Raw genomic sequence first — 57,671 nt, 5'->3', positions numbered from 1 at the left:
CCACCCACATGAAATTGTCTCTGGAGTAGTCGCCTCTTAGAAAAGAGTCGAATTCAGCCGTGAACTCCATTAATTCTTCGCTTGGCCTCTCTCCCTCGTCTACGATGTCATCGACGATTCTGCAGAACGCATATACAGCCCACACTGCTTTTCTTTTTTTGGGAGGCAGAAGCGAAAAAGCTTTATAGAAAGTTTTAGAATGATGCCGGATGACTTCTTCACATTGCTGATAGGCCTGTTTTAAATCAACCACTCAGACTCACTCCTTCCCTCTCTTTGTTTTGATGATCGGATAAGATGGCAGAAACCATCAGCTTCGCCCCCTGCATCACGATCGGGACTCCGCCTCCGGGGTGAATCGAAGCTCCTGCTGCATAAACGTTTGTGAGCTTGGATGGTTTAACCTGCGGTCTGAACACGCCGGATTGAAACAAAGTCGGAGCGATGCCGAAGCTTCCCCCCTGAAAGAGTCCTTCCATTTCTTTGTCATCCGGTGTTCTGACTTTTTTCCACTGGATCGACTTTCTGAGTCCGGGGAATCCTCTTTCTTCAAGCTGATCAATAATCTTTTCAACGAACCCTTCCTGTTCCCCCCAGTTGATCGAACTGCCTGACGGCACCGGCACAAGCGCGTATAAAACGCCGTGTCCCTCGGGTGCAAGTGAGGAATCGATTACAGAAGGATGAAATGCGTAGATGGAAGGATCTGACGGAACTTCTTTCGTTTCAAAGATTTCTTTCATATGCTGCTGAAAATTCGAGCCCATGAAAAACTGATGCACAGGTGAATCCCTGTAGACTTTGTCCAGTCCGAAGTAAAGCAGAACACAGCTGGATGACGCCGTATAGTTTCTTGCAGGCATTGACTCCTTTGGAATCATCTTTGATGCGCCCGGAAAATCGCCGTTTAAAACAAAGGCATCCGCCTTGACTTCTTCTCCATTTACAATCAGAGCTGCTGCTTGCACGCCATCTGTTACCACTCTCTCAACAGTAGCATTTTTCATCACCTTTACGCCAGAATTTAGAAGGGCGTTTTCAAGAACCGTTACAAGGGAAGCATAACCGCCTTTCAGATAATAAATGCCATGCTTATGCTCGCTGAATGAAATAAGCGAATAAAGGGCCGGTGAATCAAGCGGATTGCCTCCGATATACAGCGTCTGCAGGGAATAGGCCTGCCGGATTCTCTCATCCTGAAAATAGGCTTTTAGAGAGTTGTTTACAGATTTATAAGCTTTCAGATGCATGAGTGTTTTCAGATTGTTGCGTGTCCAGAACGTTCGCTTATCATGAAAAGATTTCTCGAGAAACTGGTCCCGTCCAAGGTTAAAGCGGATCTCCATATCCTTCATGAACTGAACGAAGCCTTCTTCATTTCCCGGAAAGTTCTCCTTTATCTCCTGGATCTGCCGTTCAATGGAATTGTATTTCTTGTACGAAGACCCATCTTTAAAGTGCAGTTTATAAAGCGGATTAATATTGATTAATTCGTACTGATCACGGCTAATTCCTGCTTCATTCAAAATGGATGTGAGCATTTCCGGCAAAAGAACAATTGTCGGGCCTTCATCGATCCTGTACCCCTGCTCTTCTGTAAAGGCAAGCCTTCCCCCGAGTCTGTCTCTCTTTTCAAACAAACTGACCTCATATCCTTTTTTCCTGAGCATAAGAGCTGAAATAAGCCCGCCAATGCCGCCGCCCGCTATTGCAATTTTCATAGTGCATTCCCCAATTTCTTTTCAGATTTGATTGGTAGAGCATGACTGGTTTCGTCCATTATGGCATTAGTCGTGATCCTTGCTGATTCGAGGATGGTAGGAAGCCCGCTGCCCGGATGTGTTCCTCCTCCTACAAGCCAGCAGTTGTTCAGCTCTTCAAATTTGTTGTGCGGTCTGAGCACCATCATCTGTGTCAGCTGATGGCCTAAATTAAAGGTTGCTCCTTTATAGACAAGAATGTCTTCTTCCCAGTTCTTTGGCGTAATGATTTTTTCAGTTTCAATATGATTTCTCAAGTTTTTAAACTGTGTTTTCCGTTCAAGTGTCTCAAACACGAGTTCCCGGAACTCTTCCTGATGCTGTTCCCAGTCAATATTGCTGAAGTTGTTTGGTACCGGGGCAAGTATGTAAAGCGCTGACTTGCCTTCAGGCGCCAGAGTATCATCTGTTGCAGCCGCATTCTGAATGTAGATGGACGGATCCCCTGACAGCTTGAGGGTTTTCGTGATTTCCTCTACGTTTCTCTTATAATCCTCAGAAAAAACGATTGTATGGTGAGGCAGATCATATTTTTTATCGAGACCGAGGTAGATCATGAAGGTTGAACAGGAGTATTTTTTCTTCTCCAGTTTTTCTTTTGAGAATTTCTTTAAGATTCCCGGTTCAACGAGATTTGACATGACGTGGGCGAAATCGCCGTTGATGACGACTTCATCAGCAGCTGCTGTCGTTCCGTCTTCAAGAATGACGCCTTTCACATCCTTGCCTTGGAGCAGCAGTTTTTTCACTCCTTTTCCGAGGTGGATGGTGCCCCCATGCTCTTTCAGCACGGCTGCCATTGCTTTTGACAGCTGGTTTACCCCGCCTCTTGGGTGAAAAATGCCGTATTCATGTTCCATAAAAGAAAGGATCGAAAATGCGCCTGGACATTCCCAGGGGGACATGCCAATATATTTAGACTGAAACGTAAACGCATATTTGACTCTTTCGTCTTTAAAATAGCCTGATAAAACATCATACAGCGATTTCGTAACAGTCAGCTGCGGAAGAGCCTTAATGACCTTCCAGCTCAAGTAATGACTGAAGCGGTCCATCTTGCTTTGCAGTATTGGAGTCAATGCCGCCATTTTCCTGCGCGTATCGTTCATGAACCTGTTATAGCCATTGCCGTCCCCCGGCGAAAACTCTTCTAATCTCTCGACCATTTTTTCCGGATTTTTTGTCATTTTTAAGGACTGATCGTCAAAAATCAGTTCGTACATTTCTTCAAGTTCAATCATGTCCATATAATCATGAAGGTTTCTTCCGGCTGAAGCAAAAATTTCTTCTGCGATATGGATCATGCTCAAAAAGGTCGGCCCCATGTCAAATGTGAAGCCGTCCAGTTCAATGGAAGCGTTGCGCCCCCCGACATATGGCTGTTTTTCATATACGTCTACCTGGTACCCCTGACTCGCTAAATTCATGGCAGCTGCCAAGCCGCCAGGCCCTGCACCGATGACTATGATTTTTTTAGCCATGTTTACTCCTCCTAATTCCTGTACAACAGTTATACAAACATTATACAATTCAATTTATTAAAACACAATTAATTAGGTTCTCCCTTTTTTTACTATTCCCTAATACGAACGATTTGAATAGTTTTTCAGATCATTTTACAATTTTCCACAAAAAGAAGCCCGGCTATTTCGCCGGACTTGCTTCTATCATATTCACTGCTGCTTCAAATGTCAGGATTTCGTTCTTCCAAATGGCATTTCCCTTCATTACCTGATCTTTCAGTCCCAAAGGCACAACATAAACGCCGTTCACTGGTCTGAGCTCCTTCACTTCTTCTCCTTCGAGATAATAGATTTCAAATTCCGGTTCTTCTACTCTGTTAGCGGCACTCAGCGTGAAAGTGTTTGAATAATAGGTATCAAGCACATCACCCTTCAGGCTGTCTGTATAATATGGAGCCATATCCTTTGTACAGGCTTCAGATTCAACCTTGCAGTACTGGGGCTTTATAGACCCAAGCGCGCTATTCTTCCATACGACCGAAACAACCGGAGGCTTGGACAAATCAACAGTTTCCACTTCCCCTTCTGTTCCGCCGCTGTTTGCTAGAGACAGATAAATGGGAATTCCTATACCAATAAGAACAAGTGCACCGAGCGCACCGTCCCACTTTGTGACTCTTACCGGCACATGCTTTCGGTGATAAAGAAGCACTTCATCGAAGAGAAAAAATAAAAAGCCTGCGAAAACGGTCAGGAGGACACCATCAAGAGACCCAATGGACAAGATAAACCCGGCAGCAGCCGCAGAAAAAACATGGATGGAAAAGTTCAGAAACCTTCTGCTCTTACCCCTGTTCCGGACAATAAAATAAGAGACAACGCTCACAGGCAAGCCTACAGCAAAAATAAACATCGCAGAAAACACTAGATAAATCGGCATTATTATCAATGAGTGCCAAAAATCTGTATCAGTATTAACAGCAGCGGAAATTAAGCTCGTTACCACACTAAGGACAAAAGCGGTACCTGCTGCACTTAAGATTTTTTTTAATATCATTGCATCCACCCCCCAAAAACCAATTTTAACATAAAGAGGAAAATACAAGGATGTTTCATAACACAAAAAGCCGGAAAATCCGGCTTTTACGATTCATCAATATCAATTCTGTAGGTTTCAAACCAGACGTGGATCTGTGCAAGATGGGCAAGCAGCTGCGGTCCAGTCATCAGCTGTCCGTACCACGGCGCCTTGAATGCACTGCCTTCTGATTCGATGATGTCATGCAGCGCCTTTTTATCGAAAAATGTATGCAGTGCTGAATCCTTTTTCTGAGTAAGAGACTGCAGCCACGTTTTGACCGCTTTTGTGTAATGAGGATTGTGCGTTTTCGGATACGGGCTCTTTTTCCGGTAGAGCACTTCGTTTGGCAGAGCACCTTCGAGCGCTTTGCGGAGGATGCCTTTTTCCCGGTCTCCGTGCATCTTCATCTCCCACGGAATGTTCCAGACATATTCAACAAGACGGTGATCTGCAAACGGCACCCGGACTTCAAGGCTTGCGCCCATGCTCATGCGGTCTTTGCGGTCAAGCAGCGTCGTCATAAACCATAGGATATTCAAATAAAACAGCTGTCTGCGTTTTGACTCTGTCTCAGATTCCCCGTCGAGCAGCGGCGTTTCCTTCAGCGTTTCCTGATATCTCATTTTCACATACTCTTTCAAATTCAGCTTGCTTTGCCAGTCCTTGTGAAGCAGATTCATACGTGCATCTGTTGACCTCATCCACGGGAAGGCTTCTTCTGATAAATCCTGCGGCCTGTGGAACCACGGATAGCCTCCAAAAATTTCATCCGCACACTCTCCGGACAGACCCACAACAAAGTCTTTCTTTATCTCGCGGCAGAACCAGAGCAGAGATGAATCAATATCCGCCATTCCAGGAAGATCTCTGACTTCTACCGCTTCCGTCAAGTTGTCAACGAGCTGCTGCTGCGTGATAACAGACCGGTGATGAACGGTCTGGAACGCTTCTGTCATTTTATCAATCCACGGGGCATCCGAGTTCGGCTGAAATTCATTGGCTTTAAAAAACTTCTCGTTATCTTCATAATCAATTGAAAATGTGTGAAGCGGGCCTTTTCCTTCCTTTTTAAAAGCCTTGGCTGCAATAGCGGTAATGGCGCTTGAATCAAGACCGCCGGATAAAAAGGTGCAAACCGGCACATCGGATACAAGCTGCCTTGTCACAGCATCATTCACAAGGAACCCGACGCGGCTGACCGTTTCATCAAATGTATCTATATGCCTGGCACTTTTCACATTCCAGTATCTCCAGACCTTAATGCCATTCTTTGAAAATGTCATGGCATGGGCAGGACGCAGTTCTTTTATTCCTTTAAAAACGCCGATGCCGGGCGTTCTGGATGGTCCGAGGCCGAATATTTCGCTCATCCCTTCCCGGTCAATCACCGCCTTTTGATCAGGGTGTGCAAGGATCGCTTTCAGCTCGGAGCCGAAAATCAGAGATGCGTCCTTCTCTGCATAAAATAACGGCTTTACCCCCAGTCTGTCTCTTGCGATGAACACTGATTCCCGGGCAGCATCCCACACAGCAAAGGCAAATATGCCGTTTAAATGAGTGACGCACTCTTCTTTCCATTCCATATAGGCAGTCAGCAGCACCTCTGTATCAGAATGGCCTCTGAATGTGTAGCCTCTTTTAAGAAGTTCCGTGCGGATATCTTCTGTATTGTACAGCTCGCCATTGTAGCAGATTGTATAATTGTTATCTTCCCTGCTCCTTGTCATCGGCTGCCTGCCGCCTTCAGGGTCCACAACAACGAGACGCTTATGCCCAAACAGAACATGCTGCTCTCCCCACAGGTTCGTATCATCCGGTCCGCGCTTGGATAAGCACTCCGCCATGGCTTTCATGACAGCTTTTTGCTGTTTGAGATCTTTCTGGTAATCAACCCAGCCTGTTATTCCACACATCTGCCTCTCACTCCCCATTTTTACTGTCTGATAGGTCTCAGACGGTCAAAGATGTACCTATCCTATGCTTACTTTATGAAGTGTTGATTTGTCCTTATCACGTTTTCTTCTGGCAAGTGTGAAGGCATTCTGCATAATTCTTCCTCCTTTTGGAAAAAACGAATGATAAGAATATGGGCAAAGGAGGTCTGCGTTATGCTGTCAAAACAGAAGCACCGGCTGTTTGAGCGTCAAAAAAGAGCGCACATAACCGGATTTATTGAGATTGGCGAGGATCAGGAAATCTTATTTTATGATGATGAGCACGAGGAAGTGACCATTCTTCATTTTAAAAAAGATGAAAAAGTGGAGATTCTTTTAGAAGACAGCTGGTATCAGGGGATATATACCGGAAACGGACAGCTAGCAGTTCCGACGGGGATGCATAAGCTCCGTGAAAATGATACCCTCCGTATTCCCAAAAAGGTTCAATACGCGCTTGATTATATGCTGAAAGAAGCTACAGATGACTCATTTGTAGCGTTTACGTCAAAACTGAATGAACTTTCCTTTTCCATTCATGACTGTATATACAGCTACAATCAGATGGTTTTTCTAGAAGAAGCCGAAGACAAAAAAGGGGTATCCTTCTACCAGTTTGATAATGAGGAAGCTGTCTGCGGCGTGCAGCATCACTTCTCAAGAGGAAGCAAACATGAAGACAGATTCGAATTTACAGTATGTACTGGAACAAGAGCTCTTTTAACTCAGCTGAAACCATAAAAAAACCTCCGCAAAAATTGCGGAGGCTTTTTATTAAAACAGTATTATACCTTGCGGCAGTCGCAGGCCAAGCAGAATAACAACAATCAATGCAATGACAAACTGAATCCAGAAGATGCGTGTCGGCTTGCCCTTTTTTCCGCGGACAAGGATCATTTCCATCATGCCGATTACATAGATTCCAAGAATGACTTTTCCGATGTACTCGCCGGTGATCGCGCCAAGGCCGAGCAGCAGCTGAATTCCTGATGCAATGATCAGCAGATAGAACAGTCTGAGTGTCATGTGTACAATTTTAAACGGTTTTTCTTTTCCCGACTTGAAGAGGGAGTTCGCAACGAAAAATAGAATAAGTGCGACAACCCAGGTCGTGATATGCAAGTGTGTCATGCGGTAGTTCCTCCTCTTTTAAACATAGTAATCCATCCATATAATATCACGAATCTCATTAAAAAATGAAATGTAAGCGCATTTGCCTGCCTATTGTTTTCTTCAAAAAGGTAGGCTATTGTAGTACTTGAGGAATGCTAGATTCCTGTATTACAAGACTTAATCGCACCAGGAGGGGATATTGTGTCTAAATCAGTACAAATCATCAGCTTGACTGAAAAATACGGGGCAAATAATTATCATCCGCTGCCGATCGTTATATCCAGGGCAGAAGGGGTTTGGGTAGAGGATCCTGAAGGAAACAAATATATGGATATGCTCAGCGCTTATTCAGCCGTCAATCAGGGTCACCGCCACCCTAAGATCATTGAAGCACTTAAGGAACAGGCAGACAAAATCACCCTGACTTCCAGAGCTTTTCACAACGACCAGCTCGGACCATGGTATGAGAAAGTATCCGCATTAACTGGAAAAGAAATGGTTCTGCCAATGAATACAGGTGCTGAAGCCGTTGAAACCGCTGTAAAAACAGTGCGCCGGTGGGCATATGATGTGAAAGGGGTACCTGCTGATCAGGCTGAGATCATCGTGTGCGAGGAAAATTTCCACGGCCGTACAATGACAGCGGTATCAATGAGTTCAAGCGATGAATACAAGCGCGGTTTCGGGCCGATGCTTCCGGGAATAAAAGTCATTCCGTTCGGTGATCTTGATGCACTTAAAGCAGCAATCACACCGAATACGGCTGCTTTCATTTTCGAGCCGATTCAGGGCGAAGCAGGCATCCACATTCCTGAAGAAGGCTTCCTGAAAGCTGCTTTTGACATCTGCAATGAACAAAATGTCCTCTACGTTGCAGATGAAATTCAGGCAGGTCTTGGCCGCTCCGGCAAGCTTTTTGCATGCGACTGGGAAGACGTTAAGCCTGATATGTACATTCTTGGAAAAGCACTTGGAGGCGGGGTTTTCCCTATTTCCTGCGTAGCTGCAGACAAAGATGTCCTTGGTGTGTTTGAGCCGGGTTCACACGGTTCAACATTCGGAGGAAATCCACTTGCATGCGCTGTTTCCATCGCTGCACTTGACGTTCTCACAGAGGAAAAGCTTCCTGAGCGCTCACTTGAACTCGGCACATATATGCAGGAGAAGCTCCGTGAAATCAGCAATCCCATCATTAAAGAAGTCCGCGGAAGAGGTTTATTCATCGGCCTTGAGCTGACTGAAGCTGCTCGTCCTTACTGCGAGAAGCTGAAAGAAGAAGGACTTCTGTGCAAAGAAACACATGACACGGTCATCCGTTTTGCACCGCCGCTGGTCATTTCAAAAGAAGATCTCGACTGGGCGATTGAAAAAGTGAAAAAAGTTCTTTCATAAACAAAAGCGTAAGCGCCAAGGCCCGCTCCGATAGGCAGATAAGAATCCGTCAAAAAAGTCCGGGTCCCGCCTTTTTTGACGGATTTGTTCTGACAGAGGATCTAGGCGCTTCCGCTTGCCAAGGATATATTATGTTATCCACAGCCTTTTAACTTTATAATTTACTAAACAACAGCAAAGAAGCACACCGGTTTCGGTGTGCTTCTTTCTATTTATTCAGCAATCGTGTTGCTTAACGTTCCGATGCCTTCGATTGATATTTCAACAGTATCTCCAGGGCTTAAATATTTTGGCGGCTTAAACCCTTTCCCTACTCCAGCAGGTGTTCCTGTTGCAATGATATCACCGGGTTCAAGCGTCGTGCCCTGTGATATGGTCGAAATCACATTTTCAATGGAGAAGATCATGTCTTTCGTATGGCCGTCCTGTCTGACTTCCCCATTTACTTTTGTAACAAGAGTAAGTGCGTATGGATCAGGAACCGCAGATTTATGTACAATATACGGTCCCAATGGGCAGGATGTATCCAGGCTTTTTCCAAGAAGAAACTGCTTATGCCTTGCCTGAAGATCTCTTGCCGTAATGTCATTTAACACCGTATAACCGTATACGTAATCCATCGCCTCAGCTTCCGGGATCTGTTTTCCCTTTTTCCCGATAATGACCGCAAGCTCACCCTCGTAATCCAGCTCACTTGTCAGATGAAGGTGAGGATCTATCTTCTGTCCATGGCCCGTTACGGCTGTCGGGGCTTTTGAAAAAAGCATCACATGTTCCGGAATATCCGCTTCGCTTCCAAGCTCAATTGCATGTTCCCTGTAATTTTTGCCCACACAGAATATGTTCTTCCGCGGAGAAGCAATAGGAGGAAGCCATGTTACATCAGACAGAGAATATAAAAAGGATTCTGTCTCATCCGCCTTTTTCACATACATCTGCAGCTGTTTCAGGTGATTGAAAAACTTCTCCCCCATTTCAATGCATTCAATCATTGACTTCGGGGCTGATTCCACGTCAAACCACTTTTTCTCTGCCCTTTGAATATCAAGAATCCTGTTATCCTCCATAATCAGTCCGATGAAGGTCCTTCCGCCAATCTGAGCTGTTGCAAGTTTCATTGTTACCCCCCGTTATCTCTTTAATCTAAACTGCCTGATAATGTATCTTATTCGATAAAGAATGACACATTTCCTCTAAAAAACCGCCTGTCTGTACGGCAGCATTTTTCATGAGCATAAGACCAATGAAAAACAGATCGAAACCTATCCCGCTTTGTAGAAACCTGTAATGTTTTTTGTTATTTTAGCGAAATCAAACCATTTTGTACAACCCTGTGTATAATAAGTGTAACCCGCGTGAAAGAAGTCTTTCCAGGGAATCCATTTCATAGAAAACCATCCTATTAAACCATGAAAGTTGGAGAAAAATCATGGCAGTTAATGAAATTGAAGTGCACAGACAAAAGCTTTTTGAAGCAGCAAAAGAACATGGAATGAATTCTTCTGAAACGGTGCGCCGCAGCCAGGAGCTGGACCAGCTGATCTTAGAACAAATCAAGCGGCAGATGGAAGGTGAACTGCAGACGGCAGTAAACTAAGCTCTGCTGAACAAGTAAATCCACTTCCGCAAAAGCCATTCTGCCGGACCAAACCTAAATGTTCTAAACCAATAATAGCTGACAATAAGCTGCACGGAATAGAGGACCACTGCGATCATGACGCCTTCGCCTGCTGAAATGTTTCCGTACAACCCAAAACCATAGGAATAAAAAAGAAGTGTACAGACCAGTGACTGCATCAGGTAATTGCTTAAAGATGCCCGTCCCGCTGCCTTAACCGCGCCGAGCTTGAAAGAAAAGTTATTCAGCAGCAGCAGAATCACCGAAACATAAAACAGGGTCAGTGCCGGACCCCCCAATGACAGCTGCAGATGCTGAGTTAGCAAGTTTTCCTCCCAATAAAAGGGTGCACCTTTTAATAGAACTGCGGCAGTTCCTGTTATCAGTGCCGTCCGTTTCCATTCAGACGACAGATCCTTATGGAACCAGCCACGCTTATAGGCGGCAGCACCAAGCATGAAAAGCGGTAAAATGGATATCACTAGAAAAAATGCATTCTCAAAGTTATTTACATACAGCCAGTCTGTCACTCTCTGCTGAGTAATGTCAAAAAAGCTCCCTGTCTGGTACGTCTCAGCTGACTGCTGAACAGCTTCCTCGGACTTGTAGTGACTGAGCATCTCCGGATCCGCTGCATATGCCGCAATAAGAGCAAAAGCAATCAGCACATTCGGAAGCAGCAGGATGAAAAGCCCCCACTTAATGAGCCCCCGGGAATTCCACTTTATAAATAACAAAAATAAAAACCCAATCAAGGCGTAGTTTGTCAGAATGTCCCCATGCCAGATCAAAAAAGCATGCAGGAGGCCAATAATCAACAGCCCAATCAGCCTTCTTGAGAAATACACATTGAACGAATGCCCCTTTTTCAATGCCCTCTCATAAAAAATCACCGTTCCCGCTCCAAATAAAAATGAGAACAGCGGATAAAAGCTTGCCTGAGCAAAAAACGAAATCAGCTGCTCAACAATCCGGTCAGATCCGTTCCCGCTAACAAGGCTTGTCTCATAAAGAGCAGGCTCATAAAAAGACTTCATATTCACAAGCAAAATGCCAAGCAGAGAAAAGCCTCTCAGAATATCAAGCGTATGCAGCCTGTCCTTCTCTGGGACTGCTGTAAGTGGATCCATTTTGATTTACCTCCTTTTTTACATACGATCAATTTTCTGGTTTTTATGGTTTTGGGGTGCGAGTCCGCTTTTTAAGTGCCCTCAATCTCCGACTTTCAGTTTTTGAGGGTATTGTTCTCGCTCTTTCGTGCCCCTAATCTCCGATTTCCAGGATTTGAGGGCACCATTCTTCGTTTTTAGTACCCTCAATTTCCGACTTTCGATTTTTGAGGGTTCTATTCTGCGTTTTTAGTGCCCTCAATTTCCGACTTTCAGTTTTTGAGGGTTCTATTCTCCGTTTTTAGTGCCCTCAATCTCCGACTTTCAGTTTTTGAGGGTTCTATTCTCCGTTTTTAGTGCCCTCAATTTTTTTTGAGGGTTCTATTCTGCGTTTTTAGTGCCCTCAATTTCCGACTTTCGATTTTTGAGGGTACCATTCCCGCTCTTTAGTGCCCTCAATCTCAGATTTCCAGGTTTTCAGGGCACCATTCCCGCTCTCCAGTACACCCAAGCCCAGTCTCCAAGGGTACGGTTGTTCAGCTACTCACCGCCATTGATTACCGAAGAGCATGCGGTGCAAGCAGCTTAATCAAAGGAAAACTCAATCTTCCCATCCTTCAGAACAAGACTTGCATCAAACGGCTTTTTGCCTTTGAAGCCTTTCAGCTTGTTTGTTTTTCCTTTTTGGCACAGTGTTTTAATCTGTGAGGCGGATATGGATTTTCCAAGCAGTTTTTTCGGAAAGGTCTGCTTGCATCCGCTTTTGTATTCTGTGCAGCCGTAGAACGTTTTTCGGTCCATGATGCTGCCCTTTTGACAGGCCGGGCAGGCGCAGATTGCAGCCCGGGTTTCCTGCTGGGGCGGAATGTCGACCTCAAGTTTTTCCATACTTTCCCCTGCCTGACTGATCAGGGTGTAGCAGAATTTTTTGGCCGTTTCGATAAAGACTTCTTTGGACTTTTCGCCGCTTCCGATTCCTTTTAGGTAGACTTCCCATTTTGCTGTCATTTCAGGCTTGGAGAGCAGAGTGCCGTCAACCGCTTCACAAAGGACTTCCCCTTTCGGCGTGACAAAAACTTCATTTTTCTTCACTTCAATAAACTTCCTCATCAGCAGCGTATCAATAATTCCGGAACGCGTCGCTTCTGTCCCGAGACCTTCTGTGCTGTTCAGCGCTTCTCTCATCTCTTTGTCTTCCACATACTTGCCGGCTGTTTTCATGAGCGTGATCAGCTGTCCTTGGGTGTACGGTTTAGGAGGCTGTGTCATGCCGTCCTTCACACCGATTTCCGCTTTGGCAGGCTCGCCCGTCGCCACTTTTGGAAGCAATTGAAGATCTGCTTTTTCTTCCGGGCTGTCAGTCTCTCTTTGGTAAAGCGTCTTCCACCCTGGCTTTTTCATCGTTCTTCCCTTGCTGATAAAATCATTTTTTCCGATGGACGTCAGGATGGTTGTTTCATCATAGACGTAATCCTCCATAAACATGCCGAGAGCTGTTTTGATGACTTCTTCGTATACAGCCTTTTGTTCACCGCTGAAGGAATTGTAAGCAGCTTGCGTGACCCTTTTTTCAGTAGGCACGATGGCATAGTGATCGCTCACGCGTTTGGCATCCACGAACCGTTTTGAAGGCGACAGTCTTGCAGGGGTAAACGACAGGGACAGGGTTTCCTGATACTGGCCGATTCTTGCCTTAATGTAGCTGAATTCTTCCTCTGTAATAAACTGTGAGTCTGTTCTCGGATACGAAATATACCCTTTTTCATAAAGAGATTGTGCTGTTTTCAGAACCCCGCTTGGACTCATTTTTCTCTGTTTATTCAATTTTGCCTGAAGGGTTGATAAGCTGTGAAGCTTTGGCGGCGGTACTCTTTTTTCAGCTGTATCTGCACTTTTTACTGTCGCTTCATACAGCGTTTTTCCCTTTACAATGTCAGGACCAACAGCAGAAAACAATTCTTCCGGGCTTTTAAAGCGGCCCTTCAGCTTTCCAGTATAGTTTCCTGCGGCCACTTCAAAAGCGGCCTGAAGCTCGAAGAAAGGTTCAGGCTTAAAGTTTTCAATCTCCTTTTGCCTGTCATAAATCAGTTTCAGAACCGGAGTCTGTACTCTTCCCACACTAAAGACATCTCTTATCCCTTTCTTCTGAAGGTGAAGGGTATAAAGCCTGCTCGCATTTAAGCCTACAAGCCAGTCAGAGATCTGTCTCGCCTGCGCTTCGTGATAAAGATGAATGGTTTTGCTTCCGTCGTAAAGCTCTGTGAATCCTTTCATGATGGCGTTTTCTGTTAACGAACTTGTCCAAAGACGCTTCACGCTCTTTTTTTCTGCACCGGCCATCATGATCAGAAGTCTTGCAATATTTTCCCCTTCACGGGCAGGATCAGTGCCGATGATAATTTCATCCGCTTCCTTTAATAACTCTTTGACAATCTTAAACTGCTTCGCTTTTCCTTTGCTGACTTTATATAAAAAATGATCCGGAATAATCGGCAGTGTTTCAAACCGCCATTTTTTCCATTCGTCTTTGTATTCATCAGGGTTTTTAAGTTCGACCAGGTGGCCGATTGCCCACGTAACCTTTGCCCCGTCCGGAAAGACCGGGCAAGATTTTATCTCTAAATATCCCTCTTTTTTCACAGAAGGAAAAGGGGCTGCAAGCTTGCGGCCCTGATCTGGTTTTTCAGCTAGAATGACCACTTGGGACATGTTTGCATGGACCTCATTTCATTTAAGAGGCAATGAATCTGCTTCTCTTGTATTCTTATCCAGTATGGATCATTTTGCTCTAAAAAGAAATAGCTTCAGTTTCAGTGAGAGCTGGCAAAACGACTTTTTCTTGATGGAAAAAGGGTGAAAAATTACTTTTCGCGCTGCAGGAAAAATTCCGCTTTTATCACAAGTCTGCCTATCTTTCATACGATATGTTACAGGTGCCTTACTGCCTGAATGAAGCAAAGGATGTTGAATATGCCAGCCATTGTGGGAGCATTTAAAGTAAATGCCGTCGGAACAAGCAGCATTGTTCACGTCGGGGATGTTATTACCATCTCACCTTACAGCGAGGTCAAAACCTTTGCAGGGGCAGGATCGTTTAATACAGGTGACGGACTGAACATCTACAATCAAAACAGTGTAACGAACGCATACGATAACGACGTGGTTGACCAGCCGATTGTCGGCAATGCATAAACGGGGTGAAAAAATGAATTTTTACATTAACCAGACCATTCAAATTAATTTTTTGAAAGTGGATGCCGTCAGTAATTCTTCCGTCCTGCAGATCGGAAGCGCAGGCATCATCAAGCCTCTTGCAAATCTTTATAACACCGGAGCTTTCACGACGCCTGCTCCTCCTGCAATCAGTCCGGGCGGCTCTCAGTCAGAGGGCCCGTTTGTCCCGCTTGCACCGAGTTAATTTCAATAGGCATTCACCCAAATTGGCAGCGTGCATATAATAGCCCATAATCGTTTTGCACGTGATCTATAGAAACGGGGTGAGTGAATTGTACTATGACCAGTCGATGATGCAGTGCATTCAGCATTTGTATGGAATGGTTCAGGCTCAAGATCAGAAGATTCAAAAACTTGAAGCCGCTGTTTCCGCTATGATGGAAGAAATAGAAGAACTAAAAAAACGCCCCAGTACAACAATTGAAAAGATTGAATATAAATTTGACCAGTTAAAAGTGGAGACGCTTGAAGGGACGCTGAATATCGGGCTGAATCCAACCGTTCCTGACCAGATTGAACAGTTTGACGTGGAACAGAACGGCCTGCAGGTAAACAACCAGACCACAAATCCAAAGCGCGAGGAAGAAATCTTTGAGGCCGTTCAGTCAAATCTGCTTGTCTTCTTAACAGAAGACGTTGCAAAATACATCGAAACGCTTGCTGAACAGAATAACTACCAGCTTGATGACGCACATAAAGAATTCATTATTGAAGACATCCGCAAACAAATTGACAGCCGGATCAAATTCTATTTAAAACAGGGAGGATACAGCGAGTCTGTTCCTGCCGAAAAGCAGATAGAAGAAATTACGGCTAAAGTAAAACAGGAAGTGGAACGGTCAATCACTTACTTTATCCAGGCCCTGCCCCAAGAAGGAGCTGAAAGCGAAACATGAAATTCACGGTTGTAAACAAGGACATTTCAGTTGGTGCCATCAGAGTAACGGCTGTTGCGAGTTCAAGTGTCTTTCTCATAGGAGATGCAAACTGCATCACCATGTCATCGGTTTTTGATACGCCGCCTGAATCACTGATCATCGGTCCGTTTGTACCGCTTGCCCCGGCATGATCCAGAATCGTTTATCCATCGTCAATGCGGCGTACATTGATTCGGTGGGGATCAGTTCGGTTTTTCAAGTCGGCGACAGCGTTGATATCATCCCGCGCGTAAAAGTTTATGCCGTTCAGAGGGAAGAAGAAATTGAACTCGGAAATGAAGGGGACCTGAGGCAGTATAATATTTATTCTGAAAACCTCCCCCGTCCGCTCATATACGAAAATATTCAGACTGCATTTTTTCACGAATGTCCGGTCATCCGTGTCGGTGCTGTAAAAGTTACCTCTATATCCTCTGCCGGTGTTGTCCATTTCGGGTCAACCAATACGATTGACGGCGAATCAAGAGTGAAGCACATCAGACAATTGCGGAACAGGAATGAACGTTCCAATTCATAATGCATAGACTGAAAGTATGACAGAAAGACAAAGGGTGTTCGTTCATGCCAGCAATCATCGGTCCGATCTGCATTAACTCTGTCGGCGGCGGTGTCGTAAACTTTGGTGATTCCTTTTATCTGTCTCCAAAAAGCTCATCAAAGACAGCTTCCGGTTCCGGCGGCGGAAATACAGGCGACTTTATCATAGTCAACAACATCGTAAGTGCAACCAACTCGCTAGACCCAGATGTGAATGATCAGAATATCGTAGCTAACAATTAGAAAAGCGGAGCCGACTGCTCAGGCCTGGCAGTCAGATAAGATATCCCTGGAAAAGTCCGGGTCCCGCCTTTTTCGGGGATTTTGTTCTGACAGAAGGACTAGGAGGCGCAGCTGGACACTAGAAAAGCGGAATCAGCCGTTTAGCTCCGACAGACAGAAAAGAAATCACCGGAAAAGTCCGGGTTTGACTTTTTTGGGGATTTTGTTCTGGCGGAGGAGTTGGCTGATGGAGCTAGACACTGAGAAAAGCGGAAGCGCCTTGGTCAGCTCCGAAGGACAGAAAAGGATCCGACGGAAAAAGCCGGTTTTGCTTTTTGCGGCGGAGCCGTTCTGGCCGAGGAGTTAGGCGCTGGAGCTGGACACTAGAAAAGCGGAAGCGCTCGTTTAGCTCCGGGAGGCAGATAAGGAAACGGCGGTAAAGGCGCTTTTTGCCTTTTCCGACGGTTCCGTTCTGGCAGAGGAGTTGAGCGCTGGAGCTGGACACTGAGAAAAGCGGAATCACCAGACCACACAAAAAAGACGTGCCAAAACCAGGCACGTCTTTTTTCATTTCCGTTTCTTCCGTTCATTTGATTTTCTTGTTCTGACAAGCTTTGAGGACGGCTGCTTGCGAATCCATTTGATGAAGCTTGAAATTTTCAGATCGCTTCTTAAATCCTGAATGGTGTTCAGCCTTACAGCCAGTTCATCATTTGTATAGAGGGCATGGATCTGTTTATGGCACGGAATGCAGAGCATCGCTGTCGGCATGAAGGTTCCGCCCATTTCCTTCGGGGTTAAATGGTGTTCTGTTGTTTCAACCTCCTGCCTTTTGCACAGCTCGCATGTTCCAAGTTGTTTCTTTGCCATTTTCAACCCATCCTCTCTACATCACTTCAAGCTGGACCGATGTGCCGCTTCCTGTCGGCTCTGCAGGTGTTACGACCAGCTTTCTCGGAAGTCTTGCACGAAGCTCCTGCACATGGCTGATGACTCCGACTGAAAGGTTGTCGGACTGCAGTTTTTCAAGAGCAGTTATGACTGTATCAAGCAAATCTGCATCAAGCGTCCCGAACCCTTCATCAAGGAAAAAGAACTGAAGCGGGTATTCCCCCCGCAGCTGAATTTGAGATGAGAGGGAAAGCGCCAGTGCCAAAGAGGTCAGGAACGTTTCTCCGCCTGAAAGGCTTGAAACGGGACGCCTTACTCCTCCGTTTGCATCATCACGCATGACAAATCCGCCGGATGAATCCACTTCAATGGCATAGCGCTGTCTTGTAAGCTGTCCGAGCCGCTCAGAAGCATCCTCGCTCACAAGGTGAAGCTGTTCTTCTGCCAGGAATTCAACGAACGCGTTTCCTTTAAATACAGTCTGGAGCTTTTCAAGTCTTGCTGCAAGCTCTTCAAGCTCAAGACGTTTTTGTTCCAGTTCCATGTATCTCTCGTGCTTATCCTTCAGGATATGCAGAGCTTTCGCGGCAGCTCCGCGGGCTTCCGAGGCAGCATCTGCCAACTGTTTCGTTTCTGCTTTCAGCTCTTTTATGGACTCCCATTCATCCAAGCTTACTGAGCGGTTTTTCCGTTTCGCTTCCACACGTTTAAAGTCTGCCATGACTTGTTTCTTTTTATCCTGATAGACGTCAAACTCTTCCTTCAGACTTTGCTTGACGGTTTGCGGCATAAAAGCAGCGGCAGCCTCCGAAGCATCTTTGAAAGGTGTCTTCTGTTTGATCTGCTCCCATTTTTCAGCCGCATCGCGCAGTCTTGCTTCTGCCTGCTCAAACGTTTTTTCTGCTGCCGCGCTGCTGCTTTCTGCTTTTTGCAGAGCCTCCATCGCTTCCTGAAAGGACTTGTAGAGGCTTTGTTCCTTTGCAGAAAGTTCTTTTAGCATCGTCTCGTTTTCACGGAGCTGAAGGGAGAGGTCTTTCTCTCCTGTTTCTTTTTCAATCCGTTTTTGTTTTTCAGCCGCAGTTTGCCTCATGCTTGTCAGATAGGCTGTCAGCTCTGCACGGCTGATGCTCAGCTGCTGGCATTCTCTCTCAAGCTGCTTGATCTCTTTCTCTTTTTCTTGAATGAAATCAATACTTTTTGCAACTCTGGTTTTCAGCTCTTCAAATTGTTCATCTTTCTCCCGGATCAGCCGCTGCTCATCCGCTGCCTGATCAGCTGTAAGGTCACCAAACGCTTCTGTCCACTTTTCAAGTGCAGCATTGTGTTCCTTTTCTGCCTGTTGCCATTTTTCTGCTGCTTCCTGATGCTCAGCAACAAGGCTGCCATGCGTAAACTCAAGCTGACGGAGAGCTTCATTCTGCTTCCTTACGGTTGAATCAAGCTTTGTAAACTGTTCTTTCATTTGAAGAAAATCCTGAGTTAATGATTTTGATTCTGTTAACACATCCATTTCATCATTCCTGTCTTTAACATCCGTTAAGACAGAGGATAAAAAGGAATAGGATGAGACCATTTCTTTTGAGAGATCTTCCCACTTTTCTTTTGCATTCTCCAATTGCAGCGTCAGAAGCGCATCTTGGCCTGCCTGCTTTTCAAGCATTTCAAGATTTGAACCATCTGAAGATTCCAGCGCCTTGAAGTCAGCCGGCGCAGGGTGATGAACAGATCCGCATACCGGGCAAGGCTCATCACTGTTGAGGCTTTTTGCAAGCATTTCTGCCATGTTTCTCTGAACATTTTTCTTTTCCTGCTGGAGCAGCTGTTTTCTCGTCTCTGCAAATTTTTTGTGCTGGTTCAGCACTTCGCAGCTTGCATGATAGCCCCATTGCACATTGTCATAGAGAGCTTTTAAGCTGCCTTCAGCTTCTTGAATTTTTCCCTTTGCCTGCTTCAGTATTTCATCAGATTGACTGATCTTCTGCTTCTTTTGCTCTGCTTTATTCTTCCATTCAGCAAGGACCGACTCGGCATTTGCAAGGAGCATTCTTAGTTCTGACGCAGCCCGTATTCGTTCTCTTTCTTTGCTTGTTACCGTATTTTGCTCCATCTGCTCTTTTAAAAGGTTTTGCTTTTGAACAGCTTTTTTCAAAAGTTCATTTGCCCGTGCAGCAGTTTCCTCTTTTTCTGAGAGTTCTGTTGTCAGGCGATTGTGCTGCGCTGCCTTTTCTTCAAGCAGGCGGTTTTCATGTTGCAGTTCTTCTTCGAGAGCAAGCAGCTGCAGGAGCTGTTCTTTTCTTGAAGCAAGCGCCGGCTCATCTTCTGCCTTTTTCTTCCGTATCTGTTCATAGGCCGCTGCCGCCGCAGCATAGGATTGCTTTTGTCTTTGCCAATCTTGTTCAGACTCTTCCTTTATCCTGCTACTGAGTTCTTTTTCCCGCTCAGCCGTTTGCAGTGCTTCAGCATATGGTTTTGCCAGATCCGCTTTTTCTGCGCGGTCAAGTTTTGCTGCCAGCTGTTCGATGTCCGCTTTCCGCTTTTCAAGCTCTGAAAGTTCCTTTTCATAGCTTTCCTGTTCAAGCTGAAGAGCCCGGACTTCTTCAAGCTCTTGATGCTGCCTGACTGTTTCTTCATATTCCTTCTGCCTTTTTTCTAAAAGCAGGTTTACGCCTTTCAGCTCTTCTTCCGCCAGTTTAACGGCTTCCTCTGAAGCATCTCCAAGACCTGCCTGTTCGGCTGAAATCTCGTTCTGCTCTCCCCTGGCATCCATCAGCCGTTTTCTGACCTTTTTGACAAGCTCTTCCCCGTATTGCTCCAAGTGGAAAAGCCGCTGCAGCATCTGCCTTCTTTCAGCCCCCTTGAGAGATAAAAATTCTGCAAACTTGCCCTGCGGAAGCACGACTGCCCTTGTAAAATCATCAATGGTCAAGCCTAAAAGAGCATGTACTTTTTCATTCACTTCCGCTGCTTTATCCGCAAGGACCGCTGTTTCCTCGCCATGCTCAAGAATTCTGCACAGCGCGGTTTTCACCCGGTGCTCATCTGTCCGCTTAAACATCCTTTCAACCGAATACCGTTTCAGGCTTTCTGCATTTTCAAGTTCAAATGTAAACGAGACATGAACGGTATCCTCGGCATGATTGATGATTCCGTGAGTGTTGTTTGCCGCCCGCTCCACTTTTCCGTACAGAGCGAGTGTCATGGCGTCAAGAATCGAGGATTTCCCGCTTCCGGTCGGTCCGAATATGCCGAATACGCCGCCTTCGCAGAGAGAACTGAAATCTACGGTCTGTTTTTCTCTGAAGCTGTGAAGCCCCGAGATGGTAAGTGCGATTGGCTTCATCCTCTGTCCTCCTCCTCTTTCGTCTCATCATGAACCATATCAAGGAAAAGTTTCATCGTTTCCCCGTCCGGCTGAGCCCCGCCGGTCTGTTTTTCATAAAACCTCGTAAAAAGCTCGTCAATGGGCAGGTTCGCCCTGCTTTCACGGATTTCTTCGTTCATGTTCTTTTCAAAAACCGGACGAATATGGACAAAGCCGGGATGTGATTTTCTCAGCCTGTGGATTTCCTCAAGAGAAAGTGTATCCTTCAGGTGCACCTCAAGGTCAATCCAGGCAAGCCTGTCCTTCCCTTCATCCAGCCACTGATGAACCTGATGCAGACCTTCCTGGGCTCTCCATTTCACAAGAGGCTTTCCGCTTGAGAGGAGAATCTCGGATACCTGTGCCTGTCCTCCAGGATCTGCCTCCACCATCGTGACGGATTTCGCATAGCCTGATTCAGAAAAACTGTAGGCAAGCGGCGAGCCGGAATACCTGGCGACAGAGCTTGCCCGCTTCAGCGTTTGAGGACGATGGAGATGGCCTAGTGCCGTGTACTGAGCAAGTTCCGGAAGGCTTGAGGCAGCAACCGTGTATGCGCCGCCTACTTCAATCGGCCTTTCTGAGTCGGTCGAGCTTCCGCCTGCTACATAAATGTGGCTCATCGCAAGATTCACTGTGTCTTTTCTGAACTTTCCCGCCATCACGGCAAACAAATCTCTAATGCGTTCGTCATATGAATTGCGGAGCAGAATTTCATCATGAGTGTCTGACAGAACCTCTTTAAGCCTTGCCTCAGAAGGATAGGCAAGAGCAGCCATAGCCATCGTCTGGCCGGCAGACGGAACATCAATTGTCAGCACATCCGCTGTCGGGTAGCCAACCAAGTAGATCCCCTGGGTATCTGCAAGGGGCGAAGCAGCCTGAACACGTTCCGGATTGTCATGATTCCCTGCAATGACAACGACAGGCCGGTTTCCCTTGTCCGAAAGTCTCGAAATGCTCTCATAAAACAGCTGTTCAGCCGCTGCAGGCGGATTAACTGTGTCAAATACGTCTCCGGCCATGATAATGGCATCCGCTTTTTCATCCGCCGCGATCAGGGAGAGCTCATCTAAAAACTGGGCCTGCTCTTCAAGGCGGCTCCTTCCTTCAAGCGTCCTTCCAAGATGCCAGTCTGCTGTGTGCAGAATTCTCATAAGCTTCTCTCCTTTAAAAAAGCTCAAGCTGCGCCAAGAGGCGCACCCTGAGCTTGTTCTTTTTCTTTACATTTCCAGCACATGCCCTCCGTCAAAGAAATACAGCACCTTTGAAGATAGAGGTTTTTTCGTTATTTTTTCAATGGCTTTTCCGTAGAGGTCAAGCTGCACGCTGTAGCGGCGTGCAAGGACAGGCTTAGCCTGCTCGAACCCTCCCGGAAATTTGCCGTGAATCGCATCTGTCTTGTAATCAAGCAGCACGACTCCTTCTTCGTCTTCAAACAGACAGTCGATGACCCCTTGAATCAGCACTTGTTCACCGCTTGCTGCCTCGTAAAGCTCTTCAGCCGGCAGGGCATAGCTGAAGGGCACTTCCCGTTCAATGCGGTCTGCTTTTTGAAGGCGCATGCCGATATCTGTTTCAAAAAAATGGACTATGGCAGTAATATTGATGCTGTCCGCCTGCGCTCTTGTCAAAATTTCTTTTTCAACAAGCTCGTTTACTTTCAATGCTGTATTTTCTTCCGTCACAGGCTCTCTGACATTCAGCTGCTGCATGACGGCATGCATGGCTGTCCCTTTTTCTGCTGCTGTTAGAGTTTTCTTCTGCATGAATTTAGGGCGGTCAAACATATACGAATCCTTCTGATTTTCGAGAATCCGGATGTCGCTGAATTCATCCCGCGTTTCCTGCTGCCTCTTCACTTCTGAAACAGACTGCTTGGATCTGAACACAGAGGCGAACTGATGAGGATAGACCCATGAGAGCTGCTTTTCAATCTGATCGCGGTAAGCTGACTGCTCTGCGATCGGCTCCAGTTTTTTCAAGGCTGTGAGCATGTCTTCATCATATTTCTTTTCTTCTGCCCGGATATCATAGAGGTCCGTTTCTTTCACCATTGAGATTAACCATCTGGAAGGATGTGTCAGTAGATGTTGAGCCCCTTCAGCCTGTTCTCTCAACAGTTCTGCGTCTTTGTGACGGACAAGCGCCGGTCCGATCCAGTCCAGGTAGGACTTTGCCTGCGCCCGTTCAAAATCAGGCAGAAGCCATTCCTCCTGACCCAGCGCTTGCTGCCAGTCTGAAAGAGATTTTGCTGCATCTTTTACTGTTCCGATTAAAAAAAGCTTTTCCTTTGCACGGGTAAGCGCAACATACAACACTCTGAGCTCCTCTGAAAGCAGCTCAATCTTCATTTTTTTCTTCATGGCGGAAAGCGCCAGTGTCGGATAGCTGATTCTGAGTGACGGTTTAATCAGCTTCGTGGCAAAACCAAGCTCCTTATCAAGCAAATACTTTTTGTTCATATCCATCATATTGAACTGTCTTGCGAGCCCGGCAGTAAAGACCACCGGGAACTCAAGCCCCTTGCTGCTGTGGATGGTCATCAGCCTGACAACATCCTCCTGCTCGCCGAGTGCCCTTGCAGCACCGAGATCATCTCCGCGCTCCTGCATCCGTTCAATAAAGCGCAGGAACCGGAACAGTCCCCTGAACGAAGTCGCTTCATACTGTCTCGCCCTGTCATAAAGGGCACGCAGATTGGCCTGGCGCTGCTTTCCGCCCGGCATGCCGCCGACGTAGTTAAAGAACTTTGTATCTCTGTACAGCTGCCAGATCAGCTCTGAAACAGAGCCCATTCGGGCCCGCTCTCTCCACTCCTGGAGCTGATCATAAAATACTTGAAGCTGATTTCTTAATGCCACATCAGACCCTTGAGCTTCAGAAAGAAACACCTTCAGCGCTTCAAAATAGGTGCCCTTTTTTGAATACGTACGGATTATTGCAAGTTCGTTCGTGCCGAGGCCCGCAACAGGAGACCTTAAAACAGATGCCAGAGGTACATCCTGATACGGGTTATCGATGACCTTCAGCAGCGACATCATGACAGCTACCTCCGCCGCTTCAAAATAACCGCCTGAGAGATTCGCATAGACAGGAATTCCTTCCTGCTTAAACTCTTCCATGATCTGCGGCGCCCACGGCATGGAACGGAGAAGCACGACAATATCTTTGTATGTGATATTTCGCGTTCCTCCAAGCTTTCGGTCATAGATCTGATATTTTGTCTGAACCATTTCCCGGATTTTTTTGGCCATCACCCTTGCTTCAAGCTGAACGGTCTCCAGATCTTCTGCTGCAAACACATCTTCTTCAGAAGCATCATCTGATTCTTCTTTTCCGCGGTCCACAAGCAGAAGTTCCGCACTCATCGTTTCAGACTCCGGGTAGGACGCGCCAAGCTTCAGCTCAGCGGCTTCGTCATAGGCGACCTCTCCCACTTTTTCTCCCATCATCTGTTTAAAGAGAAAATTGGTGCCGTCTATCACTTCCGCACGGCTTCTGAAATTTTTTGACAGGTCAATTCTCAGACCGTCCTGTGCGTAATCGTCTTTGCCGAACGTCTTGTATTTACTTAAAAACAGAAACGGCTCTGCAAGGCGGAAGCGGTAAATGGACTGCTTGACATCGCCGACCATAAAGAGGTTTCCCGGCCCGCTTTTTGAAACAAGCTTCAGAATCGTTTCCTGAACAAGGTTTGTGTCTTGGTATTCATCAACAAGCACCTCTTCAAACTGCTGCCTGTAATCAAGGGCAGCTTCGCTCGGCTGCAGACGGCCGTGCTCATCTGGAACACCGAGAATCTGCAGGCAATAATGCTCAAGGTCCGAGAAATCAACGATGCCTTTTTGTTTTTTCAACTCGTCAAAACGAATTCCGAACTGGTGAACAAGCCCGATCAGTGTTTCTATGACAGGCTTCAGTTCCTTAAGGTCATTCATGTGGCTTTCATAAGAGCGCGCAAACAATTCTTCCTGCAGCTGTTCGATCTGCTTTTTTGCGGAATTGCGGAGCGAAGTCGCCTGTTCAAGCAGCTCTTTGCTGTATTCAGCCCCTCTGCATGCCTTGGCGCGGGAGAAAGAAATCAGCTTGATTTTCTCAGCAAGATCGTGCCACGACCCTTTCACCTCAAGCAGCCCCTGAACCTGTCTGATGTCATCTGTCAGATTTTCAGCTCTCGGTGCCGGACCTCCGGGCTTTTCAGTCAGAGCAAGTGCCCGTTTCAGCTTTTCGAGACTGCTCTCGAGCTGCATCGAGATGTCTTCAGCCAGATACGGGAAGAACGGCAGATTTTCAAGCGGTTCTTCTCCGCCGTACATATCCGACAACCCTTCAAGCCAGCTCGCAGGACTCGGATGGGAGCGGGAAAAATCATACAGCGTCCTGATCAGTGTCTGCAGGTCTGTATCGCTTCTGTCTGTTGTATACCTGTCAACAAGGTCAAAAAAACGTTCGTTATCCGGTATGGTGTACTGCTCTTCAAACAGATCATCAAGCACTTCATCAATCAGCAGCTGGCCTTCCGTCTGATCGGCAATCCGGAATCCGGGGTCAAGGTCGATCAAATAATAATACTTTCTTACAACGTTTAAGCAGAACGAATGCAAGGTGGAAATGGCAGCCCTGTTCAGCAGTGACAGCTGGCGTCGTAAATGCAGGGATGATGGATTTTCCTTCAGCGCCCTGTCAAGCGCTTCGCCGATCCGGTTTCTCATTTCAGCTGCAGAAGCATTCGTAAACGTAGCAACAAGCAGGCGGTCAACGTCCACTGGATTTTCTTTTGAAATGATTTTCCGGATGATCCGTTCGACAAGAACAGCTGTTTTTCCTGAGCCGGCAGCGGCAGCAACCAGGATGTCCTGGCCGCTTGAGACAATGGCTTTCCACTGGTCATCTGTCCACTGGCTGTCTGCTGGTTTTTGCAGCATCATGATTCCTCCCTCCCCGCTTCGTTCTGAAGCCGTTTTAAAATGACATCATTCTTGTCATCTTTCAGAACACGGTACTGATTTTCAGAAAGCGACTGGTCAAACTGGCAGACCGATTTAAATGAACAGAAGGTACACGGAACTTTATCCTTCAGCTTGTAAGGAGAAATATCCGTTTTCCCGTTCGTAATGTCCGTTCCGATCGATTGAAAAACGGATCTGACATGGCCTCTGAGCAAATCAAATTCGGCTTCGCTTGCAATGGCGGAATCTGACCTGAATCCGCCGTCTTTCTTAAGGCCCGCCGAGACGATTTTTGAGAGGCCGGATTCTAGTGTCTGATCCATAAGCCTTACAGCTTCCTCATCCCCAAGAAGCAAGCCCTTCATTTTAAACTTTTTGAAAATCTCTTCATCGATTTTATCCTGCGGCAGCATGGCTGAAGACTGGATCATCGGATCATGCACATGGAAATAGAGAACACCCGCAGGCGTCGCCTCGACACCAAGCCATGATTTTGAATGGGTAATGATGACGTCAAGGTACGTCAGCATCTGCAGAGCAAGTCCGTAGTACACTTCCGATAAATTCAGCGTTTTGTCGCTTGATTTAAAATCAACGATCCGAAGAAGAACGCCTTTTGAACTTTCTGCTTTATCAACCCTGTCAATCCGGCCGACAAGCTCCATTGTGCATCCATTTTCAAGCTTAAAGCGGATCGGCGGCAGCGGGCCGCCTTTTCCGAATCCAAGCTCAAGGCCTGCCGGGGCAAAACCGCTTGCCCTTGCATGCTCGCTCAAGATGGAGGATGCCCTCGTAATGATGGTGACGAGCTTTCTCTTTAAGTAATGATGCCGGTTTGAGCTCAACAGGATTTCCCGCTGAAGTCTCGGTGCCAGTGTTTCGACCGCATCTTGGGAAAGACGGGAGCACTGATCTTTTGACAGGTCCTTCCAGCTGATTTTCAGCTGCTGCATCCGGTCTGAAATCAGTTTAAGCGCCGAGTGGAACAATTGTCCGATATCAGGAGCCTCAAGACGGAACTGCTGCCTGTCCTTTAATTTCAGGCCGTGGGAAGCATAGTGGGAAAACGCACAGGCTTTAAACATTTCCATCCGGGACACACTTCCCTGAATGTGCTCTCCGTAAAGTTCTCTGCTGATCCCTTTTTCAAGTGTTTCTGCTTCATTCCGGTAAAATAGACTTCCTGTCACTTTTGACAGCGCAGCCCGGTCCTCTTTTTCTGCAAAATGTGTATAGGCATCCCACCAGATCGGGCTGATCGGATAGCTTCTTTTCCAGTTTTGAAGCTGAGATGTTAAGTAAGAAAGAGTGACCTCCTCATTTACGATAAAGGAAAGCTGTTCCTCTTCTGGAAGCTCTTCCGGCTCATTGATAAAAATCTCAGTTTTGATATCAGGAAATAAATCTCTTAATCGTTTCACGATGATGGAAGGCAGCATCGCCTTTCCTTCCTCATCTGCGAGAGGATACGAGATATACAGCTCGCGGGATGCACTTGAGAGGGCCATATACAAAACAAAGGTTTCATCAAGCAGCTGCTCCCGTGCAGTCGGGGCAAGTTCTATGCCCTGATGAAGAAGGGAGATGCGGTCTTCCTCCGTCAGCACGCCTTCTTCCATCGGTCTTGCAGGCAGTACACCGTCATTTGCTCCTGCAACAAACGCAACTCTCACATTCAGCAGCCTTGAACGTTCCAGGCTTGCAATCACTACCTGGTCCATCGCAGGCGGTACAAGAGCAAACTTCATGGCTTCAAGCCCGGTGTCAATCATATCCGCAAACAGACTGCGTGATACACGGTGTTCATTCATCATCTCGGCAAATTCATCAAGCATTCCGATGACCGCGCTCCACACCTGAGCATGCTCTCTCGCCTCAACGAGTCTCCCCGCTTCCTCTGCTTCCGCTCTCATCTGTTCGAGTTTATATGGAATATGGAGTTCTTCGAGGAATAGATAGAGAGCCTCTGCCATACCGGCAGCATCTTTCGCACGCTTCATCCGTTCGCCGAGCGTCTGAACCGGCGGTACAACAATGTCTTTCAGCTCATTAATCAGCTCTTCTGTTTCATTTTCTTCATCTGTTCTGACATATTCATCATCAAGAGAATAATACCGGCGGTAGACAAACCGTTCACCGCTCGTCCATTTGCTGCCCTGAATGCCGTATGAAAGGACATAGTTTTCAAACTGGTCCATCTTTTCTCTCATGCTGCGCTTATCCGTTTCAGCAGGGAACAGGAGCTCGGTTTTAACCGCCCTGAACACAGCCTCATAACGCCAGCCCCCATTCAGCACTTCAAGAGCCGAGCGAATCAATTCTATGACCGGATGATTCAGCATCGACCTCTTTTGATCAATAAAAAAAGGAATCTCGTAATCTTTGAATACCTGCTCAATCACATCCTGATAGTCTCCGATATTCCGGATCAACACAGCAAGATCCTTATAGCGGTAGCCATCATCCATGACAAATTCTCTTATTTTTCTGGCAATGCCCTCAATTTCCGCCCTTCGCGAGGAAGCTTGTGCAAGTACGGCATTTGTCTCTCCCTCATAAGGCTTCACCGGCCTTGACTCAAGGAAGCGCTCCAGATGAGCGAGAGAGGGCCGCTCTGCAAAACGGGGCATTTCGTTCAGCACCGTCACATCTTCTATTTCGGCACCGTTATCAGCGGCGAGAACAGAAAGCCTGTGATAAGTCATGCCTGTCATCCTGAAAAGATGAAGTTCATGCGGCAGGTGTTCATGAAACGGCTTGTCTGCTGTAAGCGCAATTGTTACACTCTTTGCATGTTTCATTAACGCACCGATCACCATGTATTCCTGAGGCGTAAAGCTGTGAAAACCATCGAGGTAAATATCCGCCTTCTGAATATAGGATGAATCCTGAATTTTTTCCGCCAGAAGACGCAGATAATCCTCTGAATCGACGTATGTGCCGCTCAGTTCCTTTTCCATCTGCTTATACAGCAGAACAACGTCATGAAGTTTGTCAGCGAGCGCCTGCTCCTGTCTCGTGGCGTTGACCGACATCCCGTTTATCTTTTCTTCCATCTCCTGCGGCGTGAGGCAATAGCGTTTAAGCTCCGTAATCATCGCTTCCATATGATCAATAAAACCGCTTTTGCCGCTTGCTTTTGCAAAGAGCCTGAAGTCCTGCTTGTGCTGCTCAATCAGCTTTCTAAGCATCATCTGAATGCCTGTCCCGGTTATATGATAGCGGCTGATCCCGCCTGTTTCCTGAAGAATTCTCCACGCAAGACGGCTGAAGCTGAACGTCTGCGCTCTCATCATGCCGCCAAGCCCGGGCGTTTTAGCAAGCTCATATTCTATGCCGAATGTCATCTGATCGGGCACAAGATAGACAACCGGATCCCCTTCAGGCTTCCTGAAAAGCTCTGAACGGATTTCATTCAGCATGCGGTGTGTTTTTCCGCTTCCCGACCTTCCCAAAATAAACCTGACACCCACCGTCAGAACCCCTTTCTATGTAAAAAAAGGCATATTCACTCATACGCCTTTCTGTTCCGTTTCACTCATTAAATCTTTCTTCCTATTTTACTTGAAAACTGGCAGGATTGCCATTCTCCCGGGCCTTCCAAGTTTTGCAGAAGCCCCGTGACCGCCATGGCGGCATATGCATAGGCTGTTTTTAAAGGAGGCAGTCTGATGAAAAAAATCCATCTGCTCTCGGTCTTTTTTCTCGTGACGGCCGTTATGGTCGCAAGCAGCATCTATGTGCTTATTCCCCTGTATGCATCTATATCGGAGGATACGGGCCTTTCCTTCAATGAAGCCGTTCTCGGCAGCACCTTTTTTACATTTTTTTATGCGGCCGGCCTTTTTACATTCGGTCCGCTCACAGAAAAAGCCGGAAAGAAAAACGTCCTGATCGGAGGCTTTGCCCTCGCAATTGCAGCAACCGCCATGCTTGCGTTTTCCTCATCCGCCACATTTCTTCCGCTCAGATCCCTGCAGGGTTTTTGCCTCGGCTGCTTTGCGCCCGTTGCCTATGCCTATTGCTTTGAATCGTTCAGGGAAAAAGAGGCAACCATGCTCATTTCCCTGATTAATATGGGATTTTTAATGTCCGGCATGATCGGACAGCTGATCAGCTCAGCCATCGCCCTTTCGTATGACTGGAGAATGGTCTTTCTCTTTTTCGCCGTCGCCTATGCCCTGCTTACAGGATGTTTGGCATGGCTGATAGACGGCGAAAAAAAAAACAGTGAGCCAAAGAGCCTGCTCTCGTCGTTCCGCTCCATTTTCCGCACTCCGAGGCTTATCCTGTGCTATATCCTGACGTTTGCCATGCTGATGTCATTTGTGTCCTATTATGAGGGGTTTCACCGTGCCTATTCGGGGATTGTTTCTGAAGAGGTCCTATTCTGGTGCAAAGCAGCAGGACTTGCCGGAGCGCTCTTTTCCTTATTCAGCGTAAAGTGGATCGGAAGGTACGGGAAAACAGCTGCTGTCCGGTACGCCATGCTATTGATCATTCTGGCTTTTCTACTGAACTATGCAAGCGGGAGCCTCTACATGTCCGCCGCTTTATCTGTCCTCTTCACAGCCTCTCTTTCTATTTGCATACCGGCCGTTATTTCCATGATTGGAGAGGCCGCAGGAAGTGACCGGGCAACAGCCGTCTCCCTGTATTCCTTTATTTTGCTCGCAGGTGCAAGCATAGGCCCGCTTATTGCCGGAGTCCTGCCTTTTCAAAGCATGCTGCTTGGGTTTTCGATTTTTTACGGAATTGCTGTTGGGGTTACGTTTATTGGGCCAGGGAATGAGTGAGCCATTATAGCCCAAAACACGGTTTAACAGTCTTTATAGCAGTCATTTTCAATAAAGTCCATGAAATTTTTTACCGCGGGGGAAAAGTGATTCCCCTTTTTTTTACATAACTTGATTCTTCTAGTAAGATTCAGATCATTTACCTGCACAACACTTACGAGCCCTCTGTGCATATATGCGGAAATGGCCATTCGCGGTGCGAGAGTGATGCCGTATCCAGATGCAACAACCCCGATTGCTTCCTCCAGCCTTTCTACTTGAACAGGTGTCTTCTGCAAGTGAACTTGTTTTATCTGACACAATGATTCTACTAAAGACCTTGTAGAGCTTCCTTCTCCCCTTAAAATAAAGTCCTCTTCAATAAGATCTTCGAATTCAGCCCTTTTTGAAGCTAAAGGGTGATGACAGGGGACAATAAACAAAAGTTCATCATCAAGCAAATGAACGATATCTGCTTCATCTGGCAGTGGAGAATGGCTTGCAATAACCGCAAAATCAATTTCATTTTTCATCAGCTTATCAATGGCGCTTTTTGTGTTTCCTGAGAATAATTGAATTCCAGCTTCCGGATACAGCCGTTTATAACGGGCAATCCATCCTGGCATCAAGTAGCTTGCCGCAAAATTCGTAGCAAAAATCCGGATATTCCCTGTTATTCCTCTTCTATACTGTTCAATTTTTCTTTCTGCTTCTTCTTCGGCCATAAAAAGTTTGACGGCCTGCTGAAAGATAAATTCCCCCGCCTCTGTCAGCTCAATCCCCCTTCCCCTTGCTTTAAAGAGTGTGTGGCCAAGTTCTTTTTCCAGATTCCTGATCTGCATGGATATAGCCGGCTGGCTTATATGCAGCTCCTTCGCTGCACCTGTGACACTTCCAGCCTGTACAACTGTGACAAATTGCCTCATAGCATTAAGATTCATAAAACCTCTCCCATAACTAAAACTTATTAATTTATAAAATTTATATATTTTTCTTATCATTTTACATCTTTTAAAGTAATGATGAAAGAGAGGTAAATCATGACAAAAAATTCTGACCGTTCAACCATTATTTTAACAGCTCTAATTACAGGCATTTGCTTGCTCGCTGACTCTATGTTTTATATAGCTTTGCCCCTTTATTTTAAAGAAGCGGGATTGTCTTCACTCATAGAGGCTGGAATTCTGCTGTCGATTAACCGCTTCATACGCATTCCCCTCAATCCGTTTGCTGCTTTTTTGATAAAATCCCTAAAGCTGCAGCATACTCTGCTGCTCGCGATATTTTTAACCATTTTGACAAATATCGGTTTTTTCTCACTGAACGGCTTTCTTTGCTGGTTTGTTCTCCGGTGTATATGGGGATTTGCCTGGGCGTTGCTCCGTCTTTCCGGACAATTGCTTGTGGTTCAATTATCCTCCAGGTCAAACAAAGGAAAAATAATGGGAATCTTTAATGGCACATATCGGCTGGGGAGCCTGGCCGGAATGATTTTTGGAGGTTTGCTGTGCTATCAGATCGGGATGAAACAAACTTGTCTTGTGTTTGCAGCAGCTTGCCTCCTCTCTGTTCCATTGGTCTTTCTGCTAACGATTCCTTCAGTTTCACAGCTGACTAAAGGAAAAGCAGATAATGGCGAAGTGACCGTTTTTAAGAAAAATAGCGTCAGGCTATCTCTCATCAGGGGCTTTATCGCGGCGTTTCTTCTCCAGGGCGTATTTGCTTCAATTGTAAGCTATTACCTGTCCAGGCACTATGGAATGCATGTAACCTTAGCAGATGGAGCAGTGGTGGCTTCAGGAGCAGCATCCGGCCTGCTCCTTGGCCTGAGATGGATATGGGAACCATTTCTCGCCCCGCTGATTGGACATGTTTCTGATGGCAAATTGGGCAGGCATCCACTCCTGTTCCTTGCATTACTCCTGACAGGCTTTTTATTTCCGCTTATCAATTACCAGGTTTCATTTTTCATTTGGGCATTGATCATCGTTCTTCTTCTCATTTGCTCAACCATTATTACAACGTTAACCGATGCATTGTTTTCTGATGCTGCTTCCGGTATAAAGCAAAAGACTGCTATCATAACAAAATATTCTATAGCTACAGACCTTGGAGCAGCATTAGGTCCGCTGTCAGCTTATCTTTTAATAGAAACAGGAACGGCATTCCTCACCTTCTGCTCAGGCTTGAGTTTGTTTCTTGCATGGATCTCAATAAAAGAGTACAGGAAATCTGCAGAAGACGCGGAATACAGGCTGAAAGAAAAACATACAGCCTGAAAGTCATCGGGTAATCCCCCAAAAATTTATGCCTGAAACAGAAAAAAAGTGCATGATCATAATCGTGCACTTTTACTGGGGTCTTCCCTATTCTTTTGAAGCCTTGCCAATCACATGATCTGTACTGATCAGTCCAAACTGTCTGCTGTCCCTGCTTGCAAGACGGTTGTCACCCATAACGAAAAGACAGCCTTCAGGAATCGTTTTTTTGCCCGTAATCTCCTCAAGCGTAAAATTGCCGGTCAGCTTTCCCATGCTTAACTCTTTTTTGACCGGATTTAAATAGGGTTCTTTCACCGCTTTCCCGTTGATATACAGCTTGTCGTTCTTATACTCCAGCTCATCTCCGGGAAGGCCGATAATCCTCTTGATGTAGGCCTCTTTTTCCCCTTGCGGCTGAAACACAACAATATCAAAGCGTTTCAGGTCAAAAAGCCGGTGGTTTACTTTATTAATAGACAGAAGGTGCCCCGCGGTCAGAGTAGGCTGCATCGAAACCCCTTCAACCCTGTAGTCGACGAACAGCAGATTTTTTATAGTAAGTATGAGTAAAAAGGTGATGACGGCAGACAAAAACCAGTATCTTTTTCTCATCTTTACTCCTCCGTAAAAATATTAATGGCCTCGTTTCCTCTCAAGCATTCTGACATTCAGGCGCTTTTCCACCTGCTTGCCGATCAGCCAGAGCAGAAAAATCACAACCGCAGCGATGAGCGTTCTTTCAGGCTGCGTGATGATTGCACGCAGGTCATACCCAATAAAGCTGACCAGGAAAATCATCACGAACTTCCCGGACATCACAGCAAGACTGAACTGCCAGATGCTGACCTTCGACAGGCCGGCCACCACATTGACGGCAGCAGACGGTGTAAACGGAAAGCACAGCAGGATAAACAAAGGTCCGAAACCATGTCTCTCAATCCAGCCCATCATTTTCTGCACCGATTGATGACGGCTTATAAATCTGAAAAACCGCTCCTGCCCGTACTTTCTTACAAGAAAAAACAGGATGAGCGCCCCTAGACAGCTTCCAATCCAGGAATACAAGAAGCCGAACCATAACCCGTACGAATTGGCATTCGCCACAATAAACACGACCAGAGGCAAAAAGGGAAGAAATGCCTCGAGCAAAGGAAGCCCAATGCCAAGCAGCGGCCCAAACGATCTGTAATCCTTAAAGAATTCCATCATTCTTTCAATTGTAAAATAATCCAGTATTGCCTGAAGTTCCATCCTGCAAGCTCCTTCTATCTTTCTCTATGCTCATATTCTACACGTTTGTGCAAAGACTTTAAACATTGAGCATTTTTTCAGGAACTGCCTGCATAAAAGCAGCTTGCATTTCGTATACTGATAAAGTAAAATAAAACCGAACATACGTTCCTTTTATCATGTTAAAGCGAGGTTTTTGCGATGACAAGAATTCCCTCAGACCTGCGAGATGCCATTGAGATGTCCATCTACCTCCCCATGACCATCTCCATCTTCAGCAGGGATCTGTTAATCATTGAAAAAAGTCCATTCAAGCTGCAGCAGCCCTATTTGAACCTCGTGGAGGAATCACTGAAGCTTGCACAGAAAGACCTTGCTGCAGTGCGCCGCGAGCTGAAAAAAAACAGCATCAAAGTAAGTGAAGTGAAAAGGGATGAAGCATTTACGATGTATTCCTTTATCTTCAGAGGCTACGAAGAGCAGCACAACTATTTTAATCCGAGAATACGCAATAAGGTATGCGAGCTGATGGAAGAATATTTGTTTAAAGCGGTAAAAGCCTGATTAATGTTTGTTGAGTTCACGGATAATCTGTTCGTAAATGAAATTTGTCTGCTTTTCCTTCGGAAACATCAGCATATTCATTTTGCGGTGCTCCTCTTCAATTCTTGCCGTAATAATGGTCCGCAGCTGAGCTGTTCTGTAAAGCTGATTTTCAAATGACGAAGAGGAAACCGGTATGGTTTCAATCAGTCCGTTCGTAAACACCACTTCTGTATTGTCAAAATCCGAAGCCGTATAATGCTGGATATGAGCGTGCGATATCCAGGCGCACTGACTCCTGGTTGAGGCCAGTGTAGGAAAAAAGAACATATAGTTGCCGGGGTCAATGACAATCGGCGGCTTATGTGTAATTCCCATAAGGTCCCGTGTCCCCGCCTTTCTTCCTTCATAGCTGCTGCCGAAGTACATGCAGCTCTTGCTTACAATCTCCTGGGGGCTGAGCTTAACTGCAATCTCTTTCTCCGTCTCAATCACCCTGGAATAAAGCTTTCCCATATGCGGATCAGGAAGAATGGCCATCGTGAACCGGTTTGCTATGTAGTCCTTCATAAACTTATTTTCCATCGCTATCACCTCTATTTTAATAGGAGTAAAGAACTACTTTTAATCTAGCACAATCCCCCTCTGTTTTTCTACATTTTTACAATATTTTTACATAATTGCAATTCAGCTTCTACTAACAGAAATTCCCCTTGCAAATAAGATGCTTACTTTCAAAAAGGAAAAACGTGCAAAATTTGGCGAAATAAGTTTTCTAAAAATTTTAAATATTTAGTTGATTTCTAGGCCCTTTATCCATATAATTAAAAAAAGGCATCAGGGGTGATCTTTCTTGAAAAACAGGAAAACGTATACCGAGATCATGAAGTCCCGTAACACGCTCAAGATGGAAAAGAAACAGGAGACCGTACTTGATATTTACATTCAAATGGTGTTGGATGAAGCTGTGTTGACCCGGAAACTGTCCCTCCTTCAGGAAAAGATCGATGAGTCCTTAGACCGAAATGACAAACCGCTGTTTTTTAAACTGGCAAAAGAATATGCAGAATTGAGACTGCTCATTTAAAAGAGGCTAAGATCATAACTAGCTCCGAATAATGAAAAAGGTGAATTTGAGCTTGCTCAAATTCACCTTTTTCTGTTTTATGAAGAATGTTATCTGCTTCCTTAAGTGAACGGATGTGAACTTTCTTTCCTTCATCTCAAGATCCGGACAAGTTTAGACTTCCTGCTGCATTATACGCAACTGAATGAAAACAGCAAATGCTCTATTTTCTTTTAAAAAACATTTAAAAGATTGAACTAAAAAAGATCCGGGTATCAGACATCTAAAGGATGACATGAGCTGTCTTTTCTCAGTCCTTATGTGTCATTCACATTTTGTTTGGAGGGATTAATTTGGCGATGCTAAAAGTTGGCAATGAAAACGATGCTCCAATTGAAATTTACTATGAAGATCATGGAGAAGGAAAACCGGTTGTACTCATTCACGGATGGCCGCTGAGCGGACGGTCATGGGAAAGCCAGGTGCCCGCTCTCATTGACGCCGGCTACAGGGTGATTACATATGACCGCAGGGGGTTTGGAAAATCCTCTCAGCCCTACAGCGGCTATGATTATGATACATTCGCAGCCGACCTGCACAGATTGCTTGAGCATTTAGATCTCCGTGAAGCCACACTTGTCGGATTTTCAATGGGCGGCGGAGAAGTAGCGCGCTATATCAGCACATATGGAACAGAACGCGTGAGCAAAGCGGTGTTCGCTGCTGCCGTTCCTCCTTATTTGTACAAGGCTTCGGATAACCCGGATGGAGGTCTGGATGATGGTGCAATTGAAGAATTCCAAAACGGTGTAAAGGGCGACCGGATTGCGTTTCTTGATACGTTCACGCACAATTTCTTTGCAGCCGGGGACAAGACAGACCTTGTCAGCGAGCCATTCCGTCTTTATAACCGGGACATTGCAGCAATGGCCTCTCCTAAAGGAACCCTTGACTGCATCGCAGCGTTCGCTAAAACCGACTTCCGGGGCGATCTTGAGAAAATAAAAATCCCAACGCTGATTCTTCATGGAGACTCAGACGGAACGGTCCCGTTCGAAGTGAGCGGCAAGCGTACCCACGAAATGATTCCAGGAAGTCAGCTTGTTGTAATTGAAGGCGCTCCTCATGGATTCAACGCTACCCATGCCGAGGAATTTAACCGCGGATTGATCAGCTTCCTCAATTCTTAAAGATGGAAGAGCTATAATGAGAAAAAAACCAGTTTGATTTCCAGACTGGTTTTTTGCTTTGCTGTTTGCGGACCTTACTTCATCCGTTTGTAAAGGATTTTAAATTCAATGCAATTTCCCTACCAATCTCGTTCAAGGCCGTCTTTGTCCCGTATTTCCCATGACTCTGGCCGTTTATATCCTGTCTCCCGCCGAGCCCCAGAAATTGTTCGGACGGTTTAAAATGAAGGCCGACAATCGGAATGCCAAGCCTCTGATGAAAGCCAAGCTGATAGTGTGCGCTTGGATACAATTCAATCGTTTTCGGCGGATCAAATGTAATCCCTGGTTCGACCCTTTCAAACTGAGCGCAGTGTTCTCTTCCTAGAAGAATGACCATGCCGGGTCTCAAAAACTCGAGCTTTTTCTGCATAAACTCCCGCGAAAAGTCAGAACCGAGCAAACTGAGTTTTTCTTTAATCCTCCCCATATGCGTACGTGTTGCAAAAGGGAAAAAGTCCGAGTGAACAACGCTTTGGAGACGTGGAGATCCGTAAAAAGAGCCTCCCATTCCATTTATAAAACCTTCCAGCTTCGCTCCCCCGGGTTTGCCAAACCATGTCCGGTAAGCTTTCCCATTCTTAAAATACGATTGATAGAACTCAATTGCCGATTCTAACTGAGCCTCCACCTTTGCAAACTCCGCTAATGATTGTCCATTTTCCCGGATATGAAATCTTGCCTGTTCTGCCAGCAGCAGCTGATTGTTCCGATTGAGAAATTCCTTGGGAGACGGGTTCGTGGCCATCGTGACCCAACTGCCCGGAACCGCCTCTCCCAGCCAGACAACCGGTGTCGCTCTTTCGATGAACTCGCGGGAAATCGGTGTCTGGAGCAGCTGTTCCTGATGCAGGGAAGCATTGGCTATTAATGATTTAGCTTTGCTCAATCGTTCTTCACCAAGAGAAATTGAGCTCATAGTGGTTCGCCTCCTTTTCACGACAGGCAGTATAAAAACCATCTCCTAAAGGATGGCTTGGTAAACCTTACGATCTTCTAAAAGCAATATTAAATCGAAGGATTTTTAACACACTAATAAGCACGTATTGCAGACAGAGGATGGTCATGTAAGGACCCCCAGCAAATCCCGGATATCCTCTTCGGTCAGGGTAAACGGCCTTTTTCCATCGTTATCCACAATATCATGAATAAGCTGCCGTTTCTTATCCTGCAGCTCGTTCATTTTTTCCTCAATCGTTCCGCGTGTGATGAGCTTGATTACGTTCACTTTATTAGTCTGGCCCATTCGGTGCGCACGGTCTGCTGCCTGCTCCTCTACAGCCGGATTCCACCAAGTATCGAAGTGAACGACGGTATCTGCTCCCGTTAAGTTTAAGCCCGTCCCCCCCGCCTTCAGCGAAATGAGAAACAAATCCCGTTCTCCTGCATTAAAGCGACTGCAGAGCTCAACCCTTTCCGGCATTGCAGTTTGACCATCGAGATAAAAGTAGGGCATACCCTGTACCGCAAGTTTTCTTCCAATCAGGTCGAGCATAGAGGTAAACTGGGAAAAAATCAGCACTCTTCTTCCTGAATGCCCGGCCTCCTCCAGAATGTTCAGGAGCTGGTCAAACTTTGCCGACCCTCCGCTGTATCCATCGACGAACAGAGAAGGATGGCAGCAGATTTGCCGCAGTCTTGTCATTCCGGCCAAGATTTTCATTCGGTTTTTTTGAAGTGTGTCTTTATCCAAATGCTTCAGGGTATCCTCGCGAAGCTTTGCCAGATAGGCTGCATACAGCTTCTTCTGCTCCGGGAGAAGCTCGACGATTTCCATTGACTCGACCTTTTCCGGAAGCTCAGGCAGTACATCCTCCTTCAATCTGCGGAGCAGAAAAGGGCGGATTCTCCTTGCGACCTTTTTCCTTGTGAGCGTGCTGTATTCCTTTAATCCCATGAACAGCTCCGGAAAGACAACATGAAAGATCGACCACAGTTCTTCCCTCGAATTCTCAACAGGTGTGCCGGTCAGCGCGAACCGCTGCGAGGCCTGGATTCTTTTCACCGCTCTTGCCGTCTGGGTAAGCGGATTTTTAAAGGCCTGGGCCTCATCATAAAAAACCGTATAAAATGACCGTTTTTCATACTCACGGATGTCCCGTCTGACCAGCGGATAGGATGTAATGAGGACATCTGCCTCATCCAGAAAGCGCCCCGCTCTCTCTGTCCGGGTGCCATCCATAATAATGGCCTTGATTTCCGGTGCAAAGGTTTCAATTTCGTTTTTCCAGTTATACAGAAGAGAGGATGGACAAACAATCAGGACCGGCCTTTTTAGCCGGCGGATTTCAGAAAGAACCGACACAATATACGTGATGCTCTGCAAGGTTTTCCCAAGACCCATATCATCTGCCAGAATTCCTCCGAACCCGTGCTTTTCAAGAGATTTCATCCACCGGTATCCGGTCTTTTGATAATCCCTCAGCACCGGTTCCAGCTCCCCTGGAACCGCAAATTCCTGCTCGTCCGGGTGGAGAAGTCCATTCAGCAGCTGCTGAACTGAATCGCCGAGCGTCATTGTGCCGGAAACAGGAATCGAATCCAGAAGCTGAAGTCCTTTGATTAAAGGGACTTCAAGTTCTTGTTCCCAGTCCTCCGCCTGTACCTGTGCCGCATTTAAAAACCGGTAAATCTCCTCATATTCCCGTTTTTCAAGAGAAAGCAGCGCCCCGCTCCTCAACCGGTAATACTTCCGCTTTTCCTCGAGGGCCGCCAGCACATCGCGGATTTCCTTTTCAGGAATTCCGCCCATTTCAAACTTAAACTCCAGCCAGTTCGTTCGCTCTCTTTTTGCCTCCACCTTGATTCTCGGCGGGGCTGCTGCTTTAAATATCCGGCTCCGGACAGCAGTTGTTGCATGCACCTTTGCAACCATTTCAACCTTCGGCAGGATATGATACAGGAACTCGTACTCCAGTTGTTCATTTTGAATATAATAGCCGCTGTCCGTCCGGGCAAATGAGCTTTCCTCCATCAATTTAAGAATCATATCCTCCTTTTCCATATCCCGGATTACCATGGACAGAGCGCGTACCTCCTGTTCGTCCAGCGGATTGAAAACGATGTTTCCGTAATGAAATTCAAGTCCCGCAAGCAGCCGGTTTTTTACCCGGTCTAAATAGAGCCTCGCAGTAAGCGAAGCTTCCGCCAATCGCCTGGAAATCGTTTCCGATACGGCCACATCCCCGAGTTTCCGAAGGCCCGGCACCACTTTCTCCAGATACAGGCTGACCTGCTGCGGGGGGATTGGGACCGTATTTTTCCCGGATGCAAGGATGACCCGATTCAATTCGGCTAAGCGCTCAAAATTTTCCGATTCTAAGTGATACCATATTCCTGCGGCAAACACCAATTCATAAGGCTTTAACAGGAGCAGTTCCTGCAGGCCGTTCACTCTCAGCACATATCCTGATCCTTCTTCATACAAATCAAATTGAAGCGGCAGGATCCCTTCTGACAAATGAAGCCCCGAATGAATTTCCCCGTTGACCTCAAGCTCTGTATCGGGCGCTTTTATAAGGGCCGGCAGAAGCAGATTCCATGAAAAAGGAGAGAGGAGAAGCTGAGGGCCTTCTTCAGCCCTCTCATTCCGTACAATCTTGACAAGCTGCTGAAGGACAGCATCCGTCTCTTTTGTGAAGCAATGAGACTCGGGATCAAACACGAAGCCGGGCGCAAGCTGAAAGGGCTGGCCGTTATTAAGCTGTTCAAGGAAAGCCCTCAGTTTCCGGACTTTTACAGATCCAACCGTGAGCTCCAGTGCAAGCAAAATCCCTCCGTCTTCCTTTGAAACCGGCTTGCACGTAAACACGGCATGCTGTACGGTTCGAGTTTCAAAATAGTTTTGCGCCCCTGTTTTACGGTCTTTTCGCTCCTTAAAGGCCGTCAGTAATTCCTCCGTCAGCGCATAGTCAGGGTTAATGGCTGCCTCTCCTTCGCTCTGAACCTGAGGAACCGTACCTTGTTTTTGATGTTCTTCTATCTCAAGCAATACCGCGGCAATATGCTGGCATTCCTGCTTAAAGGAGATGAGCTTCGGACAGCTGCAGGCTGCCTGAAAAACGCCGCCGGAGTCCACCGTGACCAAAACATCAAAATCCTCCGTACTTTTTACGACCGCATGACAGCGATCTTCACGGTACTCCCGGAACTTCACTTTATTTGAGCGGCGCAGCGAATCCCCGCTCTTTAAGGAGACGCGGCCGCACAGGTTTTCAATCATTTTCTTGTTCAACTTAATATTCAAGGCAAAGGCTCCTCAAAGATAAATTTCTGTCGTGCGTACTATACTTTATCTATTATTTTAACAGAAGGGGAACAAAAATGAGGACGGGAACCATTGGGATTACCGATAATCATGAATCGTCGATTGGGAAAGTTGATCGTGAAGAAACCAGGCTTATCACAGGAAGGACAGCCGTTTTGTCCCAGCCTCTTTTATTTTTCTAAGCAAGTATCGTGCAACTCCGCATTCACGGCATAAAAAAACTGCTGCACCCCAATGGATGCAGCAGTTTTTTGTTATGACTGTGCCGTAAACTGCTCTTCTTCTGTCGAACCTTTAAGGGCAGTTGTGGAGGATGTGCCTCCTGTGATAACCTGTGACACTTCATCAAAGTAGCCTGTTCCGACTTCACGCTGATGTCTTGTCGCTGTGTAGCCGTATTGTTCGCTTGCAAACTCTGCCTGCTGAAGCTCCGAATAGGCTGCCATTCCGTTATCGCGGTATTTTCTGGCGAGCTCGAACATGCCGTAGTTGAGGGCATGGAATCCGGCAAGAGTAACGAACTGGAATTTATAGCCCATTTTCGCGATTTCTCTTTGGAATTTCGCAATTGTTTCTTCGTCCAATTTCTTTTTCCAGTTAAAGGATGGGGAGCAGTTGTAGGCAAGAAGCTTCCCAGGAAACTTCGCATGAATGGCATCGGCAAACTTCTGAGCCTGCTCAAGGTTCGGCTCTGACGTTTCGCACCAAATAAGGTCGGCATAAGGCGCATAAGCAAGTCCGCGGGCAATCGCCTGATCGATCCCGGCTGTTGTCCGGAAAAATCCTTCCGCTGTGCGCTCGCCTGTAATAAATGCCTGATCTTCAGGATCAACATCACTTGTAATTAAATCTGCTGCGTCAGCATCCGTGCGGGCAATAATGATGGTCGGTACACCCGATACATCAGCTGCAAGGCGGGCAGAAATCAAATTCTTCACAGCTGTTTGTGTAGGAAGAAGCACTTTGCCGCCAAGGTGACCGCATTTTTTCTCAGAGGAAAGCTGGTCTTCAAAATGAACAGCTGCTGCTCCGGCTTCAATCATGCCCTTCATCAGTTCAAATACATTAAGCTGTCCGCCAAAACCTGCTTCAGCATCTGCAATGATTGGAGCAAACCAGTCAATATCTCCTTCTCCTTCCATATGCTGAATCTGATCTGCACGCTGAAGGGCCTGGTTGATTCGTTTCACGACGGCCGGAACGCTGTTTGCCGGATAAAGGCTTTGGTCAGGGTACATATGGCCTGAAAGGTTTGCATCAGCCGCAACCTGCCAGCCGCTTAAATAAATCGCTTTCAATCCTGCCTTTACCTGTTGAACGGCCTGATTGCCGGTTAATGCTCCCAGTGCATGAATGTAGTCTTCCGTCTGAAGCAAATTCCAGAACTTTTCTGCACCTCTGCGTGCAAGAGTATGTTCAATATCAATCGATCCGCGCAGACGAATGACTTCTTCCGCCGAATACGGTCTTTCTACTCCATTCCATCTTGCATCCATTGCCCAGCTTTCTTCCAGTTTTCGAGCTCTTTCGTTTGTCATTTCCAGTCCCTCCAATAGTCTGTACGTTTTGTTATAATACAGTTTGTATTTTATAGTATTAATATATAACAGATTAATTGAAAATGGAATCTTTTTCTTTTAATTTTTTTGAATTTTTTAGATTGATTGACTGAAAGCTTGATATTACTGGGTTTTATAAGATTCATAAAGAAGAGGAGCCAGTCTTCCGCTGTATGATAACAGCAGGAAAGCAGGAGAAAGTTTCACTCAAAACGAAAAACATCCGAACTAATAGCCAGTTCGGATGTTTTAAAAGTAATAATCAGTTTCTTATTATTCTTCCCTCCCGCTGCCCCATTCTTCAAGATAGTTGATTCTTTCCAAAATGGTCGGGTGGCTGTATCTGAAGATTTTCACGAGCCCCGGCGGATTGACCTGGCTTAAACCGGCACGCGTCAGTTCCTGGAATGTGTTTACCGCAGCCTCCGGATTCTCTGTCATTTCTATGGCATACAGATCTGCGTCCTTTTCCTGGTGGCGCGATATGATATTTGAAAAAGGATCAGAGGCAAAGCTCAGCATGCCGAGCAGCATGAGAAAAAGCGGGAGTGAAGCAAGCTGTTTTTTCCCGTCAAGCTTCAGAACGTGCCCGTAACGCCTGATGGAGAAGTTCATGAGCCTGTTGATCATATAAAGACCAAGCAAGGTGAGCACGAGATAGCCGCCTATCCCGATATAAATATGCTTCATCACATAGTGCCCCATCTCATGGGCCATGATAAACAGAATTTCTTCTTCGCTCAGTTTATTTAACGTTGTATCCCAAAGAACGATCCTTGAGTTGTCTCCAATTCCTGTGACGTATGCGTTCAGAGCATTTGTCTTCTCAGACATGTTCACTTCAAACACATGGTCTGCCGGAATGTTGGCCTCTTCCGCAATCGCGAGGATCTTCGTTTCAAGCTCTTTGTTTTTAAGAGGCGTAAACTCATTGTACAGCGGGTCGATCAGGACCGGCTGGATGAACATCAGGAACAGGCTGAACGGTACAGAGAGAATCCATGCAAACAGCCACCATTTCCTTGAAAATTTTCTGATCAGGCCGTACAACACCGCGACAATAAGCACCATAAATGCGCAGTTCACCCAGAAATCAATCAGCTGATCCTTCATCCACTCTGAAAAGGTCTGGGTCGTAATGTGATAGGACAGCGAGATTTTATAGCGCAGCCATTCAAGCGGAAAAGCACAGAGTGTTACAAGCAGAGACAGCGCGAAAACAAACACGGCCGTCTGGAGAATAAAAAACCTGGAAATACTTTCGGCCCAGCGCTGCATCTTCTTTGCAAATCCGGTAACGAGGACAACAAAAAAGATAAACCATTCAAACGGAGCGGATGCAAAAAACATAAAATCCCTAAGCTTTGAGTAATCCTGTGAAAGGGTAAGCTCCCTGCTGTTCATAAACGTATTTGGGTCAGCTGATCCTCCCTGGAACTGTGCAGGCAGAGCAGAGTCCGCTCCCATATAGATATACCAGTAGACAAACAGGCCGTATAAGAAATAAATCAGGACTGATACAGTCAGCCATTTGCGCATGATGTTGTCCTCCCCCGAACAAGCTCTTTGTACTAGTGTAGTGTGAAAACGGCAGAGTTAGAACTTATTCGTCCGGATTAAAACAAGAGTCCGTACACGATAAGGGTTAAAATGGAACTCATGACGACAATGATGACATTCACACCTAGATAAGCGACTGCAAAAGCTGCCGCTGCGCCAACTGCCCCAAACCAAATATCCTCCTGAATAAAAAAGACACCGGGCACAATCAGGGCTCCGAGCGTTGCAAACGGAACATTCCGCAATACATTCTGAACAAAAGGCGGCAGATCTATACCGCTCAGCGCAACAAGCGGAATCATTCTTGGGAGATAGGTTACTATAGCCATTCCAAGGATCATCATCATCATATTACTCAACATGCCGCTTGGCCCCCTTTGAATAAGCAAGTTCAACTAAGACAGCGGATAACAGGGTGGACAGGACAATTGACCAGCCTGTTGAAAGAGATCCTGTCAGATAGAAAACGGCATTAAAAATGGCTGCCGTGCCCGCTAAAAAGACGACCTTCCGCTGCTTTTTCATTGACGGGACGAGCAGCCCGATAAACATTGCATACAGCGCAACAGACATACTTTCCTGCAGAGTTTCCGGAAGATTTGCGCCAATCAAATGACCGACGCCGGAAAAAACAACCCAGCTTGAGTATGAAATAAAAATAAGCCCGAACATATATCCCGCAGATACCGCTCCCTCTTTAACAGAAGCTACAGAAAAAGTTTCATCCGTGATGCCAAACGAGTAAAGCGCCTTTTTCCAAAGACTGTCCTCCTCCACTTTTTCATTCAGAGAGGCTGACATTAAGAAATGCCGGATGTTCACAATGAACGTCGTAAAAACAATTTCAAAAATGCCCGTGCCTGCCGCAAGCAGGCTGAGCGATATGTATTGGGCGGCACCTGCAAACACAAAAATGCTCATCATCACCGTTTCAGAAAGGGTCAGACCTGTATCCCCCGCAAGCAGACCGAATGTCAGCGCCACCGGCATATACCCTATCGCAATGCTGAGCCCCGCTGCCACTCCCTCTGAAAAGTGCGTCTGTTTTCTTATAAACGCTGTTTCCGCCATCCTGATGACTCCTCTCCTCTATGGATAATAGATAAGCAGAAAGCATGATGAAACGGCTTCTGTCTTATTTTCATATACATGCTCCCGGTTAGCTGTAAATTTCATTGAATCTCCTAATCTCAGTTCATAGTGGTCGTCTCCGATTGAAACAGCCATTTCCCCTTCACTGACAAACACGTATTCTTCCGCTCCGCTCAAATGCTGCTGCGAAACATGTCTGCAGCCCGGAAGAAGCTCAAGAAGAAACACTTCAAACTTTTTCTGCTGATCATAAGGAAAATAAGGAAATACACGATACTTCTCGTTTACGTCCTGCAAAGCGGTCTTTTCCACTTTACGGATAATCGATATGCCGGCGGTCTCTTCTTCAACAAGCGATGAAAAAGAAACCCCAAGACCGTTAGCAATTTTCCACAGCGTGTTGACGGTCGGACTTGACTGCCCTTTTTCAATTTGGGCAAGCATCCCCTTGCTCACTCCTGTGACGCCCGAAAGCTGATCAAGACTGTACTGCCGCATTTTCCGGATGCTTTTTAAGTTGTAGCCAATCTGCTCCTGCAAGGATTTCATATCTAATTCCTTTCAATATGTTTTTTATAGTATACATTTGTATAATATTTTGAACAATAGGAAATATTCAGACACAAGAACAAAAGCGCAAGCGCCTTGGACAGATCCGATAGGCAGATAAGAATCCGGCGGAAAAGTCCGGGTTTGACTTTTTTGACGGATTTGTTCTGACTGAGGATTTAAGCGCTTCCGCTTGCCGATGATAACTTTGTTATGTTATCCACAGCCCTATTCTTCTTTATTATTTGCTAAACAAAAAAAGCAGCCGGCCGGCTGCTTTTTCTTACTTTCCTTTGAAAACGGGTTTTCTTTTTTCACTGAAGGCTGCTAATGCCTCAAGACGGTCCTCCGTTGGAATAGTCACTTCATATGCTTTGCGTTCAATATGAAGGCCTGTCTGAAGATCAGCATTCATTCCCTGTTTGACGGCAAACTTTGCCTGCTGCAGGGCTATTGGCGCATTTTTAAGAATTTCCTCAGCAAGCTCCTTAGCAGCTTCGAGAGCATTCGGAGCTGTTTTTAAGGCAAGTCCATAGGCTGCTGCCTGCTCCGAAGTGATTTTCCTCGCAGTCAAAATCAGCTCCAGCGCCTTCGCCTCCCCAATAATTCTCGGAAGACGCTGCGTTCCTCCTGCACCCGGAATAATTCCAAGTCCAGTCTCTGTTAGGCCCACTGACGTTCCCTCAGCAATAATTCTGAAATCGCATGAAAGGGCAAGCTCCATGCCGCCCCCGAATGCATAGCCGTTAATGGCGGCAATGGTTGGCTGAGGAAGTGAATCTATTTTCATGAAAACTTCACCTATTTTAAAGAGGTTCCGTTTCACCTGCTGGTCAGTCAGCGTTTTTCGTTCCTTTAAATCAGCTCCGGCACAAAAGGCTTTATCTCCTGATCCTGTAAAAATAACGGCCCTTACTTCTTCGTTTGTCCGGATATCCTCTACTGCCTCCTCAAGCTGAAGAAGCGTTTCGTAGTTGAAACAGTTGAACACTTCCGGTCTGTTCAGCGTGACGACCGCAAGATTCTTTTCTACCGTATATAGAATAGTTGTCAAAACAGACTTCCCCTCCCCCCGACTATTTTTGAAGAACTTGATCCTTAAGCGCTCTGCGCAGGATTTTTCCAGTCGTATTTTTTGGAAGTTCCTCCAGGAATTCAATGGAGCCAGGGACTTTATACTTCGCCAGATGCTCACGGCAGTGCGCTTTCAGGCCTTCTTCTGTCAGCGATTTGTCTTTTACAACAACAAAGCATTTCACCGCTTCTCCCTGATTCGGGTCAGGCACGCCGACAACCGCAGCTTCCACTACACCCGGGTGGCTGTAGAGAACTTCCTCAACTTCACGGGGATACACATTATAGCCGCCGACGATGACCATATCTTTTTTGCGGTCAACAATTGTAAAATAGCCTTCTTCATCCATTGTGGCAAGGTCGCCTGTATAAAGCCAGCCATTGCGGATTGTATGGGCTGTTTCCTCAGGCATGTTATAGTAGCCCTTCATGACATTCGGGCCCTTGACAATCAGTTCCCCTACCCGTCCTGGAGGCACTTCCTCGCCAAGCTCATTCACCACTTTATTTTCAACGTTTAAAATGTTTGTCCCGATGGATCCTGCCTTTCTCGGACGGTCCAGCGGATTAAAGCAGGTGACAGGAGAAGCTTCCGATAAACCATAGCCTTCCGACACAACCACATTAAATTTCTGTTCAAAGCCTTTTAAAAGAGCAACCGGCATCGAAGCTCCGCCGGAAATGCACAATCTCAGCGTTTTTAAATCCTCTTTGTCCCCGCCTTCATGCTGAAGAAGGAAATTATACATCGTTGGTACTCCTGCAAAAACAGTTGCTTCATACGTTTTTACAAGCTTAAAGATTTCAGCAGGACTAAAGCGCGGAACAATCAGCAGCGTTGCACCGCTGATCAGCGGCGCGTTCAGCGAAACCGTCAGACAGAACACGTGGAACATCGGTAGAGTCGCTACGACTTTGTCTCCGTCGTTCATTTTCAGGTAAGAACCTACATCACGTGCATTGCTGTATAGGTTTTTGTGCGTCAGCATAGCGCCTTTCGGCTTTCCTGTCGTGCCTGATGTATAGAGAATGACAGCCGTGTCATCGTCCTCAAGCGTAACTTCAGCAGGGTTTGCGCCTGCCTGGGCCACAATGCTTGTAAACGATTTCAATTTTGGGCTGATTGAAAGCGAAGACACTTCAAATCCGCTCTTTGCTTCTGAGGGCGGTGTTTCACATGAGATAATGTGCTCGACCTGAGGCAGAACCCCATTCATTTTTTCAAATAGCGGCAGCAGCACATCCAGTGTGACAATTGTCTTTACATCACCGTTGTTCAATATGTACCCGATTTCATCCGGTGTGTAAATTGGATTGATTGGTATGACCGTAGCTCCCGCACGCATTGCCCCGTAAAGAGAAATCACGAAATACGGAGAATTGCCAAGTACAAGCGCAAGATGATCCCCCTTTTTGACCCCAAGCTGCTGCAGACTGTCAGCAAATTTGCTGATCAGCACATCAAGTTCCCCGTACGACGTTTCTTTCCCTTCAAAAATAAACGCCGGCTTGCCTCCGTACTTCTGTGCAGACAGAGACAGCTGTGATAGTAAATTCATTCTCCCACCCCTTGCGAAAATGAATGAACAGCCATTCATTTTCTAAAAATTTAAAACTATAAATCTATTATATTTTATGACGGAAAAATTCTCAACAAACGGCTTGGCGGATGAGGGAGAAATTTGCTGAATTGTGAACGTATATCACCTGCCCAACAATAAAAAAGCGCCCTAAAAAAGGACGCCTTACGTAATCAATAGATAAGCTCGATAAATTGTTCTTTTTCAATATTGCCGAAATAATACTTGATATCTGTGTCCCTCAAAGCCGTTTCAATGGAAGAACGGTCATATTGCAGGCCGGTAAGAAGGTTTTCGATCTCTTCAACGTCACCTACTCCGAAGAAGTCTCCGAAGATTTTGCAGTTTTCGATCTTACCTTTCTTCACCTCCAGGCGGATGTCAATCTGTCCGATCGGAAAGCGGTGCGAATGCTGGAGGTTAAAGGATGGCGATTTGCCGTAGTTCCAGTTCCAGTTCTGGTAGCGTTCCTCAGACAGAGCATGGATTTTTTCCCAATCCGCTTCTGTTAAAACGTATTGCGGAATTTCGCCGTCTGTATCAAAGATGTAGCGCAGAATCAGTTCTCTGAATTCCTCTATCGTGATTTTTTCCTCAAGGAATTCGCTGATGTTTGCCACACGGCTCCGAATGGATTTGATTCCTTTTGATTCAATTTTGTCCTTTTTCACTTTCAGTGCGGACACGACATTTTCCATTTCCGAATCAAACAGCAGCGTTCCGTGGCTGAACATTCTGCCCTTTGTAGAAAACTGGGCATTTCCTGAAATCTTTCTGCCTTCAGCAAGGATATCATTGCGGCCGCTAAGCTCCGCATCTACACCAAGACGCTTTAATGCACGCGTCACGGGTTCAGTGAATTTTTTGAAATTGTGAAAACTGTTTCCGTCATCTTTTGTAATAAAGCTGAAGTTCAGGTTGCCAAGGTCATGATAAACCGCACCCCCGCCTGAAAGCCTCCGCACAACATGAAGACCCTGCTCTTCCACATACTTTGTGTTGATTTCTTCTATTGTATTTTGATTCTTCCCGATGATAATGGAAGGTTCGTTAATATAAAAAAGCAAATACGATTGCTCAGGATCGAGATTTTTCAGGCAATATTCTTCGATTGCCAGATTGATTCTCGGATCTGTGATTCCTTTATTATCAATAAACAGCATGTACTTTTCCTCCTAATTGCCCTTCGTCCATTGCAGGCCAGATGCTGCAAGACGGACGGGACCTTTGTAGATCGTTTTAGCCTCACTTACGAGATTTGCCACTGTTCCGAAATGAGGAAGGTGCGTCAGGATCAATTCTTTTACCGAGGCACGCTCAGCAAGTCTCCCGGCATCAAGACTGTTCATATGCCCGGCAGACGAGCCGTCCATATCCCCGTAAAAATTGCATTCGCAAAGCAGAAGATCTGCATCTTTTGAAAAAGGAACAAATTCTTCCCTGTAGCTTGAGTCAGCCGTGTAAACTACTTCTGCTGAACCATCGGAAATCCGCATCGCATAACAGTCTACCGGATGCTTTGTTTTCATAAAACGGATGGTAAAAGGTCCAATCTGGATTGGTTCTTCCGGATTGTAGGCCTTTCCTGCAGTTACTTCTTTGTATGTAAGCCCTGCAAATGCTTCTGCATCAGCTGAATGGCCGTATATAGGCAGCGTCCTGCTGCTTTTATTCATAAAGGATCCAACAAGTCTTGCAAATTGCAGCGGCCCTACATCAGCAATATGATCATGATGATAATGAGACAGAATCACCGCATCAAGTTCTTCCGGTTTTGCGTAATTCTGCAGCTGGGATAAAACCGCGCTTCCGCAGTCAACTAAGAGCCGGAAACCATCTGATTCAAACAGATAGCCTGAAGAAGCTTCATTAACAGCAGGAAATCCTCCCCAAAAACCAACAACCGTTATTTTCATGTGAATCCTCCCTCGCTCATTCCTATCTTACAATATACCCATTTTTCGCTGGCAAGCGCAAGCTGCGGCGCCTCTAAACCTGCAGACAGCAGCCCATTTTTTGAAAAGAAGCACATTGTTACAAAACAGATGTTGACATACCTCCATCTGTTATAATACAATGAGTGTAATAACAACTTGGAGGGGATACCAATGTTAGTTAAAATGACTGAATTTTTCAAAAACCTGCCGGCAAAAAAATGTCTTGAGTGCGGGGAAAAGATTGAAGAGCAGCACGAGTGCTACGGCAATACATGCGATAAGTGCATGAACGTCGGCAGCCTGTAACCATACCAATCCTATACCTATATTTTTGAGAAAGGACTCATTGTCCTTTCTTTTTTTTGCGAACATTTACAGCACTTTCCCGATTGTCTATACTCGCGTTTCTGTTCTTAACTGCCTGCAGCTGCACTTTCTTCTTTTCCCATAACCGCGGTTGTGTTCTTAACTCCCTGTAGCAGCACTTTCTCCTTTTTCTATCATCATGTTTGTGCTCTTAACCCCCGCTAACAGCACTTTCTCCTTTTCCCATAACCCCGTTTGTGCGCTTAACCGCCGCTAACAGCACTTTCTCCTTTTTCTATCATCACGTTTGTGCTCTTAACCTTCGTTTACAGCACTTTCTCATCTCCCCATGATTAATAAAGTGCTGCAATAAAGCTTTACTATAAATAAAAAAAGACACTGAAAAATCTCAGTGTCTCTCCCATCATACTTCCCGGTCCCAATGACGGTGCTCGGCTGCGGCACTGATAAATGCATCAGAGAATACCGCAGGATCTTGTGTTTGTTCTGCTACAATCACGCCGGGACCATTAGCGATTCCCGCTGCTTCAAGTACTTCTGCAGCTTCATAGGCGGCTCCAATTGGCTTAAAGTGACTGAATCCTTCTTTTAGAAATGCTGCGGCGTCTTTTTTGCCGAGCAGGAGCTCTTTATTCTTCTGCCCGCCCGCTACATAAAAAGCGTCGAACAGTATGGAATCACTTGTGAGGAAGGTATGATCAACCTCAAGCTCTTCGCCGCCCTCACTTTTCAGCGGGCTCAGCGTATGGCTGATGACTTCAGGCATCATGCCTGTTTCTTTCATTTTACCAATAAAAGCGTTCAGGGAAGCCGAATCGTAGCCGTCTTCGGCAAGCACTGCCACTTTACGCGTATCGGGAACTTTGACCGTTTTTTCCTGGCTCAGTGCAGGTGACTCAAGTGTGACGCCAGACTCCGTTTGCTCATTCGGAACCGAAGCGCCGATCCCCTCAGCCACTTCACCGGCAAGTCTGTTGTCAATGCAGCTGATCATATTAACGACCTGCTGCTGAACGCTCTTGCTTTTTACTTTGCCGAGCTCAAAACGGAAGGCCGTGATCATATGCTGCTTTTCAACTTCTGACATGCTGTTCCAGAACAGCTTTGCCTGTGAGAAATGGTCTTTAAAACTCTCGCTGCGCTGGCGGATCTTCCGTCCATCCACTTTTTCCTGATAGTGGACATATCCTCCTTGCTCGCGTGCAGCAGGACGCGGAGCATTTTGGGCAAGCGAGTTCTGATGATAGGCCGTCTGCCCGCGGTTTATGGTCATGCGGTGCATGCCGTCCCGCTGATTGTTATGAAACGGACAGACAGGACGATTGATCGGAATCTCGTGAAAGTTCGGACCGCCAAGTCTTGTAATCTGTGTATCTGTATAGGAAAAGAGGCGCCCCTGCAGCAGCGGATCATTTGTAAAATCGATGCCCGGCACTACGTGTCCCGGATGGAACGCGACCTGCTCGGATTCGGCAAATACATTATCCTGATTGCGGTCGAGCGTCATTTTGCCGATGATTTTGACTGGGACGATTTCCTCCGGCCACAGTTTTGTTGCGTCAAGAAGATCAAAATCAAAGTTAAATTCGTCCTCTTCCTCAATCATCTGAACCCCAAGCTCGTACTCTGGATAGTCACCGTTCTCGATGGATTCGTAAAGATCTCTTCTGTGAAAATCAGGATCTTTTCCGGCAAGCTTCTGGGCTTCGTCCCATACGAGCGAATGAACGCCGAGCTTCGGTTTCCAGTGGAATTTTACGAAACGCGCTTTTCCTTCTTCATTGACAAACCTGAAAGTATGTACGCCAAACCCTTCCATCATCCGGTAGCTGCGGGGTATTGCCCGGTCAGACATCGCCCACATCATCATGTGTGCAGATTCCTGATTGTTGGCAATGAAGTCCCAGAAGGTGTCATGAGCAGATGAGGCCTGGGGCATTTCATTATGAGGCTCCGGCTTTACCGCATGGACGAGATCCGGAAATTTAATCGCATCCTGAATGAAGAAAACTGGGATGTTGTTCCCGACGAGATCATAGTTTCCTTCTTCCGTATAAAACTTAACGGCAAATCCCCTGACATCCCTGACCGTATCTGCCGACCCCTTAGAGCCCGCCACCGTTGAAAACCGCACGAATACAGGTGTTTTGACAGAAGGGTCCTGCAAAAATCCCGCCATTGTAAATTCTTTCATCGGCTCGTAAACCTGAAAATACCCGTGTGCGCCGTAGCCCATTGCATGGACAGCCCGCTCCGGAATCCGCTCGTGGTCGAAATGGGTCATCTTTTCCCGAAAATGAAAGTCCTCCATCAGGGTCGGTCCGCGGTCGCCTGCCTTAAGAGAGTGCTCGTCATCTGAAACCTTAAGTCCCTGATTTGTCGTCATGTTCCCGTCTTTATCATCAACCCGGTATGCTTCCAGCTGCTCATCCTTGCTGTTTTTGCTCTGCTTGTCCAAATTTCTCATCCCTTCCGTACAGTAATAGTCACCCTTTTGAATTACCACAATTTTCTTTCCAGTAAACATTGAAGGCGTATGCACATAAAAAGGCACCAGCCACAGGCTGGTGCCTTACTCTATTAAACGTTTGCGAGCTTTTTACCGGCCGTTGAATCTCTTATAATCAGTTTCAGCGGAAACTGATAGATTTCACGGGCAGCGTATGATTTTCTGTTTATTTTTTCAATCATGATGTCCATGGCTTTTTGGGCCATTTCGCAGACAGGCTGCTGTACGGTTGTAATCATGGGGTCGAGCAGTTCTGTGATGGCCTGATTATCAAAGCCCACAACTGCAAGGTCAGAAGGAATGCTCCAGCCGTTTTTTTTCGCTTCAGAGATGACTCCTGCAGCCACTTCATCTGCTCCGGTAAAAAGAGCGGACGGCCGATTCTCCAAAGCAGCCAGCTCATGAAAAACACGTTTTCCATCTTCAATATTAAATGCATTCCGGAATGCGGCGTTTTCATCAAACGTTAATCCCGCTTCCTTCAGTGCCTGCCTGAAGCCTCTTTCCCGCTCTTTGGCAACGTTGCTTCTGTGCCCGCCGCAGCAATAGCCGATATGGGTATGCCCCTGTTCAATCAGATGCTTGGTTGCTATGTATCCGCCAAACGTCTGATCAAGCCTGATCATCGGCACAGACGCATCCTCTTCAAACTCATTGCAAAGAACAATCGGACCGTAATCTGTGAATGGCTCGATTTTGCTCCAGTCGTTCTCCAGGGATGCAAGGATCACACCATCCACCTGCTTTGTTTTAAGAAGGTTTAAATAGGTGAGCTCTTTTGTTTTGGAATATTGAGTCTGGCAAACAATCAGCTGATAGTTCCTGGCTGACGACGCCATTTCAAGTGATTCGATAAACTGGCTGAAAAAAGGATTCAGCACCCGCGGTATAAAAACAGCAATAATTTCAGTTTTTTGATTTCGAAGACTTCTTGCAGATGAATTCGGAACATATCCAAGCTCATCCATTGCTTCTAAGACAACCTTTTTCTTCGAATCGGAAACGTACGGATGATTGTTGATGACCCGGGAAACAGTGGTCCTTGACAGTCCTGCAAGTCTGGCAACATCCTCGATTGTTGACACGTTCACTCCTCCTCATCTTGCGAACGAACAGCGTACCCACGGTGAAATCGTTCTCATTTTTCTATTATATGTTAAAATGTAAGGGCTTTCAATAATAGTTTTATAGATTTTTCCATTACAAAAACACCCGAAGCTTTTTGCTTCGGGTGTTTAAGGTTATGCTGCAGCTTCCTCTGTGAGGCTGTTCTTGTTTTTTCTGATGGCCACGAAGAAGTAGGCAATGGTTCCTGCAATCATCGCTGCGATGAAGATGCCGAGGATACCTGCCTGCTGCCACATGTAGCTGTAATCACCTGATGAGATGACCGCTTTAAAACCTGAGACAGTATAGGTCATCGGCAGCCATGCATTAAAGATCTGCAATGGCTCTGGAATCAATTCCAGAGGGAATGTTCCGGCGCTTGTAGTAAGCTGAAGAATCAGGATAATAATAGCCACAAATCTTCCCGGATCTCCTAGTGATGTCACAAAGAATTGTACCAGTGTAAGGAATGCTATGCTTGTGATGATGCTGAATAAAATAAACAATGGAACACTTTGTACTTCGATATCAAGTCCATAGAGTAAAACAGCATCAGATAGCAAAGCCTGGATGACTCCGACTGCAGCCAGTACACCAAACTTGCTCATGAACCAGCCAATTGCGCTCTTAGGCGTTCCGGCTGCCTGTCTTAACGGGAATACGATGGAAAGCAGCAGGGCTCCTACGAATAGTCCGAGAGACAGGAAGTATGGTGCAAAACCGGTTCCGTAATTTGGAACGGCGTTGATTTTTTCATCTTTTACCTTTACCGGCTCTGAAATCATGTCATAGGTTTCGTCAGAGCCTCCGGCATCTTTTGTTTCCTCTGCTGCGTCACCAAGTTTAGATGACAGTTCGCCTGTCCCTTCAGAGAGTTTGCCGACGCCGTCGTCCACTTTTCCGGCACCGTCAGCAAGCTTGTTTGTGCCGTCCTGAAGCGCACTTGACCCTTCAGCAAGCTTTGAAATTCCGGAACCGAGTTCACTATTTCCGGCAGCAAGTTCAGCTGAGCCGGCTTTTGCTTTCGCGAATTCCTGATTAAAGGTCTTTTGTCCTTCGGTTAATTGTTTTTGCCCATTCAGCAGATCACCTGAGCCTGCATACAGTTTTTCCTGTCCGGCCACAAGCTGATTGATGCCTTCTTCTGCTTTCTTTTGGCCTGCTGCAAGTTCAGAAGAACCTTTTGAAAGCTTGGAAGCACCTACCTGAAGCTCTCCGGCTCCTGCTGAAAGTTCTGCACTTTTACCTGCAAGAGTAGATGCTCCCTTTTGTGCATCGGCAGCTCCCGCAGAAAGCTGTCCGAGACTTGACTCCAGCTGTTTGCTTCCTTCAGAAAGCTGGCTGACGCCTTTTGCCGCTTCAATCAGTTTTTGTTTCTCAGCTTCCGGAAGAGGAAGCTTCTCGATTTGCGGCAGCATGACTGCCAGCTGGTCATTTAACTGAGTCAGGCCTGCAGAGAGTTCTCCGGCTCCTTTATAGGCAGCCTGATTACCGGCAGAAAGCTTATCCAGCCCTGTAGATAATTCTCCTGCTCCGGCAGCTAATGCCGTGCTTCCGTCAGAAAGTCGGTTAAGGCCTCCGGATAATTCTCCTGCTCCGGCACTGATCTCTTCTGACCCCGCAGTAAGTTTCGGAACATTGCTTTGAAGCTCTTTCATTCCGGACAGAGAGGTTCCAAGACCTTCGTTCAGCTGGGCAGCTCCTTTTTCAGCGCTCACAGAACCGCTGTAGAGCTTCCCGCTTCCGTCCTGAAGCTGTCCAAGACCGCTGTCCAGTTTTTGGGCTCCGTTTGCCAGTTTTTTTGCTCCGGCAGAAGCGTCATTCAATCCGTCCTTAAACGTAATCGATTTTCCTGCAAGCAGCTCAAGCTTTTCTTTCAGCTCAGCTGAACCGCCTTTCAGATCGACGACACCTTCATTGATCTTGCCTGCTCCATCACTTGCATCGCCAAGTCCGTCTGCAAGCTTGTCAATGTTTTCAAAGATGCTTTCTGCATAGGTTTTTGTAATCGTATTTGAGACTTCTTCTTTAATTTGAGCAACTGCGGTTCCGCCAATTTGCCCTGACAAAAAGTTAAAGCCTTCATTCGGAACATATTTCAGCTCAAGTGACTGAGGATCTTCATCCATCAGTGTTGTCGCATTTTCCGAAAAATTCTCGGGTATTTCAATCATCATATAGTACTGCTCGTTTTCAAGGCCTCTCACAGCCTCATCCTTTGAAACAAATTTCCATTTGAACTTTGGATTTGCTTTCAAATTATCAACAAGCTCAGATCCAATCTGAAGCTCTGTTCCATCATAATCTGCTCCAGTATCTTCGTTGACTACGGCAACAGGAAGCTGATCAAGCTGCTCATACGGATCCCAGAACGCCCAAAGGAACATCCCTGCATACATGAGCGGGATGAATAAAACAGCAAGGACCGGAATCAGCACTTTTTTGTTGGAAACTAACGCTTTCCACTCTTTAGCCATTAAACTCATTGCATTTCCTCCTAATTTAATACATATTGACCAATTTGTTCAATTGGTCACTCCTCCGCAAAAAGATAGGACCATCTATGTTGATAATCCTTTGAGTAAGTATAATTCAAATAAATGCGCAATTTCTTCTTTCTCAAGCGGTTCATGGTTCTTTTCCCAGTCAAAAATGAGAGAAATATACAGTTTCAGCATCACAAATGCTGTTACTTCAGGGTTGCACTCTCGAAGTTCTCCTTTATTTACAGCTGCTTCTATTTTAGCAGCGATAAACTGCAGGATCATTTTTTCAAGCCTCTGAACGACTTCCTGAACGGCAGGTGTCCCGACATCTGTGCTTTCCTGAAAAATCTTAATCGTGAATTGATGCTTTTTGCGAAATTCAAGCAGATTGTACAGGGCACGGTGAACATTTTCAAAGAATGGAAGATCCTCATCCATCGCCTCTTCAGCAGCAATCCGCATTTCCGTCAGCAAAGATGAGACAATCTCATCAAACAGCTCTTCCTTGTTTTTAAAGAAGGTATAGATCGTTCCTTTTCCCACATTTGCAAGCTTGGCAACAGAATCCATTGTCGTTGCCTTGTAGCCATAGTGGGTAAATGATCTTGTTGCTGCTTCTAAAATAAGCTGTTTACGGTCCACGCTCAATCCTCTCACCTCCTAAAAATGACCGAATGACAATTTTGGTCATTTAGTACAAAAAGAAATATATCATACATTTTTTAAAGAAGCAACTGCTGTTGCAGAGAAAATTGCGGCCATATATTCATGCGCAATGTGTTTGAAATTATACCCGTTCCCTTTCGCTCCAGTCACTTGCTTTCCGCGGGGAGTGCCTGGAGCCTCCTGATATGAACGAAACTGTCAAGGTTCCTCCCGCACACCGTTTTTTGAACGTCTTTAATAAGAGAAGCG

Annotated in this window: 48 protein-coding genes (1 of these 48 running past the window's edge); 15 read left to right on the top strand and 33 right to left on the bottom strand. The window is 46.2% G+C overall.

Annotated features, from left to right (window positions below; all coding sequences use genetic code 11):
- The 5 genes from ACTSEZ_RS00240 to asnB form a co-directional block, all read right to left on the bottom strand.
- Positions 1-253, bottom strand: the beginning of a protein-coding gene (locus tag ACTSEZ_RS00240) for a phytoene/squalene synthase family protein (RefSeq protein WP_369732164.1). It extends 581 nt beyond the left edge of the window; 253 of the gene's 834 nt are visible here — the first part of the coding sequence; its start codon is at positions 251-253; the stop codon falls past the left edge of the window.
- Entirely contained in the window at positions 246-1,721 is a 1,476-nt protein-coding gene (locus tag ACTSEZ_RS00235) for a phytoene desaturase family protein (protein ID WP_369732163.1), read from the bottom strand. Before ACTSEZ_RS00235 ends, ACTSEZ_RS00240 begins: the two co-directional genes overlap by 8 nt.
- A complete protein-coding gene (locus ACTSEZ_RS00230; protein WP_369732162.1) occupies positions 1,718-3,241 on the bottom strand; it encodes a phytoene desaturase family protein in 1,524 nt (507 codons plus the stop codon). The genes ACTSEZ_RS00235 and ACTSEZ_RS00230 overlap by 4 nt, the downstream gene beginning before the upstream one ends.
- A gap of 163 nt (positions 3,242-3,404) precedes the next feature.
- Positions 3,405-4,280: a ZIP family metal transporter gene (locus ACTSEZ_RS00225; protein WP_369732161.1), complete on the bottom strand. Its 876-nt coding sequence runs from the start codon at positions 4,278-4,280 to the stop codon at positions 3,405-3,407.
- Positions 4,281-4,366: 86 nt separating this feature from the next.
- Positions 4,367-6,217, bottom strand: a complete 1,851-nt coding sequence (gene asnB, locus ACTSEZ_RS00220) for an asparagine synthase (glutamine-hydrolyzing) (RefSeq protein ID WP_369732159.1) — start codon at positions 6,215-6,217, stop codon at positions 4,367-4,369.
- A gap of 195 nt (positions 6,218-6,412) precedes the next feature.
- Here asnB and ACTSEZ_RS00215 point away from each other — a divergent pair, with 195 nt between their 5' ends.
- The gene (locus tag ACTSEZ_RS00215) at positions 6,413-6,979 is read left to right on the top strand and encodes a DUF2777 family protein (RefSeq protein ID WP_369732158.1); all 567 of its coding nucleotides are present in this window, start codon (positions 6,413-6,415) and stop codon (positions 6,977-6,979) included.
- A gap of 33 nt (positions 6,980-7,012) precedes the next feature.
- Here the strand turns inward: ACTSEZ_RS00215 and ACTSEZ_RS00210 are convergent, their stop codons facing one another.
- Positions 7,013-7,369: a YisL family protein gene (locus ACTSEZ_RS00210; RefSeq protein WP_369732157.1), complete on the bottom strand. Its 357-nt coding sequence runs from the start codon at positions 7,367-7,369 to the stop codon at positions 7,013-7,015.
- 183 nt (positions 7,370-7,552) lie between these two features.
- Here ACTSEZ_RS00210 and ACTSEZ_RS00205 point away from each other — a divergent pair, with 183 nt between their 5' ends.
- Positions 7,553-8,743, top strand: coding sequence for an ornithine--oxo-acid transaminase (locus ACTSEZ_RS00205; protein ID WP_369732156.1), 1,191 nt, complete (start codon positions 7,553-7,555; stop codon positions 8,741-8,743).
- Between the two features lie 212 nt (positions 8,744-8,955).
- Here ACTSEZ_RS00205 and ACTSEZ_RS00200 read toward each other — a convergent pair whose 3' ends face one another.
- Positions 8,956-9,861, bottom strand: coding sequence for a fumarylacetoacetate hydrolase family protein (locus ACTSEZ_RS00200; protein WP_369732155.1), 906 nt, complete (start codon positions 9,859-9,861; stop codon positions 8,956-8,958).
- A gap of 311 nt (positions 9,862-10,172) precedes the next feature.
- Between ACTSEZ_RS00200 and ACTSEZ_RS00195 the strand changes: the two genes are divergently transcribed.
- The gene (locus ACTSEZ_RS00195) at positions 10,173-10,340 is read left to right on the top strand and encodes an aspartyl-phosphate phosphatase Spo0E family protein (protein ID WP_081414267.1); all 168 of its coding nucleotides are present in this window, start codon (positions 10,173-10,175) and stop codon (positions 10,338-10,340) included.
- Here ACTSEZ_RS00195 and ACTSEZ_RS00190 read toward each other — a convergent pair.
- Both ACTSEZ_RS00190 and ACTSEZ_RS00185 read right to left on the bottom strand, forming a co-directional pair.
- Positions 10,337-11,491: a DUF418 domain-containing protein gene (locus tag ACTSEZ_RS00190; RefSeq protein WP_369732154.1), complete on the bottom strand. Its 1,155-nt coding sequence runs from the start codon at positions 11,489-11,491 to the stop codon at positions 10,337-10,339. The genes ACTSEZ_RS00195 and ACTSEZ_RS00190 overlap by 4 nt on opposite strands.
- A gap of 564 nt (positions 11,492-12,055) precedes the next feature.
- Complete coding sequence (locus ACTSEZ_RS00185) at positions 12,056-14,179, bottom strand: type IA DNA topoisomerase (RefSeq protein WP_369732153.1); 2,124 nt, start codon at positions 14,177-14,179, stop codon at positions 12,056-12,058.
- Between the two features lie 261 nt (positions 14,180-14,440).
- On the opposite strand from ACTSEZ_RS00185, the gene ACTSEZ_RS00180 reads away from it, so the two are divergent.
- The 6 genes from ACTSEZ_RS00180 (at position 14,441) to ACTSEZ_RS00155 (ending at position 16,422) form a co-directional block, all read left to right on the top strand.
- Entirely contained in the window at positions 14,441-14,662 is a 222-nt protein-coding gene (locus ACTSEZ_RS00180; RefSeq protein ID WP_369732152.1) for a spore germination protein, read from the top strand.
- A 13-nt stretch (positions 14,663-14,675) separates the two neighbouring features.
- Entirely contained in the window at positions 14,676-14,888 is a 213-nt protein-coding gene (locus tag ACTSEZ_RS00175; RefSeq protein ID WP_369732151.1) for a spore germination protein GerPB, read from the top strand.
- Between the two features lie 88 nt (positions 14,889-14,976).
- Positions 14,977-15,600, top strand: a complete 624-nt coding sequence (gene gerPC / locus ACTSEZ_RS00170; RefSeq protein ID WP_369732150.1) for a spore germination protein GerPC — start codon at positions 14,977-14,979, stop codon at positions 15,598-15,600.
- Positions 15,597-15,773, top strand: a complete 177-nt coding sequence (locus ACTSEZ_RS00165) for a spore germination protein GerPD (RefSeq protein WP_029283783.1) — start codon at positions 15,597-15,599, stop codon at positions 15,771-15,773. Before gerPC ends, ACTSEZ_RS00165 begins: the two co-directional genes overlap by 4 nt.
- On the top strand, positions 15,770-16,159 hold the full coding sequence (locus tag ACTSEZ_RS00160; RefSeq protein ID WP_369732149.1) for a spore germination protein GerPE: 390 nt from the start codon (positions 15,770-15,772) through the stop codon (positions 16,157-16,159). Before ACTSEZ_RS00165 ends, ACTSEZ_RS00160 begins: the two co-directional genes overlap by 4 nt.
- Before the next feature lie 44 nt (positions 16,160-16,203).
- A complete protein-coding gene (locus ACTSEZ_RS00155; protein WP_029283778.1) occupies positions 16,204-16,422 on the top strand; it encodes a spore germination protein in 219 nt (72 codons plus the stop codon).
- Between the two features lie 546 nt (positions 16,423-16,968).
- On the opposite strand, the gene hlpB is transcribed toward ACTSEZ_RS00155, so the two are convergent.
- The 5 genes from hlpB to addB form a co-directional block, all read right to left on the bottom strand.
- Positions 16,969-17,271 (bottom strand): HNH nuclease-like protein HlpB, encoded by a 303-nt coding sequence (hlpB, locus tag ACTSEZ_RS00150; protein WP_369732148.1) that lies wholly within the window; start codon positions 17,269-17,271, stop codon positions 16,969-16,971.
- Between the two features lie 16 nt (positions 17,272-17,287).
- Positions 17,288-20,632, bottom strand: a complete 3,345-nt coding sequence (locus ACTSEZ_RS00145; protein ID WP_369732147.1) for an SbcC/MukB-like Walker B domain-containing protein — start codon at positions 20,630-20,632, stop codon at positions 17,288-17,290.
- Complete coding sequence (locus tag ACTSEZ_RS00140; RefSeq protein WP_369732146.1) at positions 20,629-21,810, bottom strand: exonuclease SbcCD subunit D; 1,182 nt, start codon at positions 21,808-21,810, stop codon at positions 20,629-20,631. The genes ACTSEZ_RS00145 and ACTSEZ_RS00140 overlap by 4 nt, the downstream gene beginning before the upstream one ends.
- Before the next feature lie 66 nt (positions 21,811-21,876).
- Positions 21,877-25,584, bottom strand: coding sequence for a helicase-exonuclease AddAB subunit AddA (addA, locus tag ACTSEZ_RS00135; RefSeq protein WP_369732145.1), 3,708 nt, complete (start codon positions 25,582-25,584; stop codon positions 21,877-21,879).
- The gene (gene addB / locus ACTSEZ_RS00130; protein WP_369732144.1) at positions 25,581-29,078 is read right to left on the bottom strand and encodes a helicase-exonuclease AddAB subunit AddB; all 3,498 of its coding nucleotides are present in this window, start codon (positions 29,076-29,078) and stop codon (positions 25,581-25,583) included. Before addB ends, addA begins: the two co-directional genes overlap by 4 nt.
- Before the next feature lie 198 nt (positions 29,079-29,276).
- Between addB and ACTSEZ_RS00125 the strand changes: the two genes are divergently transcribed.
- The gene (locus ACTSEZ_RS00125) at positions 29,277-30,401 is read left to right on the top strand and encodes an MFS transporter (protein WP_369732143.1); all 1,125 of its coding nucleotides are present in this window, start codon (positions 29,277-29,279) and stop codon (positions 30,399-30,401) included.
- A gap of 23 nt (positions 30,402-30,424) precedes the next feature.
- On the opposite strand, the gene ACTSEZ_RS00120 is transcribed toward ACTSEZ_RS00125, so the two are convergent.
- Positions 30,425-31,321 (bottom strand): LysR family transcriptional regulator, encoded by an 897-nt coding sequence (locus tag ACTSEZ_RS00120; RefSeq protein WP_369732142.1) that lies wholly within the window; start codon positions 31,319-31,321, stop codon positions 30,425-30,427.
- Between the two features lie 99 nt (positions 31,322-31,420).
- Between ACTSEZ_RS00120 and ACTSEZ_RS00115 the strand changes: the two genes are divergently transcribed.
- Positions 31,421-32,659 carry an MFS transporter gene (locus ACTSEZ_RS00115; RefSeq protein WP_369732141.1) on the top strand — a complete coding sequence of 413 codons (1,239 nt, stop codon included), beginning with the start codon at positions 31,421-31,423 and terminating at the stop codon, positions 32,657-32,659.
- An 87-nt stretch (positions 32,660-32,746) separates the two neighbouring features.
- Here ACTSEZ_RS00115 and lepB read toward each other — a convergent pair whose 3' ends face one another.
- The gene (lepB, locus tag ACTSEZ_RS00110) at positions 32,747-33,253 is read right to left on the bottom strand and encodes a signal peptidase I (protein WP_369732140.1); all 507 of its coding nucleotides are present in this window, start codon (positions 33,251-33,253) and stop codon (positions 32,747-32,749) included.
- Between the two features lie 21 nt (positions 33,254-33,274).
- Positions 33,275-33,892, bottom strand: coding sequence for a TVP38/TMEM64 family protein (locus ACTSEZ_RS00105; protein ID WP_369732139.1), 618 nt, complete (start codon positions 33,890-33,892; stop codon positions 33,275-33,277).
- Positions 33,893-34,072: 180 nt separating this feature from the next.
- On the opposite strand from ACTSEZ_RS00105, the gene ACTSEZ_RS00100 reads away from it, so the two are divergent.
- The gene (locus ACTSEZ_RS00100) at positions 34,073-34,435 is read left to right on the top strand and encodes a YhjD family protein (protein WP_029283756.1); all 363 of its coding nucleotides are present in this window, start codon (positions 34,073-34,075) and stop codon (positions 34,433-34,435) included.
- On the opposite strand, the gene ACTSEZ_RS00095 is transcribed toward ACTSEZ_RS00100, so the two are convergent.
- The gene (locus ACTSEZ_RS00095) at positions 34,436-34,999 is read right to left on the bottom strand and encodes a competence protein ComK (protein ID WP_369732137.1); all 564 of its coding nucleotides are present in this window, start codon (positions 34,997-34,999) and stop codon (positions 34,436-34,438) included.
- Positions 35,000-35,267: 268 nt separating this feature from the next.
- Here ACTSEZ_RS00095 and ACTSEZ_RS00090 point away from each other — a divergent pair, with 268 nt between their 5' ends.
- A complete protein-coding gene (locus ACTSEZ_RS00090) occupies positions 35,268-35,501 on the top strand; it encodes an IDEAL domain-containing protein (protein ID WP_369732136.1) in 234 nt (77 codons plus the stop codon).
- 332 nt (positions 35,502-35,833) lie between these two features.
- On the top strand, positions 35,834-36,670 hold the full coding sequence (locus ACTSEZ_RS00085; protein WP_369732135.1) for an alpha/beta fold hydrolase: 837 nt from the start codon (positions 35,834-35,836) through the stop codon (positions 36,668-36,670).
- Between the two features lie 79 nt (positions 36,671-36,749).
- Here ACTSEZ_RS00085 and ACTSEZ_RS00080 read toward each other — a convergent pair whose 3' ends face one another.
- From ACTSEZ_RS00080 to ACTSEZ_RS00030, 11 genes are all read right to left on the bottom strand, one after another.
- Positions 36,750-37,628 carry a hypothetical protein gene (locus ACTSEZ_RS00080; RefSeq protein WP_369732134.1) on the bottom strand — a complete coding sequence of 293 codons (879 nt, stop codon included), beginning with the start codon at positions 37,626-37,628 and terminating at the stop codon, positions 36,750-36,752.
- Between the two features lie 144 nt (positions 37,629-37,772).
- A complete protein-coding gene (locus ACTSEZ_RS00075; protein ID WP_369732133.1) occupies positions 37,773-40,955 on the bottom strand; it encodes a DEAD/DEAH box helicase in 3,183 nt (1,060 codons plus the stop codon).
- A gap of 275 nt (positions 40,956-41,230) precedes the next feature.
- Positions 41,231-42,514 carry an isocitrate lyase gene (gene aceA, locus ACTSEZ_RS00070; protein ID WP_369732132.1) on the bottom strand — a complete coding sequence of 428 codons (1,284 nt, stop codon included), beginning with the start codon at positions 42,512-42,514 and terminating at the stop codon, positions 41,231-41,233.
- Positions 42,515-42,808: 294 nt separating this feature from the next.
- Positions 42,809-44,074 carry a M48 family metallopeptidase gene (locus tag ACTSEZ_RS00065; RefSeq protein WP_369732131.1) on the bottom strand — a complete coding sequence of 422 codons (1,266 nt, stop codon included), beginning with the start codon at positions 44,072-44,074 and terminating at the stop codon, positions 42,809-42,811.
- 77 nt (positions 44,075-44,151) lie between these two features.
- Positions 44,152-44,457, bottom strand: a complete 306-nt coding sequence (locus ACTSEZ_RS00060; RefSeq protein WP_369732130.1) for an AzlD domain-containing protein — start codon at positions 44,455-44,457, stop codon at positions 44,152-44,154.
- Positions 44,447-45,166 carry an AzlC family ABC transporter permease gene (locus ACTSEZ_RS00055; RefSeq protein WP_369732129.1) on the bottom strand — a complete coding sequence of 240 codons (720 nt, stop codon included), beginning with the start codon at positions 45,164-45,166 and terminating at the stop codon, positions 44,447-44,449. The genes ACTSEZ_RS00060 and ACTSEZ_RS00055 overlap by 11 nt, the downstream gene beginning before the upstream one ends.
- Positions 45,167-45,184: 18 nt before the next feature.
- Entirely contained in the window at positions 45,185-45,736 is a 552-nt protein-coding gene (locus ACTSEZ_RS00050; RefSeq protein ID WP_369732128.1) for a helix-turn-helix domain-containing protein, read from the bottom strand.
- Positions 45,737-46,019: 283 nt separating this feature from the next.
- Positions 46,020-46,790, bottom strand: a complete 771-nt coding sequence (locus tag ACTSEZ_RS00045; protein ID WP_369732126.1) for an enoyl-CoA hydratase-related protein — start codon at positions 46,788-46,790, stop codon at positions 46,020-46,022.
- 22 nt (positions 46,791-46,812) lie between these two features.
- Positions 46,813-48,369 carry a fatty acid--CoA ligase family protein gene (locus ACTSEZ_RS00040; protein WP_369732125.1) on the bottom strand — a complete coding sequence of 519 codons (1,557 nt, stop codon included), beginning with the start codon at positions 48,367-48,369 and terminating at the stop codon, positions 46,813-46,815.
- A 194-nt stretch (positions 48,370-48,563) separates the two neighbouring features.
- On the bottom strand, positions 48,564-49,553 hold the full coding sequence (lplA, locus tag ACTSEZ_RS00035; RefSeq protein ID WP_369732124.1) for a lipoate--protein ligase: 990 nt from the start codon (positions 49,551-49,553) through the stop codon (positions 48,564-48,566).
- Positions 49,554-49,565: 12 nt separating this feature from the next.
- On the bottom strand, positions 49,566-50,306 hold the full coding sequence (locus tag ACTSEZ_RS00030; protein ID WP_369732122.1) for an MBL fold metallo-hydrolase: 741 nt from the start codon (positions 50,304-50,306) through the stop codon (positions 49,566-49,568).
- Positions 50,307-50,498: 192 nt separating this feature from the next.
- Here ACTSEZ_RS00030 and yhfH point away from each other — a divergent pair, with 192 nt between their 5' ends.
- Positions 50,499-50,633, top strand: a complete 135-nt coding sequence (gene yhfH, locus ACTSEZ_RS00025; protein WP_081870260.1) for a protein YhfH — start codon at positions 50,499-50,501, stop codon at positions 50,631-50,633.
- 424 nt (positions 50,634-51,057) lie between these two features.
- Here yhfH and ACTSEZ_RS00020 read toward each other — a convergent pair whose 3' ends face one another.
- From ACTSEZ_RS00020 to ACTSEZ_RS00005, 4 genes are all read right to left on the bottom strand, one after another.
- Positions 51,058-53,121, bottom strand: coding sequence for a catalase (locus ACTSEZ_RS00020; protein ID WP_369733046.1), 2,064 nt, complete (start codon positions 53,119-53,121; stop codon positions 51,058-51,060).
- A gap of 113 nt (positions 53,122-53,234) precedes the next feature.
- Positions 53,235-54,248 (bottom strand): LacI family DNA-binding transcriptional regulator, encoded by a 1,014-nt coding sequence (locus ACTSEZ_RS00015; RefSeq protein WP_369732121.1) that lies wholly within the window; start codon positions 54,246-54,248, stop codon positions 53,235-53,237.
- Positions 54,249-54,404: 156 nt separating this feature from the next.
- A complete protein-coding gene (locus tag ACTSEZ_RS00010; protein WP_369732120.1) occupies positions 54,405-56,756 on the bottom strand; it encodes a YhgE/Pip family protein in 2,352 nt (783 codons plus the stop codon).
- Positions 56,757-56,831: 75 nt separating this feature from the next.
- Positions 56,832-57,404: a TetR/AcrR family transcriptional regulator gene (locus ACTSEZ_RS00005; RefSeq protein ID WP_369732118.1), complete on the bottom strand. Its 573-nt coding sequence runs from the start codon at positions 57,402-57,404 to the stop codon at positions 56,832-56,834.
- Positions 57,405-57,671 lie beyond the last annotated feature (267 nt).

It is taken from the genome of Metabacillus mesotrionivorans (assembly GCF_052171315.1).
GTDB lineage: Bacteria > Bacillota > Bacilli > Bacillales > Bacillaceae > Bacillus_P.
The sequence above is the reverse complement of the archived record's forward strand: the minus strand, read 5'-3'. Positions and strand labels throughout refer to the sequence as shown.

Excerpts from the sequence above, each read along its gene's own strand:
- ACTSEZ_RS00230 (WP_369732162.1), bottom strand. The coding sequence starts at position 3,241 with ATGGCTAAAAAAATCATAGTCATCGGTGCAGGGCCTGGCGGCTTGGCA.
- lepB (WP_369732140.1), bottom strand. The coding sequence starts at position 33,253 with ATGAGAAAAAGATACTGGTTTTTGTCTGCCGTCATCACCTTTTTACTC.
- ACTSEZ_RS00160 (WP_369732149.1), top strand. The coding sequence starts at position 15,770 with ATGATCCAGAATCGTTTATCCATCGTCAATGCGGCGTACATTGATTCG.
- ACTSEZ_RS00190 (WP_369732154.1), bottom strand. The coding sequence starts at position 11,491 with ATGGATCCACTTACAGCAGTCCCAGAGAAGGACAGGCTGCATACGCTT.
- ACTSEZ_RS00185 (WP_369732153.1), bottom strand. The coding sequence starts at position 14,179 with ATGTCCCAAGTGGTCATTCTAGCTGAAAAACCAGATCAGGGCCGCAAG.
- ACTSEZ_RS00165 (WP_029283783.1), top strand. The coding sequence starts at position 15,597 with ATGAAATTCACGGTTGTAAACAAGGACATTTCAGTTGGTGCCATCAGA.
- lplA (WP_369732124.1), bottom strand. The coding sequence starts at position 49,553 with ATGCTGTTTATTGATAATAAAGGAATCACAGATCCGAGAATCAATCTG.
- ACTSEZ_RS00095 (WP_369732137.1), bottom strand. The coding sequence starts at position 34,999 with ATGGAAAATAAGTTTATGAAGGACTACATAGCAAACCGGTTCACGATG.
- ACTSEZ_RS00080 (WP_369732134.1), bottom strand. The coding sequence starts at position 37,628 with ATGAGCTCAATTTCTCTTGGTGAAGAACGATTGAGCAAAGCTAAATCA.
- ACTSEZ_RS00200 (WP_369732155.1), bottom strand. The coding sequence starts at position 9,861 with ATGAAACTTGCAACAGCTCAGATTGGCGGAAGGACCTTCATCGGACTG.
- aceA (WP_369732132.1), bottom strand. The coding sequence starts at position 42,514 with ATGACAAACGAAAGAGCTCGAAAACTGGAAGAAAGCTGGGCAATGGAT.
- ACTSEZ_RS00065 (WP_369732131.1), bottom strand. The coding sequence starts at position 44,074 with ATGCGCAAATGGCTGACTGTATCAGTCCTGATTTATTTCTTATACGGC.
- ACTSEZ_RS00145 (WP_369732147.1), bottom strand. The coding sequence starts at position 20,632 with ATGAAGCCAATCGCACTTACCATCTCGGGGCTTCACAGCTTCAGAGAA.
- ACTSEZ_RS00060 (WP_369732130.1), bottom strand. The coding sequence starts at position 44,457 with ATGTTGAGTAATATGATGATGATGATCCTTGGAATGGCTATAGTAACC.
- ACTSEZ_RS00100 (WP_029283756.1), top strand. The coding sequence starts at position 34,073 with ATGACAAGAATTCCCTCAGACCTGCGAGATGCCATTGAGATGTCCATC.
- ACTSEZ_RS00180 (WP_369732152.1), top strand. The coding sequence starts at position 14,441 with ATGCCAGCCATTGTGGGAGCATTTAAAGTAAATGCCGTCGGAACAAGC.
- addA (WP_369732145.1), bottom strand. The coding sequence starts at position 25,584 with ATGATGCTGCAAAAACCAGCAGACAGCCAGTGGACAGATGACCAGTGG.
- ACTSEZ_RS00140 (WP_369732146.1), bottom strand. The coding sequence starts at position 21,810 with ATGAGAATTCTGCACACAGCAGACTGGCATCTTGGAAGGACGCTTGAA.
- ACTSEZ_RS00040 (WP_369732125.1), bottom strand. The coding sequence starts at position 48,369 with ATGAATTTACTATCACAGCTGTCTCTGTCTGCACAGAAGTACGGAGGC.
- hlpB (WP_369732148.1), bottom strand. The coding sequence starts at position 17,271 with ATGGCAAAGAAACAACTTGGAACATGCGAGCTGTGCAAAAGGCAGGAG.
- ACTSEZ_RS00120 (WP_369732142.1), bottom strand. The coding sequence starts at position 31,321 with ATGAATCTTAATGCTATGAGGCAATTTGTCACAGTTGTACAGGCTGGA.
- ACTSEZ_RS00215 (WP_369732158.1), top strand. The coding sequence starts at position 6,413 with ATGCTGTCAAAACAGAAGCACCGGCTGTTTGAGCGTCAAAAAAGAGCG.
- ACTSEZ_RS00030 (WP_369732122.1), bottom strand. The coding sequence starts at position 50,306 with ATGAAAATAACGGTTGTTGGTTTTTGGGGAGGATTTCCTGCTGTTAAT.
- asnB (WP_369732159.1), bottom strand. The coding sequence starts at position 6,217 with ATGTGTGGAATAACAGGCTGGGTTGATTACCAGAAAGATCTCAAACAG.
- ACTSEZ_RS00115 (WP_369732141.1), top strand. The coding sequence starts at position 31,421 with ATGACAAAAAATTCTGACCGTTCAACCATTATTTTAACAGCTCTAATT.
- ACTSEZ_RS00105 (WP_369732139.1), bottom strand. The coding sequence starts at position 33,892 with ATGGAACTTCAGGCAATACTGGATTATTTTACAATTGAAAGAATGATG.
- ACTSEZ_RS00125 (WP_369732143.1), top strand. The coding sequence starts at position 29,277 with ATGAAAAAAATCCATCTGCTCTCGGTCTTTTTTCTCGTGACGGCCGTT.
- ACTSEZ_RS00175 (WP_369732151.1), top strand. The coding sequence starts at position 14,676 with ATGAATTTTTACATTAACCAGACCATTCAAATTAATTTTTTGAAAGTG.
- ACTSEZ_RS00020 (WP_369733046.1), bottom strand. The coding sequence starts at position 53,121 with ATGAGAAATTTGGACAAGCAGAGCAAAAACAGCAAGGATGAGCAGCTG.
- ACTSEZ_RS00155 (WP_029283778.1), top strand. The coding sequence starts at position 16,204 with ATGCCAGCAATCATCGGTCCGATCTGCATTAACTCTGTCGGCGGCGGT.
- yhfH (WP_081870260.1), top strand. The coding sequence starts at position 50,499 with ATGTTAGTTAAAATGACTGAATTTTTCAAAAACCTGCCGGCAAAAAAA.
- ACTSEZ_RS00225 (WP_369732161.1), bottom strand. The coding sequence starts at position 4,280 with ATGATATTAAAAAAAATCTTAAGTGCAGCAGGTACCGCTTTTGTCCTT.
- ACTSEZ_RS00195 (WP_081414267.1), top strand. The coding sequence starts at position 10,173 with ATGGCAGTTAATGAAATTGAAGTGCACAGACAAAAGCTTTTTGAAGCA.
- ACTSEZ_RS00235 (WP_369732163.1), bottom strand. The coding sequence starts at position 1,721 with ATGAAAATTGCAATAGCGGGCGGCGGCATTGGCGGGCTTATTTCAGCT.
- ACTSEZ_RS00210 (WP_369732157.1), bottom strand. The coding sequence starts at position 7,369 with ATGACACACTTGCATATCACGACCTGGGTTGTCGCACTTATTCTATTT.
- ACTSEZ_RS00010 (WP_369732120.1), bottom strand. The coding sequence starts at position 56,756 with ATGAGTTTAATGGCTAAAGAGTGGAAAGCGTTAGTTTCCAACAAAAAA.
- ACTSEZ_RS00055 (WP_369732129.1), bottom strand. The coding sequence starts at position 45,166 with ATGGCGGAAACAGCGTTTATAAGAAAACAGACGCACTTTTCAGAGGGA.
- ACTSEZ_RS00050 (WP_369732128.1), bottom strand. The coding sequence starts at position 45,736 with ATGAAATCCTTGCAGGAGCAGATTGGCTACAACTTAAAAAGCATCCGG.